Below are 57,671 nucleotides of genomic sequence, written 5' to 3' on the forward strand. Positions count from 1 at the left end.
CCAGCCACACCGAGCACGCACCGTTGGCTGCGCCGCACGACGCCGCCGTCCCTTCACGCCGCCTCAGCCCGCCTACGACTCATGGTCACGCGCCCTCGCCGCCCCGCCCCGGGCGCCCGGGCCCGAGCGCGACCCCCGGGCGCCGGGCCCGAACCACCGGGCAGCCGCGCGGCTGCGAACGGCGGGGCGCCGCCCCGGCCCCGACGACCACGAGTCCGTTCCGGGTCTGCCCGTGACGCGGCCGGCGACGCGGGATCCGCCGGCGTCAGCCGGCCTTGCGCTGGTTGAAGCGGAGCAGGTTGCCGGAGGGGTCGCGGAAGGCGCAGTCCCGGACGCCGTAGGGCTGGTCCATGGGCTCCTGCAGCACCTCGCCGCCCGCGTCGCGGATGCGCTCGAAGGTGGCGTCCACGTCACCGGTGGCGAAGATGACCCCGCGCAGCATGCCCTTGGCGAGCAGCTCGCTCATGGCCCGCTTGTCCGCGTCGGAGGCGCCCGGGTCCGCGAGGGGCGGTTCGAGGACGATCTCCACACCGGGCTGGTCGGGCGAGCCGACCGTCACCCAGCGCATGCCCTCGAACCCCACGTCGTTGCGGACCTCGAGACCGAGGACGTCGCGGTAGAAGGGCAGCGCCTTGTCGTGGTCGTCGACGGCGATGAAGCACTGTGACAGCGTGATGTCCATGCGGACCACGCTAGGCCCGCGCCGCGGGCTTCGCTTCCTTGTTCCTGACCGGCCTGGTGTACCGCTTCGCGACGCACGCGGGGATCGGCGCCCCCGGCTCGTGGTCGCGGGCGCGGTAGGCGCTCGGGGTCTCCCCCACGAGTTCGGTGAAGCGCGAGCTGAAGGAGCCGAGCGAGGTGCAGCCCACCGCGAAGCAGACCTCCGTGACCGTCAGGTCGCCGCGCCGGAGAAGGGCCTTGGCGCGTTCGACCCGGCGCGTCATGAGGTAGCTGTACGGGGACTCGCCGTACGCGGCCCGGAAGCTGCGCGAGAAGTGGCCGGGGGACATCAGGGCCGCGCGGGCCAGCACGGTGACGTCGAGGGGGTCCGCGTAGTCGCGGTCCATCGCGTCGCGGGCGCGCCGCAGCCGTACCAGGTCGTCCGGATTCACGGGCCCAGCATCGCACGGGGGGCGCGTCCGCCACGAGGATGCGCCATCATGGACTAAGCAAGCGCTCAGAAAGAGGTCCGCGTCACAGCTCGCAGCCCGTGACGCGTTCCGCTACGTACAGGTAACTTTCCAGAGAGTCCCAGCCGTACCCGCCGCCTCGTCGAGGAGTCGCGATGCCCGAAGCCGTGATCGTCTCTGCCGCCCGTTCCCCCATCGGCCGGGCCGTCAAGGGATCCCTGAAGGACCTGCGTCCCGACGACCTGACCGCCACGATCATCCAGGCGGCCCTCGCCAAGGTGCCGCAGCTCGACCCGCGCGAGATCGACGACCTGATGCTGGGCTGCGGTCTGCCCGGCGGCGAGCAGGGCCACAACCTGGGCCGGATCGTGGCCGTGCAGATGGGCATGGACCACCTCCCGGGCTGCACGGTCACGCGCTACTGCTCCTCCTCGCTGCAGACCACCCGGATGGCGCTGCACGCGATCAAGGCGGGCGAGGGCGACGTCTTCGTCTCGGCGGGCGTCGAGACCGTCTCCCGCTTCGTCAACGGCAGCTCCGACGGCATGCCCGGCACCCACAACCCGCTCTTCGCCGAGGCCGAGGCCCGCACCGCGACGCGCGCCGCCCAGGGCGGTGGGGAGTGGCACGACCCGCGTGAGGACGGGCTGGTCCCGGACGCGTACATCGCGATGGGCCAGACCGCCGAGAACCTGGCGGCCCTCAAGGGCGTCACCCGCGCCGACCAGGACGAGTTCGGCGTCCGCTCGCAGAACCTGGCCGAGGAGGCCATCAAGAAGGGCTTCTGGGAGCGCGAGATCACCCCGGTGACGCTGCCCGACGGCACCGTCGTCAGCAAGGACGACGGCCCGCGCGCCGGGGTCACCCTGGAGGCCGTGCAGGGCCTGAAGCCGGTTTTCCGCCCCGACGGCACCGTGACCGCCGGCAACTGCTGCCCGCTGAACGACGGCGCCGCGGCGCTGGTGATCATGAGCGACACCAAGGCGCGCGAGCTCGGCATCACCCCGCTCGCCCGGGTGGTCTCCACCGGCGTCTCCGGCCTCTCCCCCGAGATCATGGGCCACGGCCCCGTCGAGGCGTCCCGCCAGGCCCTGAGGCGGGCCGGGCTGACCGTCGACGACATCGACCTGGTCGAGATCAACGAGGCCTTCGCGGCCCAGGTCATCCCCTCCTACCGGGACCTGGGCGTCGACCTCGACAGGCTCAACGTCAACGGCGGCGCGATCGCGGTCGGCCACCCCTTCGGCATGACGGGCGCCCGCATCACCACCACGCTCATCAACTCGCTCCAGTGGCACGACAAGCAGTTCGGCCTGGAGACCATGTGCGTCGGCGGCGGCCAGGGCATGGCCATGGTCATCGAGCGCCTGTCGTAACGGGTCCCGCCAGCCCCACCGCCACTCGAACGTTCGTTCGAGGCACAAGTCGCAATCGAACCGCCCCCGGGATGTGACCTAATCCCGGGGGCGGTCGTTTATGCAGGTCAGAGGTGCGCCACCCATACGGGCCAAGACTTTGGACCCTCCCATTTCGTGACGTTCCGCACTGCAGAGGCCATGGATTCCGGTGCAGAGTGGTGGTGTACAGGGGGCCAGGCTCGGGAAAGCACAGTCGGGAGTACGCCAGTGAGCGCCATGTTCCTCGTCCTGCTGACGGGTGCGGCAGCAGCCGTGGCCGCCGGCTCCGCCGCGCTGTTCGCCACACGCGGCGTACGTCGTGACGTCGCGGCCCTGCGCGCGGACCTGGCCGAGGCCCGTGCCGAACGACGTGCCGCCGTGCCCGCCGCACGCACCACTCCGGACGCCGAAGCCATCCGCACGGCCGTCGCCGACGCGCTCGCCGACGAGCGGGAACGCGAACTGGCCGAGGCGCGCGCCTTCTGGGCAGCACAGGAAGCCCCCCTCGGCTACGGGACGGGGGAGGCCGGCGAGGCCCTCGCCGACCCGCAGCTCGACGCCCAGCTCTTCGGCGGCCAGGGCGCCGGTCCCGTTCCCGGCGCCGCCGGCACCGACTACGAGGTACTGCCGTACGGCCCGTTCCTCCCCCGCCAGGCGGACCTCGCGGGTCTGGAGCCCGGCGGCGCGTCGCCCTTCCGGCACCCCTCCGACCCCGACTTCGGCGCCCCCGCGCCGGTCGTGGCCAGCCAGGAGCAGACCGCCGAGCGCCTCTCCGAACTCGCGGACCTGCGGATGCCGCTCGCCGATGTCCGTCCCGGCCCGCTCGGCACGCTCGACGTGTACGTCTTCGCCGACGGCACCACACTCTGCATGACCCCGGGCGACCGGGACACCGCCGACCGCCTCTGCGACGCCCTGGACCAGGGCGAGTCCCCGGTACTGCTCGGCGGCTCCGCCGTCGCGGGCGGCTACGCGCTGACCTTCACCTACGGCGAGGAGTCCGTCTACGTGCTCGCCGACCGGGTGGTCGCCTCGCTCTAGCCGGCCCGTCCTACAGACCGCAGCGCGCGGCCGTGTCCCGGATCCGGGACACGGCCGCGTCGCGTTCGTGCGCCAGTTCGGGATGCGGTTCCAGGGCGGCGGCCAGGTCGTGGGCGGCCACCGAGATCTGGTCGCCGATCGCGAAGACCCCCTCGTCCGGCATCGTCAGGGGTTCCCGTCCGGGGAACTCGATCCGCTGTGCGCGGGCGGCCAGTTCACGGGCGAGTTCCAGGCCCGCCCGGGCCACCTCGCCGCGGAGCCGGCTCTGCGGCAGGGAGCGGTAGCGCGCCGCCAGGAGTCCTGCGGCGTCACGGAGCGTCGTACAGTCCAGCACGCCGCGAGCCTACCGGTGCGTACACACAACCGAGCCCCCTGCACTGTTGCCAACGGTCGACGGCTCAGGCACGGTGGGGTGACCGGAACGCATACCGGAGGCGCCGATGTCACAGACCTTCTCGGAAGAGACCCACCGGAACCTGCTCTCCCACATCCCGCACTGCACCGGCCGCGAGATCGGCGATTGGCTTCGCGCCGTCGACGACGGGCCCGCATTCCTTCGCTTCGAAGAGAAAGTCAGCTGGCTCCGCAGCGAGCACGACCTGTCCTACGGACACGCCAAGGCCATCGTCCACGAACACGACCTGAGGCGGGCCGCGCGGAGGTTCGGCTGACGCGCTCCATCCGCGCACGCGAACGGGCCCCGAAAGGCACTGCCTCCGGGGCCCGTTGAATGTCCGCGGCGCGTCAGCGCACCGGACGGTACGGCTAGTCGTCGCCGCGCAGGATCGAGATCAGCCGCAGCATCTCCAGGTAGATCCAGACCAGGGAGAGCGTGAGCCCGAAGGCCGCAAGCCAGGACTCCTGGCGCGGAGCGCCGTACTGGATGCCGTCCTCGATCTGCTTGAAGTCCAGCGACAGGAAGAACGCGCCCAGCGCGACACCGATGATGCCGACCACGACGCCCAGGGCGCCGCTGCGCAGGCCGAGGCCGTCGCCCCCGCCGATCATCGCGGCGATCACGTTGACGAAGGTCAGGATGAGGAAGCCGATGGCGATCGCCATGCCGATGCGCGTGTAGCGGGCGGTGACCCGGATGAGGCGCGTGCGGTACGCCACCAGCATGCCGACGAAGACCGCCATCGTCCCCAGTACGGCCTGCAGCGGGATGCCCGGCCACATGAAGTTGAAGATCTTGCTCCACACGCCGAGGAAGACGCCCTCGAAGACCGCGTAGCCGAGGATCAGCGCGGGCGAGGCCTCGCGCTTGAACGACTGGATCAGGCCGAGGACGAGCGCGACGAGCATGGCGCCGATGCCGAGCCCGTAGCTCTTCTCCGACACCGGCAGCGCGAACCACGCCACGAGCGCGCCGAGCACCACGGTGCCCAGGGTCATGGCGGTGCGCATGACGACGTCGTCCATCGTCATCCGGCCGGTCTGCGCGGGCGCGGACGGCGGGGCCTGGTACGTCGTGTCGTAGGCGTTCCCGCCCGCGTACGGGTTGGTGCCCGCGTAGGGGTTTGCGCCCGTGCCGGGGTTGCCCTGCGTCTGCGGCTGACCGCCGAAGCCCGCGTAGCCCTCCCCGCGGGAGAACCCGCGCCGCGAGAAGACCGGGTTGCTGCTCCTCATCTGTCACTCCTCCATGGGCCGTGCGATACGGCTTCGCACCAAGAGTAATGCTATGGCAAAGCGGGTCGCCTACGCCTCAAGGAGGATCTTTTGCAGCGCCCGTCCGTGCCTGTCACCACGCCTTTCCCCGTCCCCGCGGCGCCACACCGCCCGGCGACGAACGGCGGGTGCCGGGGAGGGCCGGGCCCTCCCCGGCACCCGCCGGGAGTGGATCCTCGGTCAGCGACGCGTCGCCAGGATCTCGCTCAGCACGTCGTGCACGTAGGTGTTGGCGTGCTTGCCGGTGAAGCGGTCCGCGAGCGGGCCGGCCGCGGTGACCGGGACGTCCACGCCGGTGTGACCGGAGGTGGTCCAGTCGATGTAGAACGACTTGTCGCTGCCGCGGATGGCGAACGGGCCGTCCTCGGCGGAGATGCCGTCGCCGGACTCGTCGGCGGTGTCGGCCTCCTCGACCGCCAGGCCGCCGGTCTCGTGGTCACCGGTGACGACCAGCAAGGTGTCGGGGTGGGTGGCCACGTAGGCGCGCGCCACCGCGACGGACTTCTCCAGCTCCTGCATGGACTGCAGGACACGGGCGCCGTTGTTGGAGTGCGCGAACTCGTCGACGCCCTCCTCCTCGACCATGAGGAAGAAGCCCTTCTTGCTCTTGTCCAGCGTGCTCAGGGCCTTGCTGGTCATGGTGGACAGGCCGACCACCGGGTCGTACACGTCGCCCTGGCCCTCGGGGCGCTGCTGGAACATCTCCTCGTTGGCGAAGAGGCCGAGGAGCTTGCCGCTCTTGGCGCGGTTCAGCTCGTCCGCGCTGGAGACGTAGGTGTAGCCGGCCTTCTGGGCCTTCTTGATCAGGTCGCCCTTGGTGCCCTTGCTCGCCTCGGAGGTGTCCTCGGCGGGCTTGTCCTGGAAGGCGCCGGGGCTGCCCGCGGGCAGCCACCAGTCCTCGCCACCGCCCAGGATGACGTCGGGCTTGCTGACCTCGATGTACTGACGCGCGATCTCGTCCTGCGCCGACCGGTTGGGGGTGCTGGAGAAGAAGGCAGCCGGGGACGCGTCGGTGACCTGCGCGGTCGTGACCAGGCCGGTGGCCTTGCCCGCGGCCTTGGCCTGCTGGCCCAGGGTCGCCAGCGGGTTGCCGTCCACGTCGACGCTGATCGCGCCGTTGTAGGTCTTCTCACCGGTCGCCCACGCGGTCGCGGCCGCGGCGGAGTCGGTGACGACGGCCTTCGGGTCGTCCGGCTCGGTGGTCAGCTGGCCCGAGTAGGGGAGCTTGTCCATCGCGAGCTGACCGTTCAGGCCGGCCAGGTGCAGACGCGCGGCCTGCCGGGCGGCGGCACCCATGCCGTCGCCGTTGATGAAGATGACGTTCTTCGCAGCCGGGGCCTTGCCCTTGCTTGCGGCCTGCGGTGCCGTGGCCGACGCACCCAGCGTCGGGTTGATCACCATGGTCACCACCGCCGCAGCGGCGGCGGCCGCCACGGGCGCGGCGAACCGCCGGGCCCTGCGAACACCCTCGGACACAACGACCTCCGTTGCTCACTGCTTGCCAATGCTTGGGCGTGAACTTAGGAGCCTTGGGGGGAAGGTTGACTAAGCGCAGATGTCCAGAACGCGTCGAAACCTTCAGGTGTAGGTAAAAGACTAAGCCCGTACTTGTCCGTACAGGTGGCCGTGCCGCCCGCTCTCACGGACGGCCTCACACCGCCGCATCCGGCTCGTTCGCGCAGATCACCGCCACCGCGGGGCCTCGCGATGCGCGCAGTGGAGGGGGGCCGGGGGAGGGGCGGCCGCGCCTCAGGTCCGGTTCACGCCCGGTTCACGCCCGGCAGCGGGACGGAGAAGTCGTCCTCGACGGGCGGGTCCAGTTCGTGCTCCAGCAGGCCGGTGGCGGCGAAGCACCGCACGCGCACGGCGGCCGGGCCGACGTCCAGCCGCAGGAAGCTCTTGAAGAACGGCGGGCTGTACGTCGCCGAGCCCGGGGACAGCAGACGGGTGAGCATCCGGCGGACGGGCAGGCGCAGCCGGCGCCTGCGGTCCGGGCGGGGAGGAGCGCCCAGGACGCTCGCGACGAAGCGGGTCCGCAGGGTCACCCGCGCCCCGGTGGCCCGGGTGGCCGGGACGCCGAGGCGCCGGGCGAGGACCGCCGACGCCTCGTCCGGGGTGAGGTCGAACAGGCGGCGCAGGTGGAGCCGGCGGCCGTAGAGCCGGCTGTAGAAGGCAAGGGAGTCGCCGCGCATCGGGTAGCAGCGGAACCGGTCCTCGCTGACGCCGCCGACCTCCACCCGGGGGATCGTGTGGGTGGCGTGCATGAAGGCGCCCCCGCCGCCGGAGACGACGTACTCGATCCGGCGGCCGTCCACGTCGACCGGGTAGCGCTGGTAGTTGTGGATGTCGCCGCCGATCACGGCGACGAAGTTGCGCTCCGGGTCGCGGACGACCTCGTCGACCGTGCCGCCGCCCTCGATGGCGCAGGGGTGGTGCTCACCGTCCACGTAGATCGGGGAACCGGTGACGAGGATCTTGGGGCGGGGTCCGCGGGAGACCCGGCGCAGCCACTCGCCCTGCTCCCTGTCGATGCCGCCGAGCAGCCCGGTGTCGATCCCTATGATCCGTATCGGCCCCGAGTCGATCGCCCAGTACGGGCCGGGCTGGGACGCCGCCTGCGAGGGCGCGGAGCGCATCAGGCGGGCCTCGTCGAGCCGGGCGTCGTCCGGCACGTCGGGCTTCGCCCACAGCAGGGTGCGCCACCAGGCCCGGGACAGCGGACGGGGGCGCGGCGCGGGCGGCAGGGCGGGGGCGCGGCAGAAGACCCGCATGAACCCGGTGAGGCCGTCGTACCAGTCGTGGTTCCCGGGGATGGCGTAGACGGGAGCGTCGTAGTCCCGGTAGGGCCGGAAGAACTTGGTGTCGTACTCGTTGGCGCTGCCGACCGGGTAGAGGACGTCGCTGCAGATCACGGCGTAGCGGGTGCCGGCGCCCGCCGTGAGCATCCCGGGCACGACCGCGTACTGCGGATCGTCGCCCTCGCCGGTGTCGCCGAGGAGGAGGAAGGAGAACGAATCGGGGTCGTCCCGCTCGATCACCAGGTCCGCGCCGGCCGCCCCCCGCTCCCGCTGGCCGTCCACCCAGTGCTGCCGGTCCCGGCCGGTCGGGTCCCCGAACAGCGAGGCGAGCGGGCCGTTGCGGGCCTTCCACAGGGTCGACGGGTCCAGCCAGGAGAGGTTGACCACCCGGGCGGGCATCAACTCCCGGTAGGCGCCGTGCTGCCGGCCCTCCCAGCCGGCGCCGGCCAGGGATTCGCGCGAGGAGTCGGACACGGGCGCACTGTAGCAACCGGTCCCGGCGCCACCGGCGGCGCCCGGAACTCCCCTCAGCCCTCGGCGTCCTGCGGGTACCAGCGCAGTTCCACCGTGTTGCCGTCCGGGTCCGCGACATAGGTCGACTGCGCTTCGCCGCGCGCCCCGAAGCGCCGCACATCGGCCTCCAGCACCGTGAACACCCCCGAGGCGACGACCTCTTCCCAGTCCAGCGGTTCCACGGTGAGGCAGATGTGGTCGACGTTGGACTCGCCACGGGGCCCGGCGACCAGGTCGATGATGGTCTCCGGGGTGACCCGCACCGACGGGAACGGGGCGTGGCCGGCCCGCCATTCGTCGACGCGCACCGGTTCCAGGCCGAGCGGCCCGGTGTAGAAGGCCAGGGACCGCTCGACATCGGCGACGTTGAGCACCAGGTGGTCGAAGGCCTTCACACGCAGCACGGTCATGTCTCCTCCAGGGGTGGTGTACCGGACGCCCTCCGCGGGCCGGGCGGGCTAGAACGGGGCGAAGCTGACGGCCGCGAGGGTGCCGTGTTCCACGGCGTCGCGCGGCAGGGTGAGGCCGAAGCGGCGTTCGCCCATCGCGAGGATCTCGTCCTCCCCGTCGGCGTCGGGTGCGGAGGTCCCGTCGGGGAGCAGCAGACCCACCTCCCGCAGGGCCGGCACCAGCCGGCCGGGGTCCTCGCCGCCGAGCTGGGCGGCCTCGACACCGGGCTCGAAGTCGGCCACGACCCGGCCGTCCTCGGCGTACAGGAACCAGCGTGGCGGGACACCGGCGTTGAGGTACACGACCGCCTCGGTCCCCCGGGAGACCTCGCGGAGGATCCTGTGGTCCATGCCCTCGGCGCTCCAGTGCTCCAGGGCGAAGGCCCATCCGCCGCGGGTGCCGAGCCTGGCCACCAGTCCCTTGCGGTCCGACCAGTCCATGGCGTCGCCGGCGGAGAGCCCTTGGCGGATCGCCCCGGGGTCGCCGCCCATCCGGCGGACCAGTTCGCCGACCTCCAGCCCGCGGGCGAAGGTCAGGCAGTAGGTGTCGAAGGCCCCGGCGATCCACCGGATCCCGTCGTCCGTCACAAGAACTCCCCCGCACGATGTGTGGCTCCGCGGTACGCCGGGAGAATGACGCGCTCCTCCCCGCGGCCGGTCAGCCGACACACTACGCACCGGGGCGGCCCGGCGGGTGCCGGTGGGAGAGGTGGTGCCCCGAACCGGATTCGAACCCCCTCCGGAACCCCCTCTGACCTGCGGTGTTTCCCCTGGCCTGCGACTTCTCACGACCCCGGAGGCGAACAGCCTCGAAGAGGTCGAGGCGGAGATTCGCATCGGTACCGCGCTCGTCGACGCGGCGGTCGAGGCGGACGTCCCGCACGTCGTGTTCAACTCGGTCTTCGGAGCGGACCGGGAGTCGGGCGTGCCGCACCAGGACTCGAAGCACTGGATCGAGGAGCACCTGAGGAAGTCCGGCCTGAGGGCCTCGATGGTTCGCGCGACCGCCTTCATGGAGAACTTCGCGAGCGTGATGGCACCGAGCCTGGAGCATGGGGAGATCGTGCTGAGGCTGCCTCTGCCGGAGGACGTCGCCCTGAAGATGATCTCGGTCGGGGACATCGGCCGGGTCGTCGCCGCGCTCCTGCTCGACACCGCGGAGGCGCCCGGCGGAGCCGTCGAGCTCGTCGGCGACGAGCTGACGGGCCCCCAGATCGCCGCGGCGTTCGGCGCGCGCGCCGGGCTCCCGGCACGGTACGAGGCCCTCCCGTTGAGCGTGCTTCCCAACGACCTCGACAAGGCGATGTTCCGCCAGTTCGCGGAGGCGGCGGAACACCCCTCGGACCCCGCGGTGGTGCGCTCGATCGAGCCGGCCACCCTGGACCTGGTCGAGTGGATCCGAGCCACCGGCTGGACCGCGCCCACGAACGTGGCCGCCTCCTGAGCCTCCGGCCGCGATGAGCGCCCCGCGATCGTGCCCACGGTCTCGGCGCTCCGGGCACGGCAACGCATCCGCCAACGGTTGAGGTAGTCACGAAGCTCCCGGGGCGTGCCCGAGGCCGACACCGGCACACTGGTTGTCGAGAGGCCATCGGTCGACGGCGAGGTGAAGATCCGCGCCCAGGAGGCCCCGGGCCGCCAACCAAGAGACGCTTTCCGGTGGTTCCCGCTGATCAGCGGCAGTGAGGGAGTGAGTGCCCGGAACCGGATTTGAACCGGTACGCCCGCAAGGGGCAGCGAGGTTTAAGCTCGCCGTGTCTGCATTCCACCATCCGGGCATGGCGGCGCGAGAGCGCAGTACGAGCCTATCCGGCGGGGCGGGTGGAACAGGGCCCAGGATTCGTCATGTTGTCTGATTTCAAGGGTGACTGACGGCTCGTCAGATATTGCCGACCCAGAGGAAAGCACAGGCCCGGGGCGGTACGGGCGGCGGACCGGGCCCGCTGCATATGACGCGAAATCGCTTCCGTCCGCGGGCGGGATCTCGGGGTCCCCGTCATACCCAAGTAGTACGCCGGGGTTCGCGCATACCTCTCGGGACTGCCTCCAGAACCACGATGTGGACGGATTCCGGCGACGTCCGCCGTCGGGACGATGGAGGGGTCCGATCGACTCCCCCGTCCCGACAGGAGCAGCGTGCCGTGACCACCACCACCGCACACCCCACCGCCACGGCCACGGCCGCCCGTGCCGTCGATCTGAGCAAGGTCTACGGAGACGGCGAGACCCGGGTCGTCGCGCTCGACGCGGTGTCGGTCGAGTTCCGCGCCGGCGAGTACACCGCGATCATGGGGCCCTCGGGCTCGGGCAAGTCCACGCTGATGCACTGCATGGCCGGTCTGGACACGGTCTCTTCCGGCTCCGCGCGGATCGGGGACACCGAGTTGTCCGCGCTGAAGGACAAGCAGCTCACCAAGCTCCGCCGGGACAAGATCGGCTTCGTCTTCCAGGCGTTCAACCTGCTGCCCACCCTCACCGCCGCGGAGAACATCACCCTCCCGATGGACATCGCCGGCCGCAAGGCCGACAAGCAGTGGCTGGACCGCGTCATCGAGACCGTCGGGCTGTCCGAACGGCTGTCGCACCGGCCGTCCCAGCTGTCCGGCGGGCAGCAGCAGCGCGTCGCCGTCGCCCGGGCGCTGGCGGGCAGGCCCGAGATCATCTTCGCCGACGAGCCGACCGGCAACCTCGACTCCCGCTCGGGCGCGGAGATCCTCGGCTTCCTCCGCAACTCCGTCAAGGAACTCGGCCAGACCGTCGTCATGGTCACCCACGACCCGGTCGCAGCCTCCTACGCGGACCGCGTGGTCTTCCTGGCCGACGGCCGGATCGTCGACGAACTGCACGGCCCGACCGCGGACACGGTGCTGGAGCGCATGAAGCGCTTCGACGCCAAGGGCCGCACCAGCTGATCCCGCCGCCGACCACGAGCCACGACCGAGAGACAACCCCTGACATGTTCCGTACCGCCCTGCGCAACGTGCTCGCGCACAAGGCCCGGCTGATGATGACCGTGCTCGCCGTGATGCTCGGCGTCTCCTTCGTCTCCGGCACCCTGGTGTTCACCGACACCATCGGCAACGCCCTCCGCAAGGCCTCGGCCAGGAGCTACTCCGACGTCTCGGTCGCCGTCACCTACGGGGACGTCGACCATCCGCTCCCCCAGCGGCTGGTGGACGAGATCGGCCGCCTGCCCGGCGCCGGGTCCACCACCGCGACCGTCACCGGCTTCACCGCCATCGCCGACAAGAACGGCCGGCTGGTCGGCGACGGCTGGTCCACCCGCGGCGGCAACTACGCCGGTGCGGGCCGCTATCCGATGAGCGAGGGACGCGCCCCGCGGACCTCCTCCGAGATCGTGCTGGACTCCAGGACGGCCGAGCGGACGGGCTACGGCGTCGGCGACACCGTCCGGATGTCCATCGACGGCCCGGTGATGCGGCAGAAGGTGACCGGCGTCTTCCGCACGGACGACGGCAACGTCGCCGCCGGCGGCAGCCTGGTGCTCTTCGACACCGCCACGGCCCAGAAGCTCTTCGGCAAGCCGGGCACGTACGAGGAGATCGACGTCAAGGCCGCCCCGGGCACCGCGCAGGCCACGCTGAAGGCGGGGATCGAGAAGCTGCTGCCGCGCTACGCCGAGGACGCCACCGCGACCACCGGGCGGCAACTGGCGGACGACGAGGCGCGGCGGATCGCCTCCGACCTCAGCGACTTCAACACCACCCTGCTCAGCTTCGCCGGCATCGCGCTCTTCGTCGGCATCTTCATCATCGCCAACACCTTCACGATGCTGGTCGCCCAGCGCACCAAGGAGCTGGCGCTGCTGCGCGCGGTCGGCGCCAGCCGCCGGCAGGTGACGCGGTCGGTGCTGGGCGAGGCCCTCGTGGTGGGCGCGGTGGCCGGTGTGACCGGCTTCCTGCTGGGCATCGGCATCGCGGCGGTCATGCGGGCGGTGCTCGGCTCGGCGGGCGCGGAACTGCCCGACGGCGCCCTGGCCGTACAGCCCGGCACGGCGGGGGTGGCGCTCGCGGTCGGTGTGGGCGTCACCGTGCTCGCCGCGTGGCTGCCGGCCCGCCGGGCCGCGAAGATCCCGCCGGTCGCGGCGATGAGCAGTGTGCACGCCCCGGCCACCGTCAAGGGCCTGGTCCTGCGCAACACCCTCGGCGCGCTGCTGTCGGCGGCCGGGATCGTCCTGGTGATGGCCGGCTCGGGGATGAAGGACGGCGGCAACATGGTGCTGGGCGGCGGCGCCGGGCTGCTGCTGATCGGCGTCTTCGTCCTCACGCCGCTGCTGTCCCGGCCGGTGGTCGCCGCGGCGGCGCCGCTGCTGCGGCCCTTCGGGGTCACGGGCAGGCTCGCCCGCCAGAACTCGGTGCGCAACCCGCGCCGCACCGCCGCCACCGCCTCCGCGCTGATGATCGGTCTGACCCTGATCACCGCCCTCACGGTGGTGGCCATCTCGGTGAAGACCACCGTGGACGAGCTGGCGGCCGCCCATCTGAAGGCCGACTACCAGATCACCATGGCCACCGGCCGGAACCTCTCCCCCGAGGTGGCCGAGCAGGTCGCCGGCACGGACGGCGTCAGCGACTCCAGCGCCGTGCGCGACGCGCACACCGAACTGGACGGCGAGGACGAGTGGGTCACCGGCGTCGACGCGCCGCAGATCGGCCGGTTGCTCGCCCTGGACTTCAGCCACGGCTCGCTGGCCGCGGTGCACGGCGACTCCGTGGTCGTGGACTCCGACACCGCGAAGCGGCGCGGCTGGCACGCCGGGCAGAGCCTGCCGGTGCGCTACGACGACGGCACCAAGGGTCGGTTGACGATCGGCGGCGTCTTCGAGGGCGGCGACCTCATCAACGGTGTGATCATGGACAACGCCACGGTGACCCCGCACACCCCGAAGGCCGGGGACATGCGCATCCTGGTGAAGACGGCCGGCGGCGCCGCCGAGGCCCACCAGGACGCGCTGGTGAAGGCGCTCGGCGAGAACCCGGTGATCAAGATCCAGGACAAGGCGGACATCTCCCGCGAGCTCAGCTCGACGATCGACCTGATGCTGAACATCCTCTACGGGCTGCTCGCGATGGCCGTGCTGGTGGCGGTGCTGGGCGTGATCAACACGCTGGCGATGTCGGTCTTCGAGCGCCGGCACGAGATCGGGATGCTGCGGGCCATCGGCCTGGACCGTGCCGCCGTCAAGCGGATGATCCGGCTGGAGTCCCTGGTGATCTCGCTCTTCGGCGCGGTGCTCGGCCTGGGCCTCGGGGTCTTCCTCGCCTGGGCGGTCGGCGGGCTGATCAGGCCCGAACTGCCGAGCTACGCGATGGTGCTGCCCTGGGACCGGATCGCGGTGTTCCTGGCGATCGCCGCCCTGGTGGGCATCCTGGCCGCGCTGTGGCCGGCCCGCCGGGCGGCCCGGCTGAACATGCTGGAGGCCATCAAGGCCGAGTAGCGGGCCGGCGGGAACGCCCGCGGGGCGGGGGCCGTGTGCGGCCCCCGCCCCGCGGCGCGTTCAGGCCCTGCGGCCCGCGCCCAGCCAGTCTGCCCGGGTGCGGGGCATCCCGGAGCCGCCGTCCTTGTCGGGGCGGACGGCGAGGATCTGGTTGACGCCGATGCGGTTCTGCTCGAAGGAGAGCGCGGAGGCCGCCATGTAGAGCCGCCAGACGCGGGCGCGGCCGGCGCCGGCAAGGCGGACGGCCTCGGGCCAGCGGGCCTCCAGGTTGGCGACCCACTGCCGCAGGGTCAGGGCGTAGTGCTCGCGGATCGCCTCCACGTCCCGTACCTCCAGCCCGGCCTCCTCCAGCCGGGAGACCGTGGAGCCGACCGGGGCCAGCTCGCCGTCGGGGAAGACGTACCGGTCGATGAACTCGTCGACGTGGTAGGCCTCCTCGTCCGCCCAGGGGCGGCGGCCGATCTGGTGGTTGAGCAGCCGCCCACCGGGCCGCAGCAGCCCGTAGAGCACCCCGGCGTACTGCCGGTAGCGCTCACGGCCCACGTGCTCGGCCATGCCGATCGAGGAGATGGCGTCGTACGGCCCGTCGTCGACCGCCCGGTAGTCCTGCACGCGGATCTCGATCCGGTCGGCGAGGCCGGCGTCGGCGACCCGCTTGCGCGCGAAGGAGGCCTGCTCGGTGGAGAGCGTGACGCCGGTGGCGCGGACGCCGTAGTGCTCGGCGGCGTGCAGCACCATGGAGCCCCAGCCGCAGCCGACGTCCAGCAGCCTCTGCCCGGGCTGCAGTTCCAGCTTGCGGCAGATGAGGTCCAGCTTGGCCCGCTGGGCGTCCTCCAGGGTCGCGTCGGGCCCCTCCCAGTAGGCGCAGGAGTAGACCATGGACGGGCCGAGCACCAACTCGTAGAAGTCGTTGCCGACGTTGTAGTGGTGACTGATCGCCTGCCGGTCGCGGATCGGGCTGTGCAGCACGCCGGAGCGTCTGCGGACCTCCTCCGGCGGCGGGGGCGGCGGCAGTCCGGGACCGGCGAGGGCGAGCGCCTCACGGGCCAGCCGATAGGTCCCGGGGTCCCGCGCGATGCCGAGCAGACGGAGCGGCGAGGCCCCGCCGTCCTCCGCGGGGCGGTCCCAGACCAGCCCGGAGAGCCGGTCCAGCGCCTCGTACAGGTCGCCGTCGACGTCGAGTTCACCGGCCACCCAGGCGCGGACCAGGCCGAGTTCGCCGGGCTTCCACAGCAGCCGGCGCAGCGCCCTGCGGTGCCGTACGACCAGGGTCGGGGCGTCGGGCGGTCCGGTCTCGCTGCCGTCCCACGCGCGGATGCGCAACGGGACGGGGACGCCGAGCGCCTGCTCGGCGAGGGCGGTCAGTCGTCCGGCCGCATCGGCCATGGCGCGTACCTCCGTGCCTCCATGAAGACGGGTCCACTGGGCTGGGAAACGGATGCGGAATACACCGACATTCCCGCGCTACCGCTTCTTTACCTCTACCCATCTCATGTCCTGTGCCCCGGGGCCAGGGACACGGGCACGACGAAGGGCGCCCGCCCCACGGATGGCGGACGCCCTTCGGCCGTACTGCTAGCTGATCAGGCCTTGGCCTTGACGGCCTCGGCGGTGACCGCCGCGGCCGGGACCGGCTTGGCGGCCTCGTAGAACTCCTCGCGGGGGTTCTCGATCGCGCCGAGCGAGACGACCTCGCGCTTGAGGAAGACCGCCAGCGTCCAGTCCGCGAGGACCCGGATCTTGCGGTTGAAGGTCGGGACCGCCATGCCGTGGTAGCCACGGTGCATGTACCAGGCCAGGCGGCCCTTGAACTTCAGCTTCAGCTTGCCGAAGCGGATCAGGGCGACACCCTTGTGCAGGCCGAGGCCGGCGACGGCGCCCTTGTTCGCGTGCCTGTACTCCTTCTGCGGGAAGCCCCGCATGCCGGAGACCACGTTGTCGCCGAGGACCTTGGCCTGGCGCAGCGCGTGCTGGGCGTTCGGCGGGCACCAGGCGCCGGGGCCGGAGGCCAGGTCGGGGACCTGGGCGTTGTCGCCGGCGGACCAGATGTAGTCGGTGCCCTGGACCTGGAGCGTCGGGGCGGTGTCCACGTGGCCGCGCGGGCCGAGCGGGAGGCCGTACTTGGCGAGCGCCGGGTTGGGCTTGACGCCCGCGGTCCACACGATCGTGGAGGCGTCGACCTCCAGGCCGTTGGCGAGCACCACGTGCTTGTCGACGCAGGAGGTCATGGAGGTGCCGAGGTAGACCTCGATGCCGCGCTCGCGCAGGTGCTCCAGACCCCAGGTGCCCAGTTCGGGGCCGACCTCGGGGAGGATCTTGTCGGCGGCGTCGACGAGGATGAAGCGCATGTCCTCGCGCTTGACGCTGGTGTAGTACTTCGCCGCGTCGCGGGCCATGTCCTCGACCTCGCCGATCGTCTCGGCGCCGGCGAAGCCGCCGCCGACGAAGACGAAGGTGAGCGCCTTGCGGCGGACGTCCTCGTCGGTGGTGGAGTCGGCCTTGTCGAGCTGCTCCAGCACGTGGTTGCGCAGGCCGATGGCCTCCTCGACACCCTTCATGCCGATGCCGTGCTCCGCGAGACCCGGGATCGGGAAGGTGCGGGAGACGGCGCCGAGCGCGACCACCAGGTAGTCGAAGGGCAGTTCGTAGGTCTCGCCCACCAGCGGCTCGACGACCGCGACCTTGCGGTCCTGGTCGATGGTGGTGACCCGGCCGGTGAGGACCTCCGCCTTGGGGAGCACGCGGCGCAGCGGCACCACGACGTGGCGGGGGGAGATACTGCCGGCGGCGGTCTCCGGCAGGAAAGGCTGGTACGTCATGTACGAGCGCGGGTCGACGACGGTGACCGTCGCTTCCGCGTAACGCATCTTCTTGAGGATGCGCCGCGCCGCGTACAGGCCGACGTACCCTCCGCCTACTACGAGGATCCTGGGACGCTCCGTGGTGCTCATGCTTCGAGTATTCACCACCCCCGAGGGGGTACCTCGTGAGCCCCTTCACAAGGTTTGCGGTGCCCTCTGCTACACTGCGCCGCTTCGTGATCAGGGCCACAGCACCCAGGGGGAACCCGCCGGGGCCTGTGGGCGTTGAGCGCCCCTTCCGACCAGCGGAGATCGGCATCCGGGGGTACCCCGCCGCCTCCCCGCAACACAGCCGAAACACCTGTGCCCCAAGGGCTTTGGGGCCCCTGGGGCGCCACGGCCCCGGAAAGTTGGGCCGTCCGGCGGGAACTTTCATGTGAAGAAATTCACGAACTTTTCGGGGCGGGCGTGTCACGCCCGCCCCGAAGGCCCGCTCAGATGGAAAAGGCCCTGCTCAGGCGATGCTCCAGGCGATCCCGTCGAGGATGTCGTGCTCCGAGACCACGACCTCCCGGGCGCCCGTCCGCTCCATGATCCGCAGCAGGACCAGGGCCCCGGCGCCGATCACGTCGACCCGGCCCGGGTGCATCACCGGGATCGCGGCGCGCTCGGCGTGGGTGGCGGCCAGCAGGCGGGCGCTGATCTCGCGCACCGTCGCGACCGGGATGCGGGAGTGGTGGATGGCGGCCCAGTCGTACTCGGGCAGGTCCAGCGCGATCGCGGCGACCGTGGTGACGGAACCGGCCAGCCCGACGAGGGTGCGGGCCTCGCGCAGCGGGACGGTCCGCTCGGCGAGGTCGAGGGCGGCGTCGATGTCCCGCGTCATGGCGGCGATCTGACGGGCGGTGGGCGGGTCGGTGGCCACGCCGTCGCGGACCAGGTGCCGCTCGGTCATCCGCACGCAGCCGACGTCGACCGAACGCGCGGCCCTGACGCGGTCGTCGCCGACGACGAACTCGGTGGAACCGCCGCCGATGTCCACGACCAGGAAGGGGCGTTCGAGGTCCGTGCGCCCGGTCAGCTCCTTGGTGGCACCGGTGAAGGAGAACTCCGCCTCCTGGGCGCCGGTGATCACCTCGGGCTCGACGCCGAGGATGTCCACCACCCCACGCACGAAGTCGTCGCGGTTGGCGGCGTCGCGGGAGGCGGAGGTCGCCACGAACCGGACCTCGCGCGCGCCCAGCTCCCCGATCACGCCCGCGTACTCACGGCAGGCCGCGAAGGTGCGTTCCAGGGCCTCGGGGGCGAGCCGGCCGGTACGGTCCACGTCCTGCCCGAGCCGGACGATCGTCATCCGGCGGTCCAGGTCCTTGATCTCGCCGGTCGCGGGGTCCGCGTCCGCGACGAGCAGGCGGATGGAGTTGGTACCGCAGTCGACGGCGGCGACCCGGGTCACAGGGCCTCGCCCTCCTGCCGCCCGGCACCGCCGCAGGGGCTCACGCACGGGCCCTTGCGCCACCACTCGGGCAGCATCGCGATCGTCTCGTCGCCCAGCGGGTTCACCCCCGGGCCGGCCGCGAGGGAATGGCCGACCAGGACGTGCAGGCACTTGACCCGGTCCGGCATGCCGCCGGCGCTGGGGAAGCCCTCCAGGACCTCGATGGCGTCCCGGCGGGCGATGTAGTCCTCGTGCGCGGCGCGGTAGGCGGCGGCGAGTTCCTCGTCCTCCGCGAGGCGCGCCGTCATCTCCTTCATGACGCCCTCGGCCTCCAGGGTGCCGATCGCCGAGGCGGCGCGCGGGCAGGTCAGGTAGTACAGCGTCGGGAACGGCGTCCCGTCCTCCAGGCGCGGCGCCGTCTCGACCACGTCTGGGTTGCCGCAGGGGCAGCGGTGCGCGATGGCCCGCAGGCCGCGCGGCGGTCGGCCGAGCTGCTCCTTGAAGGCGGCGATGTCCGCCTCGGTGGGCGGGGCGTGCTCGGTCTGCGGCGGGGGCTTTTCCATGCCTGGGCGTGTCTCTTTCGGGGCTCGCGTCAACGGTGTGCTGCGGCGGCGGCGTCCGCGTGGTCGACGCCGTCCCACAGGTTGGCGTACCAGGGGCGGCGGGCGGCGCTGTCGCTGTGGCGGGCGCCGGAGTCCTCGGGGGCCGCGGCGGCCCCGCTGGGCTCCACCACCGTATACGCCGTCTCGCCCGGCAGTACGTAGTGCAGCCGGGCCCGGGCCTGCGCCTTGACGTACTCCGGGTCCTGCCAGCGGGCCTTCTCCTCCCGCAGTTCGTCCACCCGCTTGCGCGCCTGCTCGGCCTGCTTGCGCTGGTCGGCGATCTGCGAGCGCTGCGCGACGTACTGGCGCATGGGGTAGGCCAGGGCCACGACCAGGGCGCACACGACCAGCGCCAGCAGCGCGGCCCGGCCGGTCAGCCGGTTGCGGCCGCGGGGCAGCGAGGGCCGCGGCCGGCCGGCCGCGCGGTAGACGCGGGCCTGCGCCTGTGCCCCGAGGGCACGGATGCGCGTCGCGGTGGAGAAGCGATCCGGCACGTGCACCTCCGGTGGGGGTTCGGATGGCCCTTGCCGGCGCACGGTGCCGCCCGCCGCGTGCGCGGCGGGCGGCACCGGACGGCCGGTCTCAGCCCTTGAAGCGGGGGAACGCGGAGCGGCCGGCGTACACCGCGGCGTCGTCGAGGATCTCCTCGATGCGCAGCAGCTGGTTGTACTTGGCGACGCGCTCGCTGCGCGCCGGGGCGCCGGTCTTGATCTGGCCGCAGTTGGTGGCGACGGCGAGGTCGGCGATGGTGACGTCCTCGGTCTCGCCGGAGCGGTGCGACATCATGCACTTGTAGCCGTTGCGCTGGGCCAGCTCGACCGCGTCGAGGGTCTCGGTCAGGGAGCCGATCTGGTTGACCTTGACCAGCAGCGCGTTGGCGGTGGCGCTGTCGATGCCGCGCTGCAGCCGCTCGGGGTTGGTGACGAACAGGTCGTCGCCGACCAGCTGGACCTTGTCACCGAGCTCCTCGGTGATCGTCTTCCAGCCGTCCCAGTCCTCCTCGTTCAGCGGGTCCTCGATGGAGACCAGCGGGTACGCCGCGACCAGCTCGGCGTAGTACGCGGTCATCTCGGCCGCCGACAGGGACTTGCCCTCGAAGGAGTACCCGCCGTCCTTGTAGAACTCGGAGGCGGCCACGTCGAGCGCGAGCGCGATGTCCTGGCCCGGCTGGTAGCCGGCCTTCTTGATGGCCTCGACGATCAGGTCGAGGGCGTCGCGGTTGCTCGGCAGGTTGGGGGCGAAGCCGCCCTCGTCGCCGAGGCCGGTGGACAGGCCGCGCTCCTTCAGGACCGCCTTGAGGGTGTGGTAGACCTCGGCGCCCCAGCGCAGGGCCTCGGAGAAGGACTCCGCGCCCACGGGGGCGATCATGAACTCCTGGATGTCCACGTTGGAGTCGGCGTGCGAGCCGCCGTTCAGGATGTTCATCATCGGGACCGGCAGCACGTGGGCGTTCGGGCCGCCCAGGTACCGGAAGAGCGGCAGGTCGGAGGCCTCGGAGGCGGCGTGGGCCACGGCCAGCGAGACGCCGAGGATGGCGTTGGCACCGAGCGAGGACTTGTCCGGGGTGGCGTCCAGGTCGAACATCGCCTGGTCGATCAGGCGCTGCTCGGTCGCGTCGTAGCCGACCAGCTCGGGGCCGATCTGCTCGATGACGGCCAGCACGGCCTTCTCCACACCCTTGCCCAGGTAACGGCTCTTGTCGCCGTCGCGGAGCTCGAGGGCCTCGAACGCACCGGTGGAAGCACCGGAGGGGACGGCTGCACGGCCCGTGCTGCCGTCGTCGAGGCCGACCTCGACCTCGACGGTGGGGTTGCCTCGCGAGTCGAGGATTTCCCGGGCTACGACGACGTCGATGGACGGCACGTGGGTCTCCTTCTGGATGTCTCTTCGTTTCGGCATGAGCCTAACCGACCCGAAAAGCCCCGGCCGGGCACGCTCGGGGGATGGACACGCCCGTGCTCGGAACGGAGGAGAAAGTTCAGCCCGATGTCAGCCCTCGTCCGCCGGGCGGGGATGGACACCCGGCCCGGCGGCGCGCCGGCGGCTCAGCGGCCGAGGTCCAGGTACGAACCGGCGCTGATCGCGTTCGGGTCGTCGCCGATGACGTCGCGGTTGGCGTCGTACAGGCCGCGCCAGCCGCCCGCCACGTCCTGCTCCATGGCGATCTCGCAGAGCGAGTCGCCCTCCTGCACCAGGTAGCGCTTGCCGGTGGTGCTCTTGGCGCTCGCGTCGTTGTCCCGGCCGCTGTCGGCCTTCGCGGCCGCCGCGCGCGTGTCGGTGGCGAGCGGGATGACGCCCCAGGCGGCCTCGCCCTCCACGAAGTGGGCCGGCAGGCCGGCGGGGCCGTGGTCGCCGGTCCCGGCGGAACCCGTGGTGTCCCCGGTGGCGGGGCCGTCGGTGGCGGTGCCGGTCTCCGGCTTGCGGTGCTTGCCGGTGCCCTTGCCCTCGTTCTTGTCGCCGGCGGAGGGGGTCGCGGAGGCGTCGGAGCCGCTGGTCGGCTCGGCGTCCGGGGTGGCGGTGGTGTCGTCGCCGGTGCCCGGGGTGGTGGTGCCGGTGGAGTCGTCGCCGGTGGTGGTGCCGTTGGTGTCCTCGTCCCCGGTGCCGGTGGAATCACCCGATCCCTGGCCGTCGTGGCCGTGGCCGCCGTGCAGCAGGTCGTCGAGGGCGTCGGTGAGCCCCGAGGAGTCGGCGCAGCCGGACCAGGCGTCCGGGCCGAGCTCGGCGAGGATCTTCTCCGCCACGGATATCTGCTCGTTGCGGCTGGCGAGGTCAGGACGCTCGGCGTACTGCTCGCCGCCGTACTGCTGCCAGGTCTCCTCGGTGATCTGCAGACCGCCGAAGAACCCGTTGCCGGTGTTCGAGCTCCACAGGCCGCCGCTCTCGCACATGGCGACGGCGTTCCACGTGCTGCCGGCGTCCGCGGCGCTGGCGCCGCTCGCTGCGAAGAGGGGGAGCGTGAGGCCCGCCCCGGTCGCCGCGACCGCGACCATTGCGGTCGGGGCCTGACGCGGCTTGCGGTGTCGGCCGTTCCCGGACTTCAGCATGCGCCATCGCCTTTCACATTCGAATACTGCGATGGCGCCAGACCGTAGCCGCCTTGGCCCATGCATCACAAGTCGATGTCTCACGGATCACGCAAAGATCACGTTCTGACGTCACGTCAGTCACTTTCCGGCGTGAACGCGACCGGCAGGGTCCGCAGGCCACGCATGATCAGACCGCCCCGCCACCTCAACTCGGCTGGATCAGCAGCTAGTTGAAGGTCCGGCAGCCGGGTCAGCAGGGTCGCCAGCGCGGCCTGCGCCTCGAGCCGTGCGAGCGGCGCGCCGAGGCAGTAGTGGATGCCGTGACCGTAGCCGAGGTGCTGGTTGTCACGGCGCGACAGGTCCAGGGCGTCCGGGTCGGAGAAGCGGGCCGGGTCGCGGTCGGCGGCCGCCAGGACGACGAGCACCGGGTCGCCGGTGGCCACGGACTGCCCGCCGACGGTGAGCGGTTCGGTGGCGAAGCGCCAGGTCGCCAACTCCACCGGGCCGTCGTAGCGCAGCAGTTCCTCGACGGCGGTGCCGAGCAGTTCGTGCTCGCCGCGGGCGAGGGAGTCCTGCAGCCGCCGTCGTTGCTCGGGGTGGCGCAGCAGCGTGTAGGTGCCGTTGCCGATGAGGTTGACGGTCGTCTCGAAGCCCGCGAACAGCAGGATGAAGGCCATCGCGGCGGCCTCGTTCTCGGTGAGGTGCTCACCGTGGTCGCTCGCCCGGATCAGCCCCGAGATCAGGTCGTCGCCGAGCTCCGAGCGCTTGCGGTGGATCAGTTCCAGCAGGTAGGCGCGCATCTTTTTCACTGAGCGCGCCACTCCCCCGCGCGGCCCGCCGCCGTGCCGGATCATCATGCCCGCCCAGTCGCGGAAGTCGTCCTGGTCCTCGGCGGGGACCCCCAGCAGGTCGCAGATGGCGTAGATCGGCAGCGGGAACGCGAACTCATGGATGAGATCCGCCTCGCCCTTGGCGGCGAAACCGTCGATCAGCCGGTCCGTGAGCTCCTGCACACGCGGCGCGAACCCGGCCACGCGGCGCGGTGTGAAGGCCTTGGAGACCAGCCGCCGCAGCCGGGTGTGGTCGGGCGGATCGATGTTGAGCAGGTGCGTCATGAGGTCGGCGCTGCGCTCGCCCGGGATGCCCACCTTCCCTTTGGCGTGGGCGCGTTCGGAGTGGTGGACGGGGTTCTTGCTGAGCCGTGCGTCGGCCAGCGCCTGCTTGGCGTCCGCGTACCGGGTGACCAGCCAGGCCTCCACCCCGCTGGGCAGGGTCGTGCGGTGCACCGGGGAGTGCTCGCGCAGCCAGGCGTACGCGGGGTACGGATCGGTCGCGAACTGCCAGGTGAACAGTTCGGGGGCGGCCGGGATGCCGGGGTCGGGGGTCACACTGTCATGCACCCCATGACGTTAGCCGGTCGCGACTGAGCCGGTCGGCGAGCCTGGTCGTCTCCGGGAGGCGGTAGGCGGGGGCGAGGGCCAGCACATGGCGGCAGGCGGTGTCCAGGTCGACGCCGTGGCCGGTCGAGACGTAGACCGGCTTCACCCCGCTCTGGGTGCGCAGCACCCGGCCCACCGTCTCCCCCGCGTCCACCAACGGCGCGCTCGATCCCCGGGCGTCACCGAGCGCGGCCGGGTCCCAGCTGCCGACGAACGGCGTCTTCGCCACCCCCGCGGCCGGCACGCCGGTGACCACCCCCAGATGGCAGGCGAGCCCGAAGCGGCGCGGGTGCGCCAGGCCCTGGCCGTCGCAGAGCAGCAGGTCGGGTGTGACGGAGAGCTTCTCCAGCGCGTCGATCAGCACGGGCAGTTCACGGAAGGCGAAGAGCCCGGGCACGTACGGGAAAGCGGCCCGGGCGGTGGCCGTGACCTGCTCGACCGGTGCCAGCGTCGCGGTGTCGAGCACGACGACGGCGGCGGCGACGATGTCGCCCTCGGCACCGTGGCCGCCGCCGTAGGCGACGTCCAGTCCGGCCACGTGACGCGGCCGCTGCGGGCCGGGGCTGTGGTGGTCCGCCAGCGGGCGCAGCCGGTCCTGCAGCGCCAGGGCCTCCGCCTCGTCGCGCGGCCATGTGTGCGGTACCTCGATGCGCATGGCCGTGAGCCTAGGCCTTGTCGTCAAATGAGTGCCGGCCGCCCGAAGGGCGGGCTCAGCGGCTCCCCCAGCTGACGCTGGGAGGGGCCCCCGGTGCGGTGCATCGCAAGGCGGAGGATCGTCCTCGTAGGGGGCTACTCGGACGATGCGACAACGCAGCGTGGGGGCACCTCCCAGCGGAGCCGGGGGAGTGCCGTGCCAGGCGTCGCTGAGTGGGGGCACCCCCGGCCGAAGGTCGGGGGAGGGCATGTGACGACACGGCCTGGGGGCCGCCCGAGGGCGGCGGCCGGGCCCGGGCCCGGCCGCCGCTTTCTCGGCCTCCGCTCAGTGCTCTTCCTTGCCGCTCTCCTCCTGGCCCGGCCCGGAACGGGTCGGTGCGCCTCGGGGGACCCCGCCCGCCCCGCCCGCGGCGCCCGCCGGACGGCGGGTGCCCTCGGGGCTGCGGGTGCCGGGGCTCGGGGCGCCGCCCTGCGGGCCGCTCACGCCATGGGAGCCCCAGTTGCCGAAGCCCTTGAGGGAGTGCGGGAGGTGCCGGATGCCGTCCTGGGGCCATTCGTCCGGCTCACGCCATTCGGTGAGCGTGTGCCGCTCGCCGTCCTGGTGGCCGGGCCCGTGGTCGGCCGGGGTCTCCCTGCCGTACTCCTGGCGGGTGTGCCACGCCCCGCCGCGGGGCTGCGGTTTCTGCTCCGGGGGCGGTTCCTTGCCACGGGCCCACATCCCGATCGACACGGCGCCGACCAGGATCCCGACCAGGAAGATGCCCACTACCAACGGCGCGATGCCGACGATGTAGTCGTGCGGCACGGCCAGCTGGATCTGTTCCAGTGCTCGCATATGTTCTATTTACCCGCTGTGCCCCAGGCTGACGCACAACAGCGGAAGGAGATGTTCCGCGGCAGGTCAGCCCGTCTTCTCGGCCTCCAGGATCGCGTCCCGGTAGCGGCGCGCGGCAGCGCGCAGGGCGGACTCCGGGTCGATGCCGGCCGCCTGGGCGGCGAGGGCGAGCGCCAGCAGGCGCTCACCGGTGTCGGCGGCGTCCTGGTCCGGTACGGCCACGGACAGGCCCGCCTGGCGGGCCCGGGAGCCGAGCTTGGCGGCGAGGGCGAGCGCGGGCTGGCCGAGGGGGATGCCCTCGGTGACCGAGCCGCGCCGCTTCTCCTCCGCCTTGGTGCGCAGCCAGTGCTCGCGGACGTCCTCCGCCGTCTCGGCGACGGCGTCGCCGAAGACGTGCGGGTGCCGGTGGATCAGCTTGTCCACGATGGTGGCGGCGACGTCGTCGATCGAGAACGGCTCCTCCGGGTCGTCCTGCGCGATCCGCGCGTGGAAGACGACCTGCAGCAGCACGTCGCCGAGCTCCTCGCGCAGGGCCTCCCGGTCGCCCTCCTCGGCGGCCTCGGCGAGCTCGTAGACCTCCTCGATGCCGTACTTCACCAGTTCCTCGGTGGTACGGACGCTGCTCCAGGGGCACTCGCGGCGGATCCGGTCCATCACCTGCACCAGGTCGAGCAGCCGCGCGCCCGGCAGGTCGTAGGAGCCGGGCAGCAGCTCCAGGTCCGGCATGTGGACCCGGCCGGAGCCGCCGAGCCGGGAGAGTTCGTCGGTGACGGCGCGGTCGCCCTCGCCGCCGGCCAGGTAGACCACGGTGCGCCCGCCCCCGGTGAGGTCGACCAGCTCCCGCCCGGTGGGTGCGGACGACTCGACGGCGACCCCGGCCTCGCGCAGGTACGGCAGCTGCGGATTCCCCGGGTCGGGGCAGACGACCAGATCGGCGGCGCGCAGCAGCTCCCAGGCGGGCCAGGAGAGCAGGCCGGGGGCGATCCGGTGGGTGGTGGTCAGCAGTACCAGGCGGCCCGGGAGGGCGGAGTCATCGGAGTGGTCCACCCGACGAAACTACCTCGCCGCGGAACGGCACCGGGGCCGGGCCCGCGATCGGACCCGGCCCCGGCCACGCTGCGTCCCACGTCACGCTCGGACCAGGCTCAGGCCTGGGCGGAACGGCGGCTGACCTCGGACAGCCACGGGTCCTTGGTGGCGTCCAGGTCGAGCTTGTCGGAGTTCCACGTGCCGTAGCGCGGGTTGACGTCGATGCGCAGGCTCTTCGACGTGTCCCGCAGCACCTTGATCAGCGCCGTCTGCCCCTCGGGGGTCTGCACGTCGGCGCCGTAGTGGGCGGCGACCTTCTGCATCAGCAGGTCGGTGCGGATGCTCTCGTCGATGTCGGCGGGCACCATCGCGTAGGTCTGCAGCAACTGGGCCTCCAGGGCCGCCCTGCCGCCGGCCTGCTGCTCGCTGGCCCCCCGGGCGGCCTGGAGCTCGCGCCGGGTGACGGAGACGCCGATGTCGTCGGCCGCCCGCTCGATCACCTCGTTCTGCACCAGGCGGTGCACGACGTTGCGCTGCAGATCGCTGCTGGCCTCGATGAGCTGGGCGGCCTGCGGGGTCTTCTCCTGCGCGGCGCGGACGGCGGCGACCTTCGCCTGGACCGCCTCCACGGTGATCTGCTCGCCGCCCACGACGGCCGCGGCACCCGCGTGCGGTGTACCGCAGGACGTCAGCAGCGGCGCCGCGAGCAGCACGGCTGCGGCGGCGGTGACGGAGAGCGCGGTCCTGCGGCGGAGCATTTTTGCCTCCCGGCAAGGGATCGAGCGACGGTGCACGACCTGGCAGTGATGCAGTGATCGAGGATATTGAGCGAGGCGCCGGGATATCCAGCACTCTGCACAACACACTGCGCAAACGATTCGCGGCACCTCAGGTGTCGCAGGCGACACCGTCTCCATCGCGGTCCAGCGAACGCGAGTAACCGGGATCGCCGCGGCGCAGCGGGGCGGCGCCGGCCTCGCGGACCGCGGCGCAGTTCGCGTACGTGGCATCGGGCGAGGGTGCGGTGCCCTCCTTGCCGTCCCCGTCCCCGTCCCCGTCGCCGCCTCCGCCGCCGGAATCCGGGCCGCCGCCGGACGCGGCCGGCTTGCCGGCGTCCGGCAGGGGCTCGTCGGGGCAGGTGTCCAGCACCTTCGCCATGGCGGCCTTCTCGGCCTCGGTGACCCACAGCCCGTACTTCTTCTTCACCGCGACCTGGCGGGCCACGTAAGGGCAGCGGAAGGCCTTGTCCGGCGGCAGCCAGGTCGCCGCGTCGCCGTCGCCCTTGCCGCGGTTGGTCGGCCCGTCGACGGCGAGGAGGTTGAGGGGGTCGTTGGCGATCTGCCTGCGCTTGTCGCGGGACCAGTACTTGGCGCCCTTCTGCCAGGCGTCGCTGAGCGCCACGACGTGGTCGATGTCGACCGTGCTGCGGCCGCGTGTGAAGTCGATCCGCCTGCCGGTGTAGGGGTCGGCGAGGGTGCCCGAGACGACCACGCAGTCCCCGCCCCGGTCGGCGCGGAGGGAGGTGCCCGTGAGGTCGCGGCGGAGTATGTCGTCGCGGGTGCCGCAGCCGTTGTGGTCGGTGTCCGCCCAGGCCGCGCCGAACTCGTCCCGCGCGTAACCCGTCTTGGGCGCCCGGCCCTTCACCTCCAGGTCGTCCAGCGCCTTGAGCGCGCTGCCCTTCGGCGCCCCGTCGCTCCCGGCTCCGCTGCCCGTGCCGCTGCCGAGGCCCTCGCCGGTGCAGCCGGCCAGACCCGCGCCGAGCAGCACGGCGACGGCCGCCGCTGCCGTTCCCGCCCTGGTTGTAAGCACCTTGGCACTCTAGGGGGTGGGGAGCCCGGCCCGGCAGGGGGCGTACGGCGGGCGGACGGTCAGCGCGCGGCGGTGGTTCGGCGCAGTTCGTCGACAAGGGAGAGGAACAGGAGGAAGTTCGGGATGTCCTTGACCTTCCTGGAGGACCAGGACAGGGACTTGCCCGCCTTCTTCAGCACGAGCACGCCGTTGTTCACCCGCACATCCTCGATCTCCCGCCAGGTGACGGCTCCGCGCCGGGGCGTCGCGACGCCGGTGCGGTTGACCGAGATCTCACCGAAGGTCAGTGTCCCTCCCTCCGCCAGCATTCTGAGCATGCCCGGCAGCTGGAACCCGGCCACCTCCTGCTGGATGAACGGTCCCCACCGCTCGGGCTCCGCGTAGAAGTTGAGGATCTTCCGGACGGTGCCGTCCTGCTTGTGCAGCGTGTAGCGGTAACCGGTGGCGACGTGGATGCCGTTGACGTAGGACTCGGTGATCTCCTGCAGCACCGTCAACGAGTCCCAGCGGAAGGCGGCGGGGACGCCGGCGTGGTCGATCTCGATCAGTCCGGCCTCGAAGAAGTGGAGCCGGCGGGCGGCGGCCCTGCGGGAGAAGTTGGGGGTCCGCAGGGCCTGGCGGAGGAACCACACGCCGGGCAGGACGAAGCAGGCCAGTCCCACGAGGGTCATGAACACGAAGTTGCACGTCATCAGGAAGCCGTGGCGCTTCGGCAGGATCGTGAGACGGTGCCGGCCGAGTCCCTCGGCCGCGGCCAGGGCCGCGACGTCGTCGGGTATCCGGTCTTCCATGGTGCGGTTCCGCCGTTCTCGGGAAGGGGACGGCCCTGGCACGGCGTGCGCCAGGGCCGGGGGATCTTAGCTGGTGGGCTCAGCCGGCCAGCTTGTCGATGTCGACGGCGTCCTTGGCCGCCGGGGCGGTGACCTTCTCCGGCTTGTCGAAGTCGGAGAAGAGCAGGGTGCCGGGCTCCTTGCCGCCCTTGACGACCACCTTCAGCACGTACGGCTTGCCCTCGGTCGCCACGTAGGCGGTGGTGGTCTCGGCGCCGTCCTTGCTGGTGATCGGCACGGCGGGCGTGCCGTCGAGGGTGACGGGCTCGCCCTTCTTCCCGCCGAGGTCGCCGTCCGAGTCCTTCTCCAGCTCGGCGAGGAACGCGTCGAGGTCGCAGGTTTCGACGAGGTCCTTGTTGTCCGGCGCGTCGGCCTTGGTCTTCATCCACCGGCCGCCGAGGAGGTCCTTCAGTGCGGCGCCGTCGGAGCCCTGGGCCTTCCAGAAGGCGTCGTCGCCCTTCATGTAGAGCGAGGGGCCCGCCTTGACGAGCTGCATGGTGCCGCCCTCGGCGGTGACCTCGCCCTTGCAGTCGCCCGTCCTGCCCATCGTCATACGGAACTTCATCGGCTCGCCGTCGGTGATGCCGTCGAGGGCGACGGTCATCGCCGGGGCGGACTTCATGGCGGCCAGGGACTTCTTCCCGATCGTGGCGACCGGCTGGTCGGCGAGGGCGGTGGAGGCGGGTTCCGCCGTACCGCCGAGCGGGCCGCAGGCGGCCATGGTGAGGGCGGCGGCGGCGCAGCCGAGGGCCGTGAGCACGCGGCGAGAGGTGGTCATGTGGGTCGTCCCCCTTGGTGGACAGCGTGTGGATGACGGTTGCGGGCCGGCGGAACGCCGAGGGACTCCGTGAACCGATGGGTCAATCACAGCATGAGGTGTGAACCGAGTCAACATGCGATTGCGATTCGCGTGAATTCACGGCGTGAAGCCTCGTATCTTGCGTTCACCGGTATGCTCGTGGCCACAGCCGCACCCCGCGCGGGAAGGGAGCCAGCCAGGTGCCGGAGAACGCAAGCGAGGTGACCGCCGCCGGGATCGCGCGGCTGGCCGGGGTGGGGCGGGCGGCCGTCAGCAACTGGCGCCGCAGGCACGCCGACTTCCCCAAGCCGGTGGGGGGCACCGACACCAGCCCGGCCTTCGCGCTGTCCGAGGTCGAGGGCTGGCTCCGCGCCCAGGGCAAACTCGCCGAGGTCCCGCTGCGCGAACGGGTCTGGCAGCGGGCCGAGTCGCATCCCGCCGGAACCGCGGCCGCCCTCCGGCAGGCCGGCGCCGTCTGCCTGCTGGTCCGTGAACGCCCCGACGCCGCAACCCGGATGAAGGGCGCGCAGGGCACGGAGGCCGGGGAGGCGGTAGGGGAGCTCTTCGAGCGGCACTTCGGGGGACGGTTCGCCCCCGGCGCGCCCGTCGACGCCGAACTGCTGCGCGGAGCCGCCGAACTCGCCGCCGGGATGGGACCGCGCCAGGCCTACGAGTTCCTGCTCGGGCGCTATCTGGACGCCAACCCCCGGCAGTACACGCTGACCCCGCCCGCGCCCGCCGAGCTGATGGCCGCACTGGCCGGCCCCGCCCGTACCGTGCTGGACCCCGCCTGCGGCACCGGCACCCTGCTGCGTGCCGCCGAGGCGCCGCACGAGGTGTACGGCCAGGAGGCCGACCCGGACCTGGCCGCGCTCGCGGCGCTGCGGCTCGCCCTGCACGCCGACCCTGCCGCCGCGGTACAGGTCGCGGGCGGCGACAGCCTGCGCGCCGACGCCTTCCCCGGGCTCGCCGCCGACGCGGTGCTGTGCCACCCGCCGTTCAACGAGCGCAACTGGGGCCACGAGGACCTCGCCTACGACCCCCGCTTCGAGTACGGCTTCCCGGCCCGCACCGAGTCCGAACTCGCCTGGGTGCAGCACTGTCTGGCACGGGTCCGCGAGGGCGGGACGGTCGTGCTGCTGATGCCGCCCGCCGCCGCCTCGCGCCGCTCCGGCCGCCGGATCCGCGCCGACCTGCTGCGGCGCGGCGCGCTGCGCGCGGTGGTCGCGCTCCCGGCCGGCGCCGCGCCCCCGTACGGCATCCCGCTCCATCTGTGGGTGCTCCGCAGGCCCGGCACCGGCACGCCGGTCTCCCCGCACCTGCTGCTGGTCGACACGGCGGGCTCGCAGGACGCCGCCCCCGGGGGCGAGAAGGCGCCCTGGCAGACGGTGCGCGCCACCGTGCTGGACGCCTGGCAGTCCTTCGACCGGCACGGCACCACCGAGGAGCGGCCCGGTGTGAGCCGCGCCCTGAAGGTCATCGACCTGCTCGACGACGACGTGGACCTGGCCCCCGCCCGGCATCTGCCACCGCCCGCCGCGGCCGGCGGGGCGGCCGAGCTCGCCGGGGTGCGCGACCGGCTGGCGGCCACCCTGCTGCGCAGCGCGGAACTCGCCCCCGCCCCCGCCGGGGCGGCCGAGCCCGCCCGCTGGCCGCTCACCACGGTCGGCGAACTGGCCCGCGCCGGGGCACTGGTGCTGCGCGCGGGCGGCAACGGCAGCGCCCGCCCCGACGGCGGTCCCGCCGTGCTCACCGAGCACGACGTCCTCGGCGGCGGCGCGCCCAGCGGCACCCTGCCCGAGGGGCCGCCCGGGGAGGAGCCGGTCCTGACGCAGGAGGGCGACGTCGTCGTCCCGGTGCTCGGCCGGGGTTCGGCCGCGCGCGTCGTCGACGCCGCCACCGCCGGGGCGGCGCTGGGCCGCAACCTTCACCTGCTGCGCCCCGACCCGGCCGCCCTGGACCCCTGGTTCCTCGCCGGCTTCCTGCGCGGCACCGCCAACAACCGCCAGGCCAGCAGCTACGCCTCCACCGCGACCCGGCTGGACGTCCGCCGCCTCCAGGTGCCGCGGCTGCCGCTGACCGACCAGCGCCGGTACGGGGAGCGCTTTCGCACCCTGGCCGCGTTCGAGGAGGCCCTGCGGCTGGCGGGGCAGCTGGGTGAGCAGTTGGTGCAGGGGCTCTACGACGGACTGACCGACGGCACGGTGCGTCCCGAATAGTTACGGGATCGGGTGACAGCCCGTCGGTGGCGGCGGATACTCTCGCGATACCACTCGCAGCTGTCCCCCGCACTGATGTCCCAGGGAGTCCGAGAGCAGTGACGAACGGCCCCGGCCCGGTCCCGCCGTACCCACCGGCTCAGTCCAAGGCCACGGCGACCGCCCTCCGCGCCATCTTCCTCACGATCACCGCGATCAGCTGCGGCTTCCTGGCCTGCCTCCCCCTGCTGCACCTGGCCGTCCGGCGCCGCCGGGCCATGGACTGGGTCCTCTTCTGGACCGCGACCGCGGCGAGCCTCGCCTCCTTCGCGACCATCGGCACCCTGTCGGAGAACAACCCCTGGACCGACGTGGCGCTGCTCACCGTCATCGCCCTCGTCCCCCTGGTCGGCGTCCACTACCTGGTGGCCGACCTGGCGCTGGCACGGGCGGAAGGTGCGCCCGGCTACCCGTCGTACGCCACGACCGTGCCGTACCCGCCGCCGCACCAGCCGGCGCCGCCGCAGCCGCCGGCGGACTACAACCCGTACCGCACGCCCCCGCCCCCCGCGCCGCAGGCACCCGCGCCGCCGGCGCCCCCGCACCAGCCGCGGATCAACCAGGTGCGGGCGGAACTGGACGAGCTGAGCGACCTGCTGCGCAAGCAGGAGGGCGGTCAGTGAACGGACGGATCGTCGCCGGCCGATACGAGCTGGCCACGGTCCTCGGCCAGGGCGGCATGGGCCAGGTGTGGACCGCCTACGACCGGCGGCTGGACCGCCGGGTGGCCGTGAAGCTGCTGCGTCCGGACAAGGTGGCGGGCGGCGCCGACGCCGAGGAGCTGCGCCGGCGCTTCGTGCGGGAGTGCCGCGTCACCGCGCAGGTCGACCATCCGGGGCTGGTCACCGTCCACGACGCGGGCAGCGACGCCGACGAGCTGTACTTCGTCATGCAGTACGTGGAGGGCGCCGACCTCGCCGACCACCTCGCCGAGCACGACCCCTACCCCTGGCCGTGGGCGGTCGCCGTCGCGGCGCAGCTGTGCGCCGTGCTGGCGGCGGTGCACGCGGTGCCGATCGTGCACCGCGACCTCAAGCCCCGCAACGTGATGGTGCGTCCCGACGGCACCGTGGTCGTCCTGGACCTCGGCGTCGCCTCCGTGCTCGACACCGACACGACCCGGCTCACCCACACCGGCACGCCCATCGGGACCCCCGCGTACATGGCGCCGGAGCAGGCGATGAGCGGCGCCGTCGGCCCCCGCACGGACCTGTACGCGCTCGGGGTCCTGCTGCACGAACTGGTCAGCGGCACCGTCCCGTTCGCGGGTTCGACGGCACTCGGCGTGCTCCACCGGCACCTGTACGAGCAGCCCGTGCCGCTGCGGCAGGTGCGCCCGGAGGTGCCGGAGCCGCTGGAGGCGCTGGTGCTGCAGCTGCTGGCGAAGGACCCGCAGCACCGGCCGGCCGACGCCCAGGAGACCTACCGCAGGCTGGCGCCGCTGCTGCCGGTGCCCGGCCCCGTCCACCGCCCCCTCGGGCCGATGGACCCCACCCGCCCCTTCCTGCGACCGCTCGCCCCGTGGCCGGACCGGCCGGCCGCCCCGCCGCAGCCCACCCCCGCCCCGGGCATGACCGCGGCCCCCGCGGGCCAGGGCATCGCGGAGGCGGTCGACGAGGTGAAGCGGCTGCTCGACGCCGGCCGCATCACCCAGGCGGTCGACATCCTGGGCGGCGTGCTCCCGGCCGCCGCGGAGAAGCACGGCGAGCAGTCACCGGTCGTACGGATGCTGCGCAAGCAGTACGCGGCCACGCTGATGGAGGACGGCCAGTACCGCCGCGCCCTGCCGGAGCTGCGCCGGCTCGCGGACGAACTCGCCGCGGAGTCGGGGCCGCTGGGGCGCCAGTCGCTGCAGTACCGCTACGAGGCCGCGCAGTGCCTGGAGCAGCTGGGTGAGGCTCCCGCGGCACTCGCCGAGTACCGGGCGCTGCTGCCCTCCTTCGAGCAGTACCGCGCCACCGATCCCGACCTGCCGCTGGAGGTGCGGCGCCGCATCGGCCACCTGCTGCTGTCGGTGGGCGACCGCGTGGCCGCCCACGACGTGCTGTCCCGTCTGCTGTACGACTCCGACCGGGTGCACGGCCCGCACCACCCGTTCTCGATGGAGGTCCGGCGGACGCTGACCTGGCTGGGGCAGGTGGGCCGCTAGGCCGTACCGGCCCGGGCCTACCGTCCGGCGCGGGCGCGCAGGCGGCGGGCCCGCGTTCCGCGCCCCTTCTGCGGGTCTTCCACACGCAAGCGGGGGGAAGTGTTCACCGGAGGTCCATCGGGGCGTCGCCCGCGGCCCGTCGCGCTCGGGCACATTCGGCCTCCGATCGGAGAACGGTGGAACGCATGACGAACCCCCTGGCGGGATTGTTCAAGGCACGGCAGAGAGACGCCGCCAGGCCGGATCCCCTCGCCCGGAGCATGCGCCTGTGCGGTGAGCACCTGGCGGAGCAGGCCGGCACGGCCACTTCCCGCCACGCACGGCTGACCAAGGCGATCGGTGTCCTGACGACCTCTCTCGCGACACCGTCCGCGGACTCTTTCGACGCGTTGCTGCAGGTCGGGCAGCGTGCGCTGGAGGCCGGCGACGAGAGCGCGCTCCAGCTGGCCCTGGGAGTCGCGGAGTCGTCGACGGAACTCAGGCAACGGTCCAAGGGCGCCTGGCGGTTGCGGGGGCTCGCCCTGGACGGGCTGGGTCGCGGCGACGAGGCCGTGGAGTCCTACGAGCGCTTCCTCGCGCTGCAGTCGGACCACGGCGCGGCAGCGGACGTCGTGCGCCGGGTCGACACGCTGCGCAGGCGGCGGGACTGCCTCGACGAGGCCGCCAGGTTGTTCCCCGAGGACGACTGCCCGCTGCGCGACGCGGCCGGGTGGCCCACCTCGCGGACCGCGCCGGAGTTCGCCGCGTACGTGCGGGCGAAGGTGTCCGAGCACGGCATGGGCGACCCCTCGGTTCGGCGCCTGATCGATCTCTACGCCGTGTACCGAAGGCTCGTCGAGCGGGGCCGTACGGCCGACCCGCTGCTCGGCGGCGCCACGCCGATCGACGTCAGCGGGCTGCGCGGGCTCCTCGCCGGGCGGACGGTGTGCCTGGTGTCGGATGCCGAGGAGCTCACCGCGATCTCACCGGGCCCCGCGCTCGACGCCTACGACCTGGTGGTGCGGTGCGACTCCGCCGGCATCCGGGACCAAGGCACCGGAGTTCGCACCGACCTGCACGCCGTCACCCTGCGGGGCGCGGCACCCTGGGCCGCTCCCGCCTGGACCCGGCCGGCGGGCATCCGGCTGGTGTTCGGCGACGCGGCCGGGGCCTGGCGCCGGGCGATCCGGCAGCGTCTCGTCCCCGGGGCGCAGGACCACGTCGGTGACGCCTCCCTGCGCCGGCCGCTGAGCGACCCCGCGCTGCTCGGCGAGGACGGCTGGGACACCCGCACCACCACCACCGCCTTCACCACCCTCCGGCTCCTGGACTTCCTCGACGTCAGCCCCCGGCTGGACCTCATCGGCTTCGGTCTGCCCGGGCATCTGCCGCCGGAGGAGGCCGAGTGGGTCATGGACCGCGCGACGCACATCGACGACAGCAAGATGAGGATCGCCCTGCGATGACCCACTCCTCCGCGGACGACCGCCGCACGGTGACCGGCAAGCGCCGGATCGCGTTCGCCGTCCACACCGACGGGGACCGCCTGTCCGGCCTCCCCGTGCTGCTGCGCAGCCTGGCACTGACCAACCCGGAGGTGTGCGAGGACTTCGTGGTCCTCCACCCCGGCCTGCCCGACTCCTCGTTCGACGAGCTGCGCCGACTGCACCCGCGGGTCGTCACGCGCCGGGCGGACGATCGGCTCGACGTCTTCCGGCTCGACGGTTACGACACCGTGATCGCCCTCGACCCGGCCATGGTCGTCCTGGGCGACATCGGCGAGCTGCTGCGAATGCGCCACGGGGTGGGCGCCGTACCGCAGTTGTCGTGCGACGGGAAGGCCGGGGAGCGGCGCTCCGTCCTGCCGGAGGGGCTGCTGGTCGTGCAGCGCGCCGATGTGGACGACGCCGTCGCGGCCCGCGTCGCCGGCGGCGACGCCACCCTGGACGCGGCGCTCGAGGGCGTCCTCGTCCCGGTCGACGCGCGGTACGACTTCCTCACCCGCCGTCTGTACGACGACACTCCGGTGCCCGGCAGCGTCGCCGTCCTGCGCTTCACCGGTCCGTTCGACGAGCCGGGTTACGGGCCGGCCGCCGAGGCGCGGCGGCGCTTCGAGATGAGCGACGCGGACTTCCGGGCCGCCTACTGCGCGCTGCCCGGCGCCAAGCACCCCGATCTCCTGACGCACTGCGCACCGCCGCTGCTCACGGAGCAGCCTTCCCTCGACCTGGCCCGGGCGGTCGCCGACGTCTACCGCCAGCAGGGCCGTTACGACGAGGCCGTCGACGTCCTGGCACCGGTCGTCGCCGACCGGCTGGACGCGCCCCGCTGCCACGAGACGCTCGGCGTCTGTCTGATGGCGCTGTCACGGTATGACGAGGCCGAGGCACACCTGCTGCTGGCGGCGTCGTCGCCCGACGTGGCCCCGCGCGCCTTCGCCCAGCTCGCGCGGCTGGCGTGGCTGTGCGGGCGTGAGGAGGCCGCGCACGCCTACGCGCTCGAGGGTCTGGACGCCGAACCCACCGACGCCGGCTGCCACAACTGGTACGTCAGGACCCGTCCGGAGGAGCGGGAGCCGGAGACGGACCCGGCGGGCGAACAGCTCGCCCATGTGGCGCTCTTCGCGGAGGGCAAGGAGAACGCGGGCGACAAGGTCCTGCCCGAGGCCGTGCGCATGTGCTTCGACACCGACACCGGTCCGCGGCGCTGGTACCGGCAGCCGGTGCACCGACTGGTCGACGAGGCCGCGCTGGAGCAGCTGAACGCGCGGCGCGGGGTGGTCGTGGGCGGTGGCGGGCTCTTCCTGCCGGACACCTCCCCCAACGGCAACAGCCACTGGCAGTGGAACGTGCCGGACGACATCCTGGCCCGGATCACCGCGCCCCTGGCGGTGTTCGCTGTCGGCTACAACGTGTTCGACGGGCAGCTCTACCGCAGGCGCCGCTTCTCCGAGAGCCTTCGGGCGCTCGTGGAGCACTCGGCGTTCTTCGGCTTGCGCAACCACGGCTCGGTCGAGCGGGTACGCGAGCTGCTCCCCGGGGACCTGCGCGACCGTGTGCGGTACCAGCCCTGCCCGACCACGGTCGCGCGCCATCTCGTGCCGGGCTGGTCCGATCCCGCGGAGCGGTCGGACACCGTCCTGGTCAACTGCGCCTACGACCGCGCCGGCCTGCGCTTCGGCCACGACTACGGGCACTTCCTCGCACAGATGGCCACCGCACTGCGCAGCATCGGCGACCGCGCGGAGGTCCGCTACGCGGCCCACATGCCGGCCGACGAAAGGTTTGTGCACGATCTGCGGCGGGAGCACGGGCTCACCCTGCCCGTGGAGCCGCTGTACGACATGTCCAACGACGGGATCCGCGACCTGTACGCGCGCTCCCGCCTGGTGATCGGAATGCGCGGCCACGCGGGGATGATCCCCTTCGGCTGCGGGACGCCGATCCTCAGCCTGGTCTCCCACCCGAAGCTGGCCTACTTCCTGGCCGACATCGACCGTCCGGAATGGGGGCTGTCCGTGCACGACCGGCAGTTGGGCCGAGGTCTCGCCGAGCGGGCCGCCACGGTCCTCGACGACCACGAGGCCGCCGTGGCGGACGTGCACGACCGGCAGGACTTCCTGTGGAAGATCACTCGGACGAACGTCGACGAACTCCGCGAGATCTTCGGCTGACCGGAACGGAGGGCGGCCGGGACCGGAAGAGTTCACTTCCCCTGCGAACGGAATTCACCTCCGGGCGCCCCGGCCGTCACCGCCCGCCACGGGAACGTCGTTAGCCTGACGTGATCGCCTGCTTTCGAACATGAGAGGCCCGCGTGCCGAAACTGTCCGTCGTCGTTCCCATGCACAATGTGGAAGCGTTCGCCGAGAGCACTCTGAGAAGTCTCGCGATCAACGCGGAAGCCGATGTCGAGTTCCTCATCGTCGACGACTGCTCCACGGACTCCACTCCATGGGTGATCGACCGCTGGACGGAGAAGCTCCCGAACACCACGGTGATCCGGCACGAGAAGAACATGGGCATAGCCCAGGCGCGCAACAGCGGAATCGACGCGGCCGGCGGGGAATTCCTCACCTTCCTCGACGGCGACGACTGGTACGGACCGGGTCATCTCGCCGGACTGGTTCGCGCGATCGAGGAGTTGGGGTGCGATTTCGCCCGCACCGGTCACGTTCAGAGCACCGGCACGGAACGGGTGCTCCGGCGGCCCCCGGCCCGGCTCAGCAATACCGTGATGAACCCCCGCGACGGAATCGCCCCGGTCGACATGGAGACGATGGTCGATTACCCCTTCGTCTGGGCGGGAATCTACCGGCGCCACCTCTTCGACGACGGGGGAATGCGCTTCGCGACCGGACTCCGCACCGCCGAGGACCGGCTGTGGATCTGGCGTCTGCACCTCAAGGCGCGCACCTACGCGTCCCTCGGCCTGCACGGGGTGTTCTACCGGCGCGGCGTCGCCACGTCGCTCACGCAGATCAAGGATTCGCGGCAGCTGGACTTCATACCGGCGTACGACGCCCTCCTGCAGGACGTGCAGCGGGACGAGGAGGCCGAGCGTTTCCTCCCCAAGGCCGTGCGGACCTACTGCGCCATGATCGCCTTCCACATGGGCAAGGCGAACGAGTACGACTCGTCAGCCGCCCAGCGCCTTCGCCGTGAGGCGAGCGCCGCACTGCAGCGCATGCCCGAGCGGGTACTCGACGACACCCTCAAGAACATCGACAGGACACGGAGCAGGTTGCTCAGCCGCCTGCGCGACGGGCGGAAGGCTGCCTGAACCGATGCCCCACAAGACCCAGGTATTCCAGGTCTCGACCCTGTACGGAGCGGCCACCCTGGCCGCGGCGCTCGACGCGGGGCTGTTCGGCCCGCGCGACGGCGCGCGCCGCATCCTTCTGGTCTCCAACAACGCCTCCGTGCCGGAGACCGCGCTGCGCCTCGACGAGATGCACGGCTACACGCGCATCGCCGCCCGCTTCGACACGGTCGTCAGCTGGAACCAGGCGATCAGCCCGTACCACCCCAGCGACTGGGGGCCCCGTGCGAACGACACCGCGATGTGGCAACGGGCGTTCCGGCTCGCGTGGGACATCGACGAGCGTGACCTGATCGAGCTCGCCGTGGAGTCCATCCAGGTCAACCCGGCCCGCGCGCTGGCGGCGATCTTCTCCGAGGCCGCTGTCCACGTGTACGCCGACGGCCTCATGAGCTACGGCCCCACCCGGGAGAAGCTCCCGCTCAGCATCGCGTGCCGCATCCAGCGCCTGCTCCACCTCGACCTGATCCCCGGACTGCGGCCGCTGCTGCTGTCCGAGTACGGGGTCGAGCCCGAGGTCGTGCCGGACTCGGCGTTCCGCGGCGTCCTCGACGAGATCTCCCGGGAGGCCGCGGACGACCCGCGGCTGGCGCCCGTCCTGGAGGAGGCGCCGACGGCGGTGCTGCTGGGCCAGTACCTGGCGGCCATCAACATCATCTCCGTCGAGGAGGAGGAGCGGCTCCACGTCCGCATGCTCACCGGTGCCGCCCGGGCGGGACACCGCTCGGTGGTGTTCAAGCCGCACCCGACGGCGCCGGCCGGCTACTCGGCGGCGCTGAGCAAGGCGGCGGCGGACGCGGGCGTGCGGCTCACCGTCCTGGACGCCCCCCTGCTGGCCGAGACGCTGTACCACCACTGCCGTCCCGAGCTGATAGCCGGTTGCTTCTCGACCGCGATGGCGACGGGCTCCGCGTACTACGGAGTGCCCGTCGCCCGGGTCGGCACGGCGCTGGTGATGAAGCGTCTGAGGCCGTACGAGAACAGCAACCGCGTCCCGCTGGCCATCGTCGACCACCTGGTGCCCGATCTGGAGCGGGAGGAGACCCCCGCCCTGGTCGGCGAGGCACCGGAGTCGCTGTCGCCGCTCATCCGGGCGATCGGTTTCTGCATGCAGCCGAAGACCTACCCGAATCTGCGCGAGTCGACGGTGGCCTGGCTGCGGGAACATCTGGCCGGCAGCCCCGGCTACTACTTCCCCGAGATGCGGCTGGCTGAGCTCGACCTCCCCGGCAGCCGACCGCAGATGCGGGCGAAGGTGCAGGCGAGGATTCAGGTCCGGCGCGCCAGGCGCGTGGTGCGCCGGGCGGTGCGGCGCGGCGCGGGGAAGTGACCCCGCCGGTGGACCGGCACCCCTGACCGCACGGAGCCCCCCGGCCGGTGGCCGGGGGGCTCCGGCGTGTCCCGGACGCGGAGGTCAGCCCAGCCAGCGGTTGAGCCGCAGGCGCGTCCACAGCAGGCTGGTGGCGAAGGAGAGGACCACGGTCCCCGTCACCAGCAGCGTGATCATGACAGCGGCACCCAGCCAGCCCGCGTCCGCGGAGACCAGGTGCGGGGCGAGCGCCCGCAGGAACATCAGGTGCACCAGGTAGGCGCCGAAGGCCGCACCGCCGAGCCGGGACACCAGCGGCCGCAGGCGCTCGGGGATGCTGATCCGGTTGAGGGCCATGACCAGGGCACCCGCCAGGAACGGCACGGCCAGCCCCGCGTAGGGCGAGGGGTAGTGCACCCAGTGCTCGTACGCGACGACCGCGGCCCACGCGCAGACCCCGCCCGCCAGCCACATCAGGCGCCGGCGGCGCCCCGTGGTGGCCGCGAGCGGCAGCGCGAGCAGCGCGGAGCCGGCGGCGGCGTAGGCGACCTGGTACGGGGAGAGGTTCCACTCGAAGTCGGGCAGGCTCACGTGCAGGACCTTGCCGATGTCGCCCAGGAAGGTCGGCGCGATGGCCAGCAGGACGAACAGGCTGCCCAGGGCCCAGGGCCGCTTCCCCGTCTTGATCAGGGCGGCGAGCGAGAGCAGCAGGATCACCGGCACATAGGCGTACAGGTACCAGAGGTGGTAGGCGGGCTGGATGGAGCCGAACAGCGACTCGAAGGCCAGCCGCTGCGTGGGCCGGGAGTTGGTGTCCCGGATCCAGTCCCAGGCGAGGTACGCGGCGGTCCACACGCCCATCGGCACCACGATGCGGGTCAGCCGCCTGCGGACCTGCGTGCTGTCCTTGGGGGTGGCGCCGACCAGCACGACCCAGCCGGCGATCGCGAAGAAGAGCGGCACCGCGCACCGGGTCAGCCCGTCCGAGACGAGCCCGGTCCAGTACACGGGCCGGCCTCCGGAGGGCTCGCGGCCCACGGCGTTGAGGAGCTGGCCTGCGGCGTGGCAGACGATGACACCGATGGAGCACAGGACGCGCAGCAGGTCGATGTCGTATCTGTGCTCACGTGGCCGGGCGGCGGGCGCGGCGGACGCCTCGCTCGTCCCGGTCGCGTGACCGGTGGTGAGGACGGGGGCTGCGGTGGTCGTCTGGGCGGAGATCGGCGGTCACTCCCGGGTGCGCTCGCGGAGCGCGGCCGGGGTCCGGCCGGGCTCGGGGGTCGGATGGGTGCGGTGCAGTGCGCGGGCACCGCGGGCAGGTGCGTCCACGGTCCGGTCCGTCATCGCGGGCACGGAGGGCGGCGGACCGGCGGACCGGCGGGCCGGACGGCCGGGCCGTCCTTGCCCGCCGGCCCCGACGCGAGGTTCATCCGCTCTCCGAAACGGGTGATGCCGAACAGTTCCTGGACCTCCGTGTACCCCGGTTTCCCGGTTTCGCCGCGAAGGATTTCGTGGGCGCCGGCCTCGCCGTGGAGGGGCGGTGCCCCGTGGGCGTCCGCCCGGCGGCCCGCGTCGTGCCCCGCGCGGGGGTCGGCGCCGCGCGGCTCGGTGGCGGGGCTCACGGCCTCCGGCGCCTCGGCGAAGACGGCGATGTGCATGGATCCGTTCCGGTCGCTGTCCGATTTCACCTGCCCCGGCAGACTATGGGACACCGTGGGGGGTGGGAGGTGCGAACCTGGTGAAGTCCGGCGCTCACGGGGTGGCGTCCAGGTGAACCTGGTGTGGAGGAGCGCGGACGTCGCAGGTCACAGGGGGTGGCCTCCGTCATGAGCGGGTCGTTCCCCGGTTCTGGGCCGCCCGGATGTAGTCGCCGACCAGTGAGCCGAGCAGGGCACCGGCGAGGAGGTCGTCCCGCAGGTGGTCGGCGGTGTAGAGCCGGGCGTGCACCACCTGCGCCTGCATCCACCGGTACTCGGCGGCACGCCGCGGGGCGAGGGCGCCGAGAACGGCGACGGCCGCGGAGGAGAGCGCGGCGGGCGCCGCCGGATAGGCGCAGGCGCAGCCGGCGGCCGGGGTGGCCGTCCGGGCCTGCCGCAGCGCCGGGTCGAGGTCGGCGGGGCCGAGGCGCCGGTAGTGCCCGGCGAGTCGGTCGTTGATCGTCGCGGCGAGTGCCAGCGCGGCGTCCAGGCGGGCCCGGGCCGCCTCGCCCTCGGCCCGGGGCATCAGTTCGCGCTGGTCCTCCAGGTACAGGCGCCAGATGTCGCGCTCCCCGTGGGCGCTCAGCCAGGCGGCGGCCGTCCGGCCGGCGGCGCTCCGCGTACGGGCGAGGGCGCGGACCTGCCCCAGTGCGGCGGCGCGTCCGGCCGCCGGGGGCGGCCCGGGCACCTGCCGCGCCGCCCAGCGGACGAACGCCGGGTCGTCGCGGGCGGTGCCGTGCCCCGCCCGCCACCGGGCGTACAGCGCGTCGGCGGCCCGCCGCTGCCCGTCGAGCCGCGCGGTCCAGCCGCGCAGCTCGGCGTCCGGGAACAGCGGGGGCGGCGGGTCCTGCTCGATCCGCCGCACCGCGGTGCCCGTACCGGATCCGACGGGCGCGGTGGCGTGGGTGCCGATCAGGCCGAGGACGACGGCCGCGGCGGCGGCGAGGGTGACGGCCGGGTAGCGCCGGCCGGCGCGGGGGGACCGGGCGCGGGCGGGGGCCCTGCGGCGGGCCGTGCTCACCGCTCGGGCCCCGCAGGGCCGGTGCGCACGGGTGCGTGGAAGCAGTGCCGCACCAGGCGGAGCACGTCGTTGCCGGGGAGGCCGGGGACGAGCAGGACCTGTCCCACGACGTACTTGCTGAGCGGCAGCGGCCGCACCCCCAGGTCCATCAGCAGCCGGTCGGCGGTGCCCGGCCGGGCACCGCCCTTGGTCTCGACCAGGACGAAGCCCTGGTCGAGCGCGGCGGTCGCCCGCCCGCGGTGGCAGGTGAGCCGGCCGTCGACGGTGACCCGGCTGCCGGCCGCCAGGTCGGCGAGGGCCGCGCGGACGTAGCGGATCTCCCCCGCGGGGGCCAGCAGTCCGGCGCGGACCGGTACCCCGGCGCCGCCGAGCACGTCGTCGACGAAGGCCGCCGCCCCGGCGCCGATCAGCCCGTACTCCCGGGCGGCGAGGGTGCGGGCGTGCTTGACCGTGGCGCCGCGGCCGTCCTTGGTCTTGACCTCCACCCGGCACAGCGCGTCCTCGACGTAGAGCCGGGTGCGGACCTTCCAGCGCCTTCTGCGCCGCTGCACGTGGGCGTGCCAGGCGCCGAGCCCGGCGGTGTCGAAGTACGTGCTGCGGTAGCCGGTGGTGCGGCGGCCGCCGAGGTCCAGCACATGGTGCGTCGGCGCCAGGGCGGCGACCAGGCAGCGAGCCGACAGCACCGGCAGCAGGTACTTGCGGTCGACCCGGTGCTGCAGGGCCGCGGCGGCGTCGACCTCGGCGAGGCTCGCCCCGCGCAGCCGGGCCAGCCCGAGCACCTCGGCGAAGGGTTCCGGGCCGGTCATACGAGCCTGCTCCCGAGCAGGCCGTCCTGGGCGCTCCGCCCGGCGGCGGACGACCCCGCCCCGTCGTCCGGCAGGCCCCAGCCCAGGGGCGAGTCGCCGAGGTAGCGGACCGACACCCGGGTCGTCTCGCGCACGAGGTCGACCTCGTCCACGAGCACCGCCAGCGGTTCCTGGCCGAACCGCAGCACGACCTCCCGGTGGACCGCCGCGGGATCGGCGTACAGGCGGTCCAGGGTGAGGCGCACCACTCGCGTCGGCCGGTGGGCGTGCGGGTCGTCGACGATCAGGACGGCCGCGAGCACCAGCACGTCCAGCGCCACGACCAGCCAGATCTCCCGCTGCGGCAGGCCCCCGCACAAGGCGATCACCAGCGCCGTGAAGGTGTAGGCGACGTCCCGGGCGGTGAAGGCGGTGCTGCGCAGCCGCACCAGGGAGAGCATCCCGAACAGCCCGAAGCCCACGCCGGCGGGGAACGAGCCCGCGCCCATGGCGCTCATCGCCGCGAACAGGCCGATGTTGAGGGACGTCAGCACCAGCGGCATCTGCGGGGCCGGGCAGCCGCGCCGGTAGAGCAGGCCCACCAGCACCATCAGGGCCAGGACGTCCAGTCCCCCGCGGGCGAGCAAATCCCAGGGTCCGTGCGTCATACGGCGCACCGGGCGGGCGGGTGTGGTCCGGGCACGTCTTCCTCCGGGGACTGGGTCGTGGGCCCGGGTCCCGGGGATCCGTCCTGGAAAGGGGGATGGGGCGGCGGATCCCCGGGACCCGGGGGCGCGGAACGCACCGTCGGGGGTGTGGGCGGAGCGCCGGCGGGGCGCGAAACCGTCCATCAACACCGGACGATGCGTCCGGCGATGCTGGACGCTAGCCCCGCGCCCGGCGCCGGGCAAGCCACCCGGGGCCGGTCCCCGCCGCCGCACCGCAAGGGAAACGCCAGGCGGGAGAGGCGGGCCCGGCACCACGCGCTCGCTCCGACCACGGGCAATGTCACTCGAAGGGGTGAGGGCAGGGCGGTTCGGCAAACGCCGGGCGAGCCCGGGCCGGAGACCATTCCGATGCCCATGGGACCCGAGGAGTTGGGTGGCCGTTCGGTTCCATGACACCCGCGTGCCCGAGTATCGGCCGGTGTCGAATGAAACAGCCGTGCGCCTGCCGTTGCAGCGCAGTTCCGCTTCCTCCGGACACTCCGCCGACGTGCGGGAACACCGCTACGACATCGATCTGATGCGGTTGCTGTGCTCCGCCACCGTCATGCTCGGGCACGTGGGCTCCCAGTTCATCCGCTCGACCGGGAACGATCCGTCCCACGGGGCCGGGTCCTACTGGGCCGGGCATGTGGCCGAGGCGGTCAACCCGTTCGCGGTGCCCATGTACTTCGCCATCGCCGGGTGGGCGGTGCTGGTCGGCGCCCCGCCACGGGACAGCGCCCGGATGTGGCAGCGGATCGTCCGCAACACCGTCCCGCTCTTCGCGTGGACGGCGGTGTACCTGGTGTGGGCCTGGCTCCGGGACCGCAACGAGCGGCCCATGACCGAACTCGCGGTGGACTCGCTCTTCGGCTCCGTACAGCCCGCCTACCACCTGTGGTTCATGTACACCTACATCCCGATCATCGTGCTGCTCGCCTTCGCGATGCTGATCAAGGACGGCAAGCGGCCCTGGAGTCTGGGGGCCGCGCTCCTCGGGATCGCGGTCCTGCCGAGCGTCCTCACCACCGCCTCGGCGCTGACCGGACACAAGATGCCCACCGTGGCCTGGGGCTTCGGCACCTACTCCCTCGTGTACGCGGTCGGCGGCGCCATGCTCTTCGCCCTGCCGGCCGGCGCCGTCAAGTGGCGCCGGTGGCTGATCGTGCTGCTGCCGCTCACCATGGCCGGGTGCCTCTGGTACAACACGCAGGTCCACTACGTGATCCCCAACGCGCACCTGTTCGTCGCCGCGATGAGCGTCTGCGTCCTGCTGCTGGTCAGCCGGATCCAGGTCCCCGAGCGTTTCCGGCCGCGCCTGAAGCACCTGGCCGGCGCGGCGCTGGGGGCGTACATGGTGCACGTGTTCTTCGTCGAGGAACTGGTCCACCGCGTGGTCTCGCCGGACCTGAGCGGGCCGGTGGCCGCGGTGCTGCTGGTCGGGCTGGTCCTCGGGGTGATGGTGCTGTCGTTCTCCGCCAGCCTGCTGTGGGGCCGGCTGAACCTCCGCCGCCTGCTGGGCTGAACCTCGGGGGCCACCCGACGACGGGGCCCCGTCCGCGCGCCTCGACCTCGCGCGGACGGGGCCCCGTCGCGTCCCCGGAGGCCTCAGCCGTCCAGGACCGCGGTCAGCAACTCGGCCGTCCACGTCAGCAGTTCCCGGCCGACCACCGGCTTGCCGCCGATCCGCGCCGTGGCGGGACGCGGCACGAGGATCTGCCTGGCCGCCTGCTTCACCACCGTGCGGGGGTAGAGGCGGTTGAGCCGCAGCTCCTGCGACTCCCTCAACTCCACCGGCGAGAAGCGGACGTTGCTGCCCTGCAGCGTGATGTCGCTGACCCCGAGACGGCGGGCCAGCAGCCTCAGCCCGGCGACCAGCAGCAGGTTCTCCACCGGCTCCGGGAGCTTGCCGTACCGGTCGGTGAGCTCCTCGCGGACGGCCTTGATGTCCTCCTCGGAGTTCACCGCGGCGATCGACCGGTAGGCCTGCAGCCGCAGCCGCTCGCCCGGCGCGTAGTCGTGCGGGACGTGCGCGTCGACCGGCAGCTCGATCTTGACCTCCAGCGGGGCCTCCTCGACCTCGCCGCCGCCCTCCTCCAGCGCGGTCCGGTAGTCGGCGACGGCTTCGCCGACCATGCGGATGTACAGGTCGAAGCCGACGCCCGCGATGTGACCGGACTGCTCGCCGCCGAGCAGATTGCCCGCGCCGCGGATCTCCAGGTCCTTCATGGCGACGTACATGCCGGCGCCCATCTCGGTGTGCTGGGCGATCGTCGCCAGCCGCTCGTGCGCGGTCTCGGTGAGGGGCTTCTCCGGCGGGTACAGGAAGTACGCGTAACCCCGCTCGCGGCTGCGGCCGACCCGGCCGCGCAACTGGTGCAGCTGGGAGAGGCCGAAGGTGTCGCCGCGCTCGACGATGAGCGTGTTGGCGTTGGAGATGTCGATGCCGGACTCGACGATCGTCGTGGAGACCAGCACGTCGAACTTCTTCTCCCAGAAGTCCACCACGACCTGCTCCAGCGCGGACTCGCCCATCTGCCCGTGCGCGGTGGCGATCCGCGCCTCGGGCACCAGGTCGCGCAGCCGCGCGGCGGCCCTGTCGATGCTCTCCACCCGGTTGTGGATGTAGAAGGCCTGGCCCTCGCGCAGCAGTTCGCGGCGGACCGCGGCGGCGATCTGCTTCTCCTCGTACGGGCCGACGAAGGTCAGCACCGGGTGCCGCTCCTCCGGCGGGGTGGTGATCGTCGACATCTCGCGGATGCCGGTGACCGCCATCTCCAGGGTGCGCGGGATCGGGGTGGCGGACATCGTCAGCACGTCGACGTTGGCGCGGAGCTTCTTCAGCTGCTCCTTGTGCTCGACGCCGAAGCGCTGCTCCTCGTCGACGATGACCAGGCCCAGGTCCTTGAACTTGGTCTCCGACGAGAACAGGCGGTGGGTGCCGATGACGACGTCCACCGACCCCTCGCGCAGGCCCTCCAGGACGGCCTTGGCCTCGGCGTCGGTCTGGAAGCGGGAGAGCGCCCTCACCACGACCGGGAACTGCGAGTAGCGCTCGGAGAAGGTGCCGAAGTGCTGCTGGACCAGCAGGGTGGTGGGCACCAGGACGGCCACCTGCTTGCCGTCCTGCACGGCCTTGAAGGCCGCCCGCACCGCGATCTCGGTCTTGCCGTAGCCGACGTCGCCGCAGATCAGCCGGTCCATCGGGACCGACTTCTCCATGTCCTCCTTGACCTCGGCGATCGTGGTGAGCTGGTCCGGGGTCTCCGCGTACGGGAACGCGTCCTCCAGCTCCCGCTGCCAGGGGGTGTCCGGCGCGAAGGTGTGGCCGGGCGCCGCCATGCGGGCGGAGTACAGCCGGATCAGGTCGGCGGCGATCTCCTTGACCGCCTTCTTGGCGCGCGCCTTGGTCTTCGTCCAGTCCGCGCCGCCGAGCCGGTGCAGCGAGGGGGCCTCGCCGCCGACGTACTTGGTGATCTGCTCCAGCTGGTCGGTGGGCACGAAGAGCCGGTCGCCCGGCTGGCCCTTCTTCGCCGGGGCGTACTCGACCACCAGGTACTCGCGGGTGGCGCCCTGGACGGTGCGCTGCACCATCTCCACGTAGCGGCCCACGCCGTGCTGCTCGTGGACGATGAAGTCGCCCGCCTGCAGCGTCAGCGGGTCGATGCTCTTGCGGCGCCGGGACGGCATGCGGCCCATGTCCTTGGTGGAGGACTTCTGGCCGGACAGGTCGGTCTCGGTGAGGACGGCGATCCTCAGCGACGGATCGACGAAGCCGCTCTCCAGCGAGCCGCAGGCCACATGGACCACGGACGGCTCGACGGGACCCTCCAGACCCGTGTCCAGACGGGCCGCGATGCCCTCGTTGCCCAGCACCTCCACGATGCGGGCGGCGGGGCCGTGGCCCTCGGTGACGAAGACCGCGCGCCAGCCCTCGGCGAGCCAGCCCTTGGTGTCGGCCAGCGCCCGGGCGGTGTCGCCCCGGTAGACCTCGGGAGCGTGCATGCCGAGCTTGAGGGTGTCGGCGTCCAGCTCGTCGTCGGCCGCGAACGGGCTCACCGACCACCAGGGGACGCCCAGCTCGCGGGCCCGGTCGCGTACGTCCGCGATGCTCCACAACGAGGCCGCGCCCAGGTCGATCGGCGCCTCGCCGCCCCCCGCGGAGGCGGCCCAGGAGGCCTCCAGGAACTCCCGGCTGGTCGCCACGAGGTCGGCGGCCCGGGTACGGACCCGCTCCGGGTCGCAGACCACGGCCAGCGACCCGGCCGGCAGCACGTCCAGCAGCAGCTCCATGTCGTCCACCAGCACCGGGGCGAGGGACTCCATGCCCTCCACGGCGATGCCCTGGGCGATCTTGTCCAGCAGTTCGCGCAGCTGCGGGTGCTCCTCCGCCAGCTCGGCGGCGCGGGCCCGCACCTCCTCGGTGAGCAGCAGCTCCCGGCAGGGCGGCGCCCACAGCCCGTGCTCGGCGACCTCCAGCGAGCGCTGGTCGGCCACCTTGAAGTAGCGGATCTCCTCGACGTCGTCACCCCAGAACTCCACCCGGAGCGGATGCTCCTCGGTGGGCGGGAAGACGTCCAGGATCCCGCCGCGCACGGCGAACTCGCCGCGCTTCTCCACCAGCTCCACCCGGGCGTACGCGGCGGCGGCCAGGGCGTCGACCACCTCGTTCAGATCTGCGGTACGCCCGGTCCGCAGCGCCACGGGGACCAGATCGCCCAGGCCCTTGACCTGCGGCTGCAGCACGGAGCGGATCGGCGCCACGACGACGCGCACCGGGCCGGCGGTCGGGTCGTCCGCGCTGGGGTGCGCCAGACGGCGCAGCACGGCCAGCCGGCGGCCCACGGTGTCCGAGCGGGGCGACAGCCGCTCGTGCGGCAGCGTCTCCCAGGCCGGGTACTCCACGACCGAGTCCTCGGGCAGCAGCGACCGCAGCGCCGCGACCAGGTCCTCGGCCTCCCGGCCGGTCGCCGTCACCGCCAGCAGGGTGCGGCCGGAGCGGGCCGCGAGCGCGGCCAGGGCCAGCGGGCGGGCGGCGGGCGGACCCACCAGGTCGACGTGCGGGCGGTTGCCGTCCGCGGCGCCGCGGACCGCCTCCGCGAGCGCGGGATCGTCCACGACGACGTCGAGCAGACCGTTGAGGCTCATGTGGCTTTCCGTCCCAAGGGCAGACAGGCAGGGCAACGCGAACGGCCCGACGCGTGGAACGGGCCGGGGTGTCCCAGCGTACGACGCTCCGCGGACGCCCGGTGCCGTGAGCTGTGCCGCTCGGTCGTCAACCGGCCGCAAGGGGCACCCTGGACGCACCCCGGACGCACCCGCACACCGCAACGGCCCCGGGCACGCACAAGGCGTACCCGGGGCCGCAGCGCGCTCCGCGCGCTACTCCGTCGCGATCGCGCCCAGCACGTTCATCCGCCCCGCCCGGAACGCCGGCACCAGCGCCGCGACGAGCCCGACGAAGGCCGAGCCGATGAAGACGGTGATGATCGTCGGCCAGGGGATCTCCAGGATCCCGAGCCCCTGGAGTGCCAGCAGCTGCTGGGCCGAGGCGCCCCAGCCCATGCCGAGGCCGAGGCCGAGCACCGCGCCGAAGAGTGCGATGACGATCGACTCCAGGCGGATCATGCGCCGCAGCTGCCGCCGCGACATGCCGATCGCCCGCATGAGGCCGATCTCGCGGGTGCGCTCCACCACCGACAGGGCCAGGGTGTTCACGACGCCCAGGATCGCCACGATGATCGCCAGGGCCAGGAGGCCGTAGATCAGGTTGAGCAGCTGGCCGATCTGGTCCTTGAGCATCTGCTTGTAGTCGGCCTGGTTGCGGACCTGGACCTGCGGGAAGTCGTGCAGCGCCTTCTTCAGGCCCGCGTAGGCCGCGTCCTGCCGTCCGTCCTTGGCGGCGGCGAACATGATGTCGTTGATCGGCATCCGGTCGGCCGGGATGTGGCGCGCCGCGGTCGTGATGTTGGTGTACATCGCGCCCTGGTCGAAGACGGTGTCCGCGGAGGTGATGGCGGCGACGGTCAGCGTCGCCGTCTCGCCGTGCTCGAAGCGGACGGAGAGCTTGTCGCCGAGCTTGACCTTGTGCTTGTCGGCGAAGTCCTCGCCGACCGACATCGCGTTCGCGCCGTACGCGGCGGACAGCTCTCCGGCGACCGTCTTGACCTGCAGGTCCTGGGCGTAGGTGGGATCCGCGGCGGACAGGGAGGTGTCGGACACCGACCCGTCGGGGGCGGTGAGTTTCACGTCGAGGGACTTGTAGTCCGTGACGTGGGCGAGGTCCGGCGCGGCCTTGATGGCCCGCTCGATCTGCGGGGTGATCGGCTGGCCGCTGTCGGAGGCGATGATGAAGTCCGCGCCGACGGACTTGTCGAGCTGGTCGGTCGCCGAGGCCACCATGGAGGAGCCGACCACCGACAGGCCGGCGACGAGCGCGAGGCCGATCATGAGGGCGGCGGCGGTGGCGCCGGTGCGCCGCGGGTTGCGGAGCGCGTTGCGCTCGGCGAGACGGCCGACCGGGCCGAAGATCCGCAGGACGCCCGCGCTGATCACCCGGACGACGACGCCGGCGAGCAGCGGCCCGACGACCACGAAGCCGACCAGGGTGAGCAGGATGCCGAGGCCGAGGAACATCGAGCCGTCCGCGGCCTTGGTGGCCTGCACGGCGGCGAGCAGGGCGGCGGCCCCCGCGAGGGTGAGGACCAGGCCGATCGCGGCGCGCACCTTGCCCGCCCGGCCGTCGGCGGGGGTGCCGGCGTCGCGCAGCGCGGCCATCGGGGAGACCTTGCCGGCCCGCCGGGCGGGCAGGTACGCGGCGAGGACGGTCACCACGACGCCGAGGACGAGCCCGATGACCGGGGTGGAGGCCTTGACCGTCAGGGACGAGGTGTCGAGGTTCATGCCCACGCTGCCCATGAGGTTCATGAGCAGGACGGCGAGCCCGACGCCGCCGCCGATGCCGAGCACGGAGCCCACCACGCCGAGCAGCAGCGCCTCCACCAGCACCGAGCGGTTGACCTGGCGGCGGCTGGCGCCGATGGCCCGCATGAGGCCGATCTCCCGGGTGCGCTGGGCGACCAGCATCGAGAAGGTGTTGACGATCAGGAAGATGCCGACGAGGACGGCGATCCCGGCGAAGCCGAGCATCGCGTACTTGATGACGTCGAGGAAGCCGCCGATGTCCTTCTGGTTCTCGGCGGTCCACTCGGCCTGGGTCTGCACCTTGTAGCCGGCGGTGGAGCCGAGGGCGGCGGTGACGTTCTTCTTCAGCTGGTCGTCGCTGACCCCGGCCTTGGCGGTCAGGCCGACGCTGCTGAAGACGTCCTTGGCGCCGAGCACCTTGGTCTGGGTGGTGGGGGTGTCGAAGTAGAAGATCGCCGCACCGGGGTTGGTGACCTTGAAGGTGGCGATGCCGCTGATCCGGGCGTGGAACTCGCCGGGGATGGCGATGACACGCAGTTCGTCGCCCAGTTCGAGGTGCTTCTTGTCGGCGGTGTCGGCGTCGACCATCACCTCGGTGGGGCCGCGCGGGGCGTGGCCGGAGGTGACGTCGACCGAACGCAGCTCCGTGGAGTCCCAGTTGGTGGCGATGGTGGGGGCGCCGGAGGTCGGGCCGAGGTTTTCGCCGGCGGCGTCGGTGACGGTCAGGGTCTGGCTGTTGGCCTCGCCCGTCGCGGACTTGACGCCTTCGACGTCCTTCAGCCGCGCGACCGTGGCGGCCGGCACGGTGGCCGCCTTGGTGGTCATCTGCATCTCGTCGTCGCTGGGCGCGCCCTTGGGCGTGACCGTGACGTCCGACGCGGTGGCGGCGAAGAGCTTGTCGAAGGTGGAGGTCATGGTGTCGGTGAAGACGAGCGTGCCGCAGACGAAGCCCACCGACAGCAGGACGGCGATGGCGGACAGCGCCATGCGTCCCTTGTGCGCGACGAAGTTGCGCATCGAGGTCTTGACGACGGTCACGAGGTCCTCCCGCGCGCGTCGAAGTCCTTCATGCGCTCCAGTACGGAGTCGGCCGTCGGGTCCCGCATCTCGTCGACGATCCGGCCGTCGGCGAGGTAGAGGACGCGGTCGGCGTAGGAGGCGGCGACCGGGTCGTGCGTGACCATGACGATGGTCTGGCCGAGTTCGTCGACCGAGCGGCGCAGGAAGCCGAGGATCTCGGCGCCGGCGCGCGAGTCGAGGTTGCCGGTCGGCTCGTCGCCGAAGATGATCTCCGGGCGGGCGGCGAGGGCGCGCGCCACGGCGACGCGCTGCTGCTGGCCGCCGGAGAGCTGGCCGGGCCGGTGCTTGAGGCGGCCCGCCAGACCGACGGTCTCCACGACGCGCTGCAGCCACTGGGGGTCGGCCTTGCGGCCGGCGATGTCCATCGGCAGCGTGATGTTCTCGGCCGCGTTGAGGGTCGGCAGCAGGTTGAAGGCCTGGAAGATGAAGCCGATCTTGTCCCGGCGCAGCTGGGTGAGCTTCTTGTCCTTCAGTTGGGTGATCTCGGTCTCACCGACCCAGATCCGGCCTTCGCTCACGGTGTCGAGACCGGCGAGGCAGTGCATCAGGGTCGACTTGCCGGAGCCGGACGGCCCCATGATCGCGGTGAACCGGCTGCGGTCGATGTCGACGTCGACCGCGTCGAGGGCCACGACCCGGGTCTCGCCCGAGCCGTACGCCTTGGTGACCTGACGGGCCCGGGCGGCCACGGCCGTACGTTCTCCGCTGCCCCCGGACTTGGGAATCGATACTGCCGTTGTCACGTGGATGCTCCTGTTCGAGTGGTGCGCCGCGGTTTCCGGGCGTGCTTCGTCGCGTACCAAGACTGGCTTCGGGGAGGGGGCCGGAACGATGGTGCGGGTCTCCGTATCGGCCCGGGGGTTACCCCCACCAGAAGGCTAGGGAGCCCAGGAGGGTCTCCTCGTCCTCCGCCGGTACGAACCGGGGGTAGGAAAAAGTCGGGTGCGACCCCTAGGGGGCCTGCGCCTTTCGGCTGACCCGGCTCGGGGTCGAGACTGCACCCTCCGGTCGCGGGAGGTTCAAGCCCGGCCGTCCGGCCTGCGGGAACCCCCTGTGCGCGCGGGGGCCGGGCATGAAATCGTGTGTCGTACACACAACCAGGGGGGTCCCGTGGAGCGCACCGACCAGACCGCGGCCACAGCGGCCGCGACCGCGGCCGCCGAGGGGCCGCGGCGGCGCGGTCCGGTGGTCGCGGCGCTGATGCTGGCCATGGCGCTCGCGGCGATGGACTCCACGATCATCTCCACGGCGGTGCCGCAGATCGTCGGCGAGCTGGGCGGCTTCTCCGTCTTCTCCTGGCTCTTCTCCGGCTACCTGCTCGCGGTCACGGTGACGCTGCCGGTCTACGGCAAGCTCGCCGACACCTTCGGCCGCAAGCCCGTGCTGCTGACCGGCATCGGGATCTTCCTGCTGGGCTCGGTGCTCTGCGCCGGGGCGTGGAACATGGCCGGCCTGATCGCCTTCCGCATCGTCCAGGGTCTCGGCGGCGGCGCCATCCAGGGGACCGTGCAGACGATCGCCGGCGACCTGTACCCGCTCAAGGAGCGCGGCCGCATCCAGGCGGCGATCTCCACGGTCTGGGCGGTCTCCGCCGTCCTCGGGCCGCTGTGCGGCGGGCTCTTCGCCGGCTACGCCAGCTGGCGCTGGATCTTCCTGATCAACCTGCCCGTCGGCGCCGTCGCGCTGCTGCTCATCTCCCGGCATCTGCGCGAGCGGGTCGGCGAGCGGACCCGGCACCGGGTGGACTGGCCCGGCGCGCTGCTGCTCTTCCTCTCCGGCGGGCTGCTGATCACCGGCCTGGTCCAGAGCGGGCCCATCCGATGGTGGCTGCTCGGCGGCAGCCTCGTCCTGGGCGGCCTCACCGTGTGGGCCGAACGCCGGGCCGCCGAGCCGATCATCCCCGGCTGGGTCTGGCGGCGCCGGGTGATCGTCGCCGTCAACCTGGCCCTGGGCATGCTCGGCGTGCTGATGGTGGCCCCGACGGTCTTCCTCCCGACGTACGCCCAGACCGTGCTCGGGCTCGGGCCGATCGCGGCGGGCTTCGTGCTGTCGGTGATGACGCTCAGCTGGCCGCTGTCCGCCGCCCTCAGCAACCGCGTCTACCTGCGCATCGGCTTCCGCAACACCTCCGCCCTGGGCATGGCGGCCGCCACCGTCGTCCTCGTCGTGCTGGTGATGCTCCCGTACGCCGGTCCCGCCTGGCAGCCCACCCTGGTGATGCTGCTGCTCGGCGGCGCGCTCGGCCTCTTCCAGCTCCCGCTGATCGTCGGTGTCCAGTCCACCGTCCCGTGGAGCGAACGGGCCACCGCCACCTCGTCGATCCTCTTCTGCCGCCAGGTGGGCCAGAGCGTCGGCGCGGCCGTCTTCGGCGCCGTCGCCAACGCCACCCTCGCCTCGCGCCTGCACGGCTCCGGCACCGACCTCGACTCGATCGCCGGCCTCGCACACGCCGACGAGCAGGTGCGCCGCGCCGTCGCGGTGGCCGTCAACCACGTCTACGCGGGCGCGGCCGTCGCCGCGGTCCTGTCCCTGGCCGCCGTCCTCTTCGTGGCCCCCCGCCGCTTCCCGGTCCTGGAGGACGACCCGGCAGTACGGTGAGCCCATGCACGCAAAGGCCTATGCGCGCATGCGGGCCATCGCCGACGAGTTGATGGAGCGCGAGGACACCTGGGCCGTGGAGATCGGTGAGGGTGTCATCACGATGATGATGTCGCCGGTCAACCGGCACGAACTGATCGCCCTGCGGCTGCGGCGGCAGATCGAACGGCAGATGGCCGGCGATCCGGAGTGGGCCGGGCACGTGGCCCACTCCGGTCCAGAGATCGAGGCGCCCGCCATAGGGCGCATGCGCTGCCCGGACCTCGTCGTCGTGGCCGAACAGGCCCTCGACACTCCCGGTTTCCTCGACCCTGCCGACGTCGCGCTGGTGGCCGAGGTCGTCGCCACGTCCAACCCGGAGAACGACTACCGCGAGAAGACCCGGGACTACCCCGCCATGGGCATCCCGCTCTGCCTGATCATCGATCCGCGCGACAAGACGCTCGCCGTCCTCTCCGATCCGGGACCGGCGCCGGGCGACGCCGGACCGCGTTACCGGGCCCGCCACGACTACGCCTTCGGGGACGCCGTCCCCGTGGGGCCGTGGGTCCTCGACAGCGGGGAGTTCCCCGCCTACGACGGTTCCTGATCGTCCCCGGGTGAAGGGGAGGGCACGTCGGGGGCGGCGGTGCCCGCTTCCTCCTCGGCGTCGGGGACCTCGGCGTCGGGGACCTCACGGCCGGTGAGCGCGGCGAGGCTGCCGCGGACGTGGGCGAGGTGCTCGCGGATCTCCTCCCGGCGGACCTCGTGCTCGCGCAGTTCGCGTTCGGCGGCCAGACGGATGCGCTCCTCCCGCACCCGGGCCTGCGCGAGGAGTTCCGCTGCGGTGGTGTCGGCCTCCTCCTGGCGGCGCCGGGCGGCCTCCTCCGTCTCGGCCAGCGCCCGGCGGGCGTCGTCGACCATGGCCTCCGCGTAGGAGGTGAGTTCGGCCAGCCGGGAGTCCACCCCCGCCTCCGCCTCGGCGAGTTCGTGCTCCTGGGTGTCGAAGCGCTCGCGGTGCTCCTTCTCCAGTTCGGCGAGCGTGTGTTCACTGTCCAGGCGGGCGGCGTCGAGGTCGCGGGCGGCCCCGTCCCGCAGCAGCCGGGCCTCCTCGCGGGCCTCGCCGAGAGTCCGTCCGGCGTCGGCGCGGGCCTGCTCCAGCAGTTCCTCGGCCTGCTCGTCCGCGGCGCCTCGGCGGGCGTGGGCGGCCGCGCGCGCCTCGTCCATGAGCGTCCGGCGGGCGGCCTCGGCCGCGTCGTGCGCGTGCCGGGCCTCCTCCTCGGCCTGCTCGCGCACGGAGGTGGCCTCCTCCTCGACCAGCCGCAGCAGGTCCAGCGCGCCCTTGCCGAGGGATTCGTACGTGGGCGGCGAGAGCGTCGAGACCACGTCGCGCAGCGCCGCGCACTCCGCGGTCATCTCGTTGGCCAGGACGGTGAGCCGCGCGGCACGCTCCCAGGCAGCGTCGCGGTCCTCGGACAGCTCCTCCAGGAAGCGGTCGACCTGTTCGGTGCGGTACCCGCGGCCACGGACGGTGGCGAAGCCGTGGCCGCCGCGGGGGTGTGCCGTACTCATACCCCCATTCTCGGGGATTTGCCGGATTTGCCCATATCGCGACACTCCGACCGGCCCGCCGGCCGATCGGAGTGACACCGGACGGGCGTCCGGGCCAGGCCTAGAGCATCCCGTCCCACATCTGTTCGATGAGCACCGGCCACCAGTGCTCGGGCGAGGCCACCGCCGCCGGGTCGAGCGCGGCCAGCTGGTTCTGGAAGTCGACCGTCCAGCGGCCCGCCTGCTCCGGTGTCAGGCCCAGCCGCCAGCGCCACATCTTCCCGAGCAGCGCCAGGCAGCGGACGAACTCCGGCAGGCTGGTGTTGGCGAACTGCGGCACCGCCGCCGTCCCGCCCGGCCCGGCCTCCAGCGGCACCGCGACGATGTGCGCCGTGCCGTACTGCACGCACAGCTGGCGGCCGAAGTCATTGCCCATCACCAGGTACGAACCCGCGTCCGGGGCCGGCTGCACGCCCCGCTCGGCCGCCAGCTCCGCCAGGGTCGGCACCGGCCGCCCGGGCTGGGCCTGTGCCCAGAAGAACGGGCCGAAGTCCACCGGCAGCCCGGACCAGGTGAGCGTCTGCGCGACGAGGTCCGGCACGCCCTGGCGGGCGACCGCCCGCTGGTCGAAGCGGAACACGCCCTGCGGCCCGAAGGACTGCGCCAGTTCGTGCCCGATCGCGTCCAGCGGGACCGGGGGGACCCGCTGGATCCGGTGCGGCTCGGGCATCGGCACCCGGTGCGGGTGGGCGTGCGCCGGGGCGCTCGCCACCTGGTGCAGCTCGCCGAGGTGCGTCAGCAGGTGCTGGACGCCCGCGCGACGGCTCGCGTGGTCCTTGCCGTACGGGGCGGTGCTGCTGATCCGCACCTGGGGCCAGGTCTCGCGGATCATCCGGGCGCAGTAACCGCCCGGCAGGTCACACGACTCCAGCTCCGTGTGCAGCTCCAGCACCGCCTGCGGAGGCACCCCGAGGGCACGCAGCTCGTGCAGGATCTGCCACTCCGGATGCGGTGTGCCGGGCGCGGAGCGGCGGATCAGCTGCTGCTCCGAGCCGTCCTGCGCGCGGTAGCGGAGCACGGCCATGTAGCCGGGGCCG

At 72.6% G+C, this 57,671-nt stretch carries 49 protein-coding genes and 1 tRNA gene (1 of these 50 running past the window's edge); 16 read left to right on the plus strand and 34 right to left on the minus strand.

The annotated features are described in order from the left end of the window. Positions 1-265: 265 nt before the first annotated feature. Together PV342_RS35770 and PV342_RS35775 are read right to left on the minus strand one after the other, a co-directional pair. Positions 266-682: a VOC family protein gene (locus PV342_RS35770; protein ID WP_386988593.1), complete on the minus strand. Its 417-nt coding sequence runs from the start codon at positions 680-682 to the stop codon at positions 266-268. A gap of 10 nt (positions 683-692) precedes the next feature. Continuing rightward, entirely contained in the window at positions 693-1,112 is a 420-nt protein-coding gene (locus tag PV342_RS35775) for a helix-turn-helix transcriptional regulator (RefSeq protein ID WP_400802594.1), read from the minus strand. Between the two features lie 173 nt (positions 1,113-1,285). Between PV342_RS35775 and PV342_RS35780 the strand changes: the two genes are divergently transcribed. Both PV342_RS35780 and PV342_RS35785 read left to right on the plus strand, forming a co-directional pair. Next, a complete protein-coding gene (locus tag PV342_RS35780; RefSeq protein WP_500320333.1) occupies positions 1,286-2,506 on the plus strand; it encodes an acetyl-CoA C-acetyltransferase in 1,221 nt (406 codons plus the stop codon). A 249-nt stretch (positions 2,507-2,755) separates the two neighbouring features. Beyond that, entirely contained in the window at positions 2,756-3,568 is an 813-nt protein-coding gene (locus tag PV342_RS35785) for a hypothetical protein (protein WP_500320334.1), read from the plus strand. 10 nt (positions 3,569-3,578) lie between these two features. Here PV342_RS35785 and PV342_RS35790 read toward each other — a convergent pair whose 3' ends face one another. Beyond that, positions 3,579-3,902 (minus strand): hypothetical protein, encoded by a 324-nt coding sequence (locus tag PV342_RS35790; protein ID WP_018559757.1) that lies wholly within the window; start codon positions 3,900-3,902, stop codon positions 3,579-3,581. A 106-nt stretch (positions 3,903-4,008) separates the two neighbouring features. On the opposite strand from PV342_RS35790, the gene PV342_RS35795 reads away from it, so the two are divergent. Further along, positions 4,009-4,239, plus strand: coding sequence for a DUF4287 domain-containing protein (locus tag PV342_RS35795; RefSeq protein WP_018559758.1), 231 nt, complete (start codon positions 4,009-4,011; stop codon positions 4,237-4,239). A 94-nt stretch (positions 4,240-4,333) separates the two neighbouring features. Here PV342_RS35795 and PV342_RS35800 read toward each other — a convergent pair whose 3' ends face one another. From PV342_RS35800 to PV342_RS35820, 5 genes are all read right to left on the minus strand, one after another. Further along, the gene (locus PV342_RS35800; protein ID WP_018559759.1) at positions 4,334-5,197 is read right to left on the minus strand and encodes a Bax inhibitor-1/YccA family protein; all 864 of its coding nucleotides are present in this window, start codon (positions 5,195-5,197) and stop codon (positions 4,334-4,336) included. Positions 5,198-5,416: 219 nt separating this feature from the next. Beyond that, positions 5,417-6,712, minus strand: coding sequence for an alkaline phosphatase (locus PV342_RS35805; protein ID WP_500320337.1), 1,296 nt, complete (start codon positions 6,710-6,712; stop codon positions 5,417-5,419). A 284-nt stretch (positions 6,713-6,996) separates the two neighbouring features. Next, entirely contained in the window at positions 6,997-8,508 is a 1,512-nt protein-coding gene (locus PV342_RS35810) for a metallophosphoesterase family protein (RefSeq protein WP_400802601.1), read from the minus strand. Between the two features lie 53 nt (positions 8,509-8,561). Next, positions 8,562-8,957 carry a VOC family protein gene (locus PV342_RS35815; protein ID WP_018559762.1) on the minus strand — a complete coding sequence of 132 codons (396 nt, stop codon included), beginning with the start codon at positions 8,955-8,957 and terminating at the stop codon, positions 8,562-8,564. A gap of 48 nt (positions 8,958-9,005) precedes the next feature. Beyond that, entirely contained in the window at positions 9,006-9,584 is a 579-nt protein-coding gene (locus PV342_RS35820; protein ID WP_018559763.1) for a DUF6461 domain-containing protein, read from the minus strand. A gap of 163 nt (positions 9,585-9,747) precedes the next feature. Here PV342_RS35820 and PV342_RS35825 point away from each other — a divergent pair, with 163 nt between their 5' ends. Continuing rightward, complete coding sequence (locus PV342_RS35825) at positions 9,748-10,440, plus strand: NmrA family NAD(P)-binding protein (RefSeq protein WP_500320372.1); 693 nt, start codon at positions 9,748-9,750, stop codon at positions 10,438-10,440. 251 nt (positions 10,441-10,691) lie between these two features. Here the strand turns inward: PV342_RS35825 and PV342_RS35830 are convergent. After that, positions 10,692-10,774 (minus strand) — tRNA-Leu (locus PV342_RS35830). 363 nt (positions 10,775-11,137) lie between these two features. Between PV342_RS35830 and PV342_RS35835 the strand changes: the two genes are divergently transcribed. Together PV342_RS35835 and PV342_RS35840 are read left to right on the plus strand one after the other, a co-directional pair. Continuing rightward, positions 11,138-11,908, plus strand: a complete 771-nt coding sequence (locus PV342_RS35835; RefSeq protein WP_500320340.1) for an ABC transporter ATP-binding protein — start codon at positions 11,138-11,140, stop codon at positions 11,906-11,908. Between the two features lie 44 nt (positions 11,909-11,952). Next, entirely contained in the window at positions 11,953-14,454 is a 2,502-nt protein-coding gene (locus tag PV342_RS35840; RefSeq protein ID WP_500320342.1) for an ABC transporter permease, read from the plus strand. Positions 14,455-14,514: 60 nt separating this feature from the next. Here the strand turns inward: PV342_RS35840 and PV342_RS35845 are convergent, their stop codons facing one another. The 15 genes from PV342_RS35845 to PV342_RS35915 form a co-directional block, all read right to left on the minus strand. Further along, positions 14,515-15,840 (minus strand): class I SAM-dependent methyltransferase, encoded by a 1,326-nt coding sequence (locus tag PV342_RS35845; protein ID WP_361000658.1) that lies wholly within the window; start codon positions 15,838-15,840, stop codon positions 14,515-14,517. A 197-nt stretch (positions 15,841-16,037) separates the two neighbouring features. Next, positions 16,038-17,405, minus strand: coding sequence for an NAD(P)/FAD-dependent oxidoreductase (locus PV342_RS35850; protein ID WP_018559767.1), 1,368 nt, complete (start codon positions 17,403-17,405; stop codon positions 16,038-16,040). Positions 17,406-17,769: 364 nt separating this feature from the next. Beyond that, complete coding sequence (locus PV342_RS35855; RefSeq protein ID WP_400802610.1) at positions 17,770-18,711, minus strand: Ppx/GppA phosphatase family protein; 942 nt, start codon at positions 18,709-18,711, stop codon at positions 17,770-17,772. Further along, the gene (locus PV342_RS35860; protein WP_018559769.1) at positions 18,708-19,256 is read right to left on the minus strand and encodes a DUF501 domain-containing protein; all 549 of its coding nucleotides are present in this window, start codon (positions 19,254-19,256) and stop codon (positions 18,708-18,710) included. Before PV342_RS35860 ends, PV342_RS35855 begins: the two co-directional genes overlap by 4 nt. Before the next feature lie 29 nt (positions 19,257-19,285). Next, positions 19,286-19,789, minus strand: a complete 504-nt coding sequence (locus PV342_RS35865; protein ID WP_018559770.1) for an FtsB family cell division protein — start codon at positions 19,787-19,789, stop codon at positions 19,286-19,288. An 88-nt stretch (positions 19,790-19,877) separates the two neighbouring features. Continuing rightward, positions 19,878-21,158 (minus strand): phosphopyruvate hydratase, encoded by a 1,281-nt coding sequence (eno, locus tag PV342_RS35870; RefSeq protein ID WP_400802921.1) that lies wholly within the window; start codon positions 21,156-21,158, stop codon positions 19,878-19,880. Between the two features lie 182 nt (positions 21,159-21,340). Then, positions 21,341-22,339 (minus strand): transglycosylase family protein, encoded by a 999-nt coding sequence (locus tag PV342_RS35875; protein ID WP_500320345.1) that lies wholly within the window; start codon positions 22,337-22,339, stop codon positions 21,341-21,343. 116 nt (positions 22,340-22,455) lie between these two features. After that, positions 22,456-23,721 carry a cytochrome P450 family protein gene (locus tag PV342_RS35880; RefSeq protein ID WP_500320347.1) on the minus strand — a complete coding sequence of 422 codons (1,266 nt, stop codon included), beginning with the start codon at positions 23,719-23,721 and terminating at the stop codon, positions 22,456-22,458. Further along, complete coding sequence (locus PV342_RS35885) at positions 23,714-24,415, minus strand: endonuclease V (protein ID WP_386988554.1); 702 nt, start codon at positions 24,413-24,415, stop codon at positions 23,714-23,716. Before PV342_RS35885 ends, PV342_RS35880 begins: the two co-directional genes overlap by 8 nt. 324 nt (positions 24,416-24,739) lie before the next feature. Then, on the minus strand, positions 24,740-25,249 hold the full coding sequence (locus tag PV342_RS35890; protein ID WP_500320349.1) for a DUF6479 family protein: 510 nt from the start codon (positions 25,247-25,249) through the stop codon (positions 24,740-24,742). 66 nt (positions 25,250-25,315) lie between these two features. Next, positions 25,316-26,296: a nucleoside triphosphate pyrophosphohydrolase gene (locus PV342_RS35895; protein WP_361000633.1), complete on the minus strand. Its 981-nt coding sequence runs from the start codon at positions 26,294-26,296 to the stop codon at positions 25,316-25,318. A gap of 98 nt (positions 26,297-26,394) precedes the next feature. Then, positions 26,395-27,036 (minus strand): SurA N-terminal domain-containing protein, encoded by a 642-nt coding sequence (locus PV342_RS35900; protein ID WP_018559777.1) that lies wholly within the window; start codon positions 27,034-27,036, stop codon positions 26,395-26,397. Between the two features lie 130 nt (positions 27,037-27,166). After that, positions 27,167-28,087 (minus strand): GmrSD restriction endonuclease domain-containing protein, encoded by a 921-nt coding sequence (locus tag PV342_RS35905; RefSeq protein WP_400802621.1) that lies wholly within the window; start codon positions 28,085-28,087, stop codon positions 27,167-27,169. 59 nt (positions 28,088-28,146) lie between these two features. After that, complete coding sequence (locus PV342_RS35910) at positions 28,147-28,878, minus strand: DUF6585 family protein (RefSeq protein ID WP_500320351.1); 732 nt, start codon at positions 28,876-28,878, stop codon at positions 28,147-28,149. A gap of 79 nt (positions 28,879-28,957) precedes the next feature. Next, positions 28,958-29,695 carry a hypothetical protein gene (locus tag PV342_RS35915; RefSeq protein ID WP_400802623.1) on the minus strand — a complete coding sequence of 246 codons (738 nt, stop codon included), beginning with the start codon at positions 29,693-29,695 and terminating at the stop codon, positions 28,958-28,960. 221 nt (positions 29,696-29,916) lie between these two features. On the opposite strand from PV342_RS35915, the gene PV342_RS35920 reads away from it, so the two are divergent. The 7 genes from PV342_RS35920 to PV342_RS35950 all read left to right on the plus strand — a co-directional run bounded on the left by PV342_RS35920 (position 29,917) and on the right by PV342_RS35950 (position 40,253). Beyond that, on the plus strand, positions 29,917-31,935 hold the full coding sequence (locus PV342_RS35920) for an N-6 DNA methylase (protein WP_500320353.1): 2,019 nt from the start codon (positions 29,917-29,919) through the stop codon (positions 31,933-31,935). A gap of 98 nt (positions 31,936-32,033) precedes the next feature. Further along, positions 32,034-32,597, plus strand: a complete 564-nt coding sequence (locus PV342_RS35925) for a hypothetical protein (protein WP_500320355.1) — start codon at positions 32,034-32,036, stop codon at positions 32,595-32,597. Continuing rightward, the gene (locus tag PV342_RS35930; RefSeq protein ID WP_400802629.1) at positions 32,594-34,123 is read left to right on the plus strand and encodes a serine/threonine-protein kinase; all 1,530 of its coding nucleotides are present in this window, start codon (positions 32,594-32,596) and stop codon (positions 34,121-34,123) included. Before PV342_RS35925 ends, PV342_RS35930 begins: the two co-directional genes overlap by 4 nt. A gap of 185 nt (positions 34,124-34,308) precedes the next feature. Continuing rightward, entirely contained in the window at positions 34,309-35,568 is a 1,260-nt protein-coding gene (locus tag PV342_RS35935; RefSeq protein ID WP_500320357.1) for a hypothetical protein, read from the plus strand. Further along, positions 35,565-37,775, plus strand: coding sequence for a polysaccharide pyruvyl transferase family protein (locus PV342_RS35940; protein WP_500320359.1), 2,211 nt, complete (start codon positions 35,565-35,567; stop codon positions 37,773-37,775). Before PV342_RS35935 ends, PV342_RS35940 begins: the two co-directional genes overlap by 4 nt. A gap of 143 nt (positions 37,776-37,918) precedes the next feature. After that, on the plus strand, positions 37,919-38,884 hold the full coding sequence (locus PV342_RS35945; RefSeq protein ID WP_400802635.1) for a glycosyltransferase family 2 protein: 966 nt from the start codon (positions 37,919-37,921) through the stop codon (positions 38,882-38,884). A 4-nt stretch (positions 38,885-38,888) separates the two neighbouring features. Further along, the gene (locus PV342_RS35950) at positions 38,889-40,253 is read left to right on the plus strand and encodes a polysialyltransferase family glycosyltransferase (protein WP_396345947.1); all 1,365 of its coding nucleotides are present in this window, start codon (positions 38,889-38,891) and stop codon (positions 40,251-40,253) included. A gap of 84 nt (positions 40,254-40,337) precedes the next feature. Here the strand turns inward: PV342_RS35950 and PV342_RS35955 are convergent, their stop codons facing one another. The 5 genes from PV342_RS35955 to PV342_RS35975 all read right to left on the minus strand — a co-directional run bounded on the left by PV342_RS35955 (position 40,338) and on the right by PV342_RS35975 (position 44,403). Next, complete coding sequence (locus PV342_RS35955) at positions 40,338-41,342, minus strand: acyltransferase (RefSeq protein ID WP_391576999.1); 1,005 nt, start codon at positions 41,340-41,342, stop codon at positions 40,338-40,340. A gap of 230 nt (positions 41,343-41,572) precedes the next feature. Further along, positions 41,573-41,890, minus strand: coding sequence for a hypothetical protein (locus tag PV342_RS35960; protein WP_400802637.1), 318 nt, complete (start codon positions 41,888-41,890; stop codon positions 41,573-41,575). Between the two features lie 166 nt (positions 41,891-42,056). Beyond that, on the minus strand, positions 42,057-42,950 hold the full coding sequence (locus tag PV342_RS35965) for a hypothetical protein (protein WP_400802639.1): 894 nt from the start codon (positions 42,948-42,950) through the stop codon (positions 42,057-42,059). Beyond that, positions 42,947-43,756: a VTC domain-containing protein gene (locus PV342_RS35970; protein ID WP_400802642.1), complete on the minus strand. Its 810-nt coding sequence runs from the start codon at positions 43,754-43,756 to the stop codon at positions 42,947-42,949. Before PV342_RS35970 ends, PV342_RS35965 begins: the two co-directional genes overlap by 4 nt. Continuing rightward, positions 43,753-44,403: a DUF4956 domain-containing protein gene (locus PV342_RS35975; RefSeq protein WP_500320362.1), complete on the minus strand. Its 651-nt coding sequence runs from the start codon at positions 44,401-44,403 to the stop codon at positions 43,753-43,755. Before PV342_RS35975 ends, PV342_RS35970 begins: the two co-directional genes overlap by 4 nt. Before the next feature lie 478 nt (positions 44,404-44,881). Here PV342_RS35975 and PV342_RS35980 point away from each other — a divergent pair, with 478 nt between their 5' ends. Beyond that, positions 44,882-45,967: an acyltransferase gene (locus PV342_RS35980; RefSeq protein WP_391576404.1), complete on the plus strand. Its 1,086-nt coding sequence runs from the start codon at positions 44,882-44,884 to the stop codon at positions 45,965-45,967. An 83-nt stretch (positions 45,968-46,050) separates the two neighbouring features. On the opposite strand, the gene mfd is transcribed toward PV342_RS35980, so the two are convergent. The 3 genes from mfd to PV342_RS35995 form a co-directional block, all read right to left on the minus strand. Continuing rightward, positions 46,051-49,590, minus strand: a complete 3,540-nt coding sequence (gene mfd, locus PV342_RS35985; protein WP_500320364.1) for a transcription-repair coupling factor — start codon at positions 49,588-49,590, stop codon at positions 46,051-46,053. A 234-nt stretch (positions 49,591-49,824) separates the two neighbouring features. After that, a complete protein-coding gene (locus PV342_RS35990; protein ID WP_400802648.1) occupies positions 49,825-52,404 on the minus strand; it encodes an ABC transporter permease in 2,580 nt (859 codons plus the stop codon). Further along, positions 52,401-53,189 (minus strand): ABC transporter ATP-binding protein, encoded by a 789-nt coding sequence (locus PV342_RS35995; protein WP_500320366.1) that lies wholly within the window; start codon positions 53,187-53,189, stop codon positions 52,401-52,403. The genes PV342_RS35990 and PV342_RS35995 overlap by 4 nt, the downstream gene beginning before the upstream one ends. 367 nt (positions 53,190-53,556) lie before the next feature. Between PV342_RS35995 and PV342_RS36000 the strand changes: the two genes are divergently transcribed. Both PV342_RS36000 and PV342_RS36005 read left to right on the plus strand, forming a co-directional pair. After that, positions 53,557-55,044 carry an MFS transporter gene (locus tag PV342_RS36000; protein ID WP_500320367.1) on the plus strand — a complete coding sequence of 496 codons (1,488 nt, stop codon included), beginning with the start codon at positions 53,557-53,559 and terminating at the stop codon, positions 55,042-55,044. 4 nt (positions 55,045-55,048) lie between these two features. Then, positions 55,049-55,633: a Uma2 family endonuclease gene (locus tag PV342_RS36005; protein ID WP_500320369.1), complete on the plus strand. Its 585-nt coding sequence runs from the start codon at positions 55,049-55,051 to the stop codon at positions 55,631-55,633. Here PV342_RS36005 and PV342_RS36010 read toward each other — a convergent pair. Next, positions 55,618-56,595, minus strand: coding sequence for a DivIVA domain-containing protein (locus tag PV342_RS36010; RefSeq protein WP_400802660.1), 978 nt, complete (start codon positions 56,593-56,595; stop codon positions 55,618-55,620). The two genes, PV342_RS36005 and PV342_RS36010, sit on opposite strands and share 16 nt — an antisense overlap. A 100-nt stretch (positions 56,596-56,695) precedes the next feature. Then, positions 56,696-57,671 carry part of the coding region annotated (locus tag PV342_RS36015) for an SUKH-4 family immunity protein (RefSeq protein ID WP_500320371.1) on the minus strand (this coding region is incomplete at its 5' end). 435 nt of the annotated region lie beyond the right edge of the window, so 976 of the 1,411 annotated nt are shown.

The sequence above is a fragment of the Streptomyces sp. PA03-3a genome (assembly GCF_033792735.1).
Taxonomy (GTDB): Bacteria; Actinomycetota; Actinomycetes; order Streptomycetales; family Streptomycetaceae; genus Actinacidiphila.

Coding starts and splice junctions, on each gene's coding strand:
- PV342_RS35875 (WP_500320345.1), bottom strand. CDS start 22,339: ATGCTGAAGTCCGGGAACGGCCGACACCGCAAGCCGCGTCAGGCCCCG.
- PV342_RS35975 (WP_500320362.1), bottom strand. CDS start 44,403: ATGACGCACGGACCCTGGGATTTGCTCGCCCGCGGGGGACTGGACGTC.
- PV342_RS35860 (WP_018559769.1), bottom strand. CDS start 19,256: ATGGAAAAGCCCCCGCCGCAGACCGAGCACGCCCCGCCCACCGAGGCG.
- PV342_RS35940 (WP_500320359.1), top strand. CDS start 35,565: ATGACCCACTCCTCCGCGGACGACCGCCGCACGGTGACCGGCAAGCGC.
- PV342_RS35845 (WP_361000658.1), bottom strand. CDS start 15,840: ATGGCCGATGCGGCCGGACGACTGACCGCCCTCGCCGAGCAGGCGCTC.
- PV342_RS35780 (WP_500320333.1), top strand. CDS start 1,286: ATGCCCGAAGCCGTGATCGTCTCTGCCGCCCGTTCCCCCATCGGCCGG.
- PV342_RS35910 (WP_500320351.1), bottom strand. CDS start 28,878: ATGGAAGACCGGATACCCGACGACGTCGCGGCCCTGGCCGCGGCCGAG.
- PV342_RS36010 (WP_400802660.1), bottom strand. CDS start 56,595: ATGAGTACGGCACACCCCCGCGGCGGCCACGGCTTCGCCACCGTCCGT.
- PV342_RS35795 (WP_018559758.1), top strand. CDS start 4,009: ATGTCACAGACCTTCTCGGAAGAGACCCACCGGAACCTGCTCTCCCAC.
- PV342_RS35840 (WP_500320342.1), top strand. CDS start 11,953: ATGTTCCGTACCGCCCTGCGCAACGTGCTCGCGCACAAGGCCCGGCTG.
- PV342_RS35770 (WP_386988593.1), bottom strand. CDS start 682: ATGGACATCACGCTGTCACAGTGCTTCATCGCCGTCGACGACCACGAC.
- PV342_RS35900 (WP_018559777.1), bottom strand. CDS start 27,036: ATGCTCCGCCGCAGGACCGCGCTCTCCGTCACCGCCGCCGCAGCCGTG.
- PV342_RS35935 (WP_500320357.1), top strand. CDS start 34,309: ATGACGAACCCCCTGGCGGGATTGTTCAAGGCACGGCAGAGAGACGCC.
- PV342_RS35950 (WP_396345947.1), top strand. CDS start 38,889: ATGCCCCACAAGACCCAGGTATTCCAGGTCTCGACCCTGTACGGAGCG.
- PV342_RS35890 (WP_500320349.1), bottom strand. CDS start 25,249: ATGCGAGCACTGGAACAGATCCAGCTGGCCGTGCCGCACGACTACATC.
- PV342_RS35915 (WP_400802623.1), bottom strand. CDS start 29,695: ATGACCACCTCTCGCCGCGTGCTCACGGCCCTCGGCTGCGCCGCCGCC.
- PV342_RS36005 (WP_500320369.1), top strand. CDS start 55,049: ATGCACGCAAAGGCCTATGCGCGCATGCGGGCCATCGCCGACGAGTTG.
- PV342_RS35885 (WP_386988554.1), bottom strand. CDS start 24,415: ATGCGCATCGAGGTACCGCACACATGGCCGCGCGACGAGGCGGAGGCC.
- PV342_RS35970 (WP_400802642.1), bottom strand. CDS start 43,756: ATGACCGGCCCGGAACCCTTCGCCGAGGTGCTCGGGCTGGCCCGGCTG.
- PV342_RS35850 (WP_018559767.1), bottom strand. CDS start 17,405: ATGAGCACCACGGAGCGTCCCAGGATCCTCGTAGTAGGCGGAGGGTAC.
- PV342_RS35800 (WP_018559759.1), bottom strand. CDS start 5,197: ATGAGGAGCAGCAACCCGGTCTTCTCGCGGCGCGGGTTCTCCCGCGGG.
- PV342_RS35815 (WP_018559762.1), bottom strand. CDS start 8,957: ATGACCGTGCTGCGTGTGAAGGCCTTCGACCACCTGGTGCTCAACGTC.
- PV342_RS35960 (WP_400802637.1), bottom strand. CDS start 41,890: ATGCACATCGCCGTCTTCGCCGAGGCGCCGGAGGCCGTGAGCCCCGCC.
- mfd (WP_500320364.1), bottom strand. CDS start 49,590: ATGAGCCTCAACGGTCTGCTCGACGTCGTCGTGGACGATCCCGCGCTC.